Annotated in this window: 44 protein-coding genes and 2 pseudogenes (1 of these 46 running past the window's edge); 23 read left to right on the top strand and 23 right to left on the bottom strand. The window is 62.6% G+C overall.

Features of this window, described 5'->3' with window-relative positions; genetic code table 11:
- The 6 genes from AC0QUY_RS29800 to AC0QUY_RS29775 form a co-directional block, all read right to left on the bottom strand.
- Positions 1–446, bottom strand: the start of a protein-coding gene (locus AC0QUY_RS29800) for an ABC transporter ATP-binding protein (protein WP_475389805.1). It extends 1,180 nt beyond the left edge of the window; the window shows 446 of its 1,626 coding nt (coding positions 1–446); it begins with the start codon at positions 444–446; its stop codon lies off the left edge, out of view.
- Between the two features lie 4 nt (positions 447–450).
- On the bottom strand, positions 451–1,635 hold the full coding sequence (locus AC0QUY_RS29795; RefSeq protein WP_475389804.1) for an ABC transporter permease: 1,185 nt from the start codon (positions 1,633–1,635) through the stop codon (positions 451–453).
- Entirely contained in the window at positions 1,635–2,744 is a 1,110-nt protein-coding gene (locus tag AC0QUY_RS29790; RefSeq protein ID WP_475389803.1) for a microcin C ABC transporter permease YejB, read from the bottom strand. Before AC0QUY_RS29790 ends, AC0QUY_RS29795 begins: the two co-directional genes overlap by 1 nt.
- A gap of 3 nt (positions 2,745–2,747) precedes the next feature.
- Complete coding sequence (locus AC0QUY_RS29785) at positions 2,748–4,595, bottom strand: extracellular solute-binding protein (protein ID WP_475389802.1); 1,848 nt, start codon at positions 4,593–4,595, stop codon at positions 2,748–2,750.
- A gap of 14 nt (positions 4,596–4,609) precedes the next feature.
- Complete coding sequence (locus AC0QUY_RS29780) at positions 4,610–6,511, bottom strand: extracellular solute-binding protein (protein ID WP_475389801.1); 1,902 nt, start codon at positions 6,509–6,511, stop codon at positions 4,610–4,612.
- Positions 6,512–6,799: 288 nt separating this feature from the next.
- Positions 6,800–7,348 (bottom strand): c-type cytochrome, encoded by a 549-nt coding sequence (locus AC0QUY_RS29775; RefSeq protein ID WP_475389800.1) that lies wholly within the window; start codon positions 7,346–7,348, stop codon positions 6,800–6,802.
- A 200-nt stretch (positions 7,349–7,548) separates the two neighbouring features.
- Between AC0QUY_RS29775 and AC0QUY_RS29770 the strand changes: the two genes are divergently transcribed.
- Both AC0QUY_RS29770 and AC0QUY_RS29765 read left to right on the top strand, forming a co-directional pair.
- Positions 7,549–8,289 (top strand): 3-deoxy-manno-octulosonate cytidylyltransferase, encoded by a 741-nt coding sequence (locus AC0QUY_RS29770; protein WP_475389799.1) that lies wholly within the window; start codon positions 7,549–7,551, stop codon positions 8,287–8,289.
- A 33-nt stretch (positions 8,290–8,322) separates the two neighbouring features.
- Entirely contained in the window at positions 8,323–9,183 is an 861-nt protein-coding gene (locus AC0QUY_RS29765) for a prephenate dehydratase (RefSeq protein WP_161851710.1), read from the top strand.
- Positions 9,184–9,591: 408 nt separating this feature from the next.
- Here the strand turns inward: AC0QUY_RS29765 and AC0QUY_RS29760 are convergent, their stop codons facing one another.
- Positions 9,592–9,729, bottom strand: a complete 138-nt coding sequence (locus tag AC0QUY_RS29760) for a hypothetical protein (RefSeq protein ID WP_475389798.1) — start codon at positions 9,727–9,729, stop codon at positions 9,592–9,594.
- A gap of 211 nt (positions 9,730–9,940) precedes the next feature.
- A complete protein-coding gene (locus AC0QUY_RS29755) occupies positions 9,941–10,960 on the bottom strand; it encodes an LLM class flavin-dependent oxidoreductase (RefSeq protein WP_475389797.1) in 1,020 nt (339 codons plus the stop codon).
- A 385-nt stretch (positions 10,961–11,345) separates the two neighbouring features.
- Between AC0QUY_RS29755 and metF the strand changes: the two genes are divergently transcribed.
- From metF to maiA, 3 genes are all read left to right on the top strand, one after another.
- Positions 11,346–12,260 (top strand): methylenetetrahydrofolate reductase [NAD(P)H], encoded by a 915-nt coding sequence (gene metF / locus AC0QUY_RS29750; RefSeq protein WP_475389796.1) that lies wholly within the window; start codon positions 11,346–11,348, stop codon positions 12,258–12,260.
- 4 nt (positions 12,261–12,264) lie between these two features.
- Positions 12,265–16,131 (top strand): methionine synthase, encoded by a 3,867-nt coding sequence (metH, locus tag AC0QUY_RS29745; protein WP_475389795.1) that lies wholly within the window; start codon positions 12,265–12,267, stop codon positions 16,129–16,131.
- Positions 16,132–16,370: 239 nt separating this feature from the next.
- Positions 16,371–17,033 carry a maleylacetoacetate isomerase gene (gene maiA, locus AC0QUY_RS29740; protein WP_475389793.1) on the top strand — a complete coding sequence of 221 codons (663 nt, stop codon included), beginning with the start codon at positions 16,371–16,373 and terminating at the stop codon, positions 17,031–17,033.
- Between the two features lie 260 nt (positions 17,034–17,293).
- Here maiA and AC0QUY_RS29735 read toward each other — a convergent pair whose 3' ends face one another.
- A complete protein-coding gene (locus AC0QUY_RS29735; protein ID WP_475389833.1) occupies positions 17,294–17,923 on the bottom strand; it encodes a glutathione S-transferase family protein in 630 nt (209 codons plus the stop codon).
- A 199-nt stretch (positions 17,924–18,122) separates the two neighbouring features.
- Here AC0QUY_RS29735 and AC0QUY_RS29730 point away from each other — a divergent pair, with 199 nt between their 5' ends.
- Together AC0QUY_RS29730 and AC0QUY_RS29725 are read left to right on the top strand one after the other, a co-directional pair.
- Positions 18,123–18,542 (top strand): DUF6636 domain-containing protein, encoded by a 420-nt coding sequence (locus tag AC0QUY_RS29730; protein ID WP_475389791.1) that lies wholly within the window; start codon positions 18,123–18,125, stop codon positions 18,540–18,542.
- A gap of 81 nt (positions 18,543–18,623) precedes the next feature.
- Positions 18,624–19,175, top strand: a complete 552-nt coding sequence (locus AC0QUY_RS29725; RefSeq protein WP_475389790.1) for a hypothetical protein — start codon at positions 18,624–18,626, stop codon at positions 19,173–19,175.
- A 27-nt stretch (positions 19,176–19,202) separates the two neighbouring features.
- On the opposite strand, the gene AC0QUY_RS29720 is transcribed toward AC0QUY_RS29725, so the two are convergent.
- The 7 genes from AC0QUY_RS29720 to AC0QUY_RS29690 all read right to left on the bottom strand — a co-directional run bounded on the left by AC0QUY_RS29720 (position 19,203) and on the right by AC0QUY_RS29690 (position 29,118).
- Positions 19,203–19,796: a GNAT family N-acetyltransferase gene (locus AC0QUY_RS29720; RefSeq protein WP_475389789.1), complete on the bottom strand. Its 594-nt coding sequence runs from the start codon at positions 19,794–19,796 to the stop codon at positions 19,203–19,205.
- Positions 19,797–19,917: 121 nt separating this feature from the next.
- The gene (glpK, locus tag AC0QUY_RS29715; protein WP_475389788.1) at positions 19,918–21,420 is read right to left on the bottom strand and encodes a glycerol kinase GlpK; all 1,503 of its coding nucleotides are present in this window, start codon (positions 21,418–21,420) and stop codon (positions 19,918–19,920) included.
- A gap of 260 nt (positions 21,421–21,680) precedes the next feature.
- Entirely contained in the window at positions 21,681–22,454 is a 774-nt protein-coding gene (locus AC0QUY_RS29710; protein WP_161851701.1) for an SDR family NAD(P)-dependent oxidoreductase, read from the bottom strand.
- A 147-nt stretch (positions 22,455–22,601) separates the two neighbouring features.
- Positions 22,602–23,744, bottom strand: coding sequence for a pimeloyl-CoA dehydrogenase small subunit (gene pimD, locus AC0QUY_RS29705; protein ID WP_475389787.1), 1,143 nt, complete (start codon positions 23,742–23,744; stop codon positions 22,602–22,604).
- Positions 23,745–23,983: 239 nt separating this feature from the next.
- Positions 23,984–25,174: a pimeloyl-CoA dehydrogenase large subunit gene (gene pimC / locus AC0QUY_RS29700; RefSeq protein WP_161851699.1), complete on the bottom strand. Its 1,191-nt coding sequence runs from the start codon at positions 25,172–25,174 to the stop codon at positions 23,984–23,986.
- Between the two features lie 31 nt (positions 25,175–25,205).
- The gene (gene pimA / locus AC0QUY_RS29695) at positions 25,206–26,879 is read right to left on the bottom strand and encodes a dicarboxylate--CoA ligase PimA (RefSeq protein WP_475389786.1); all 1,674 of its coding nucleotides are present in this window, start codon (positions 26,877–26,879) and stop codon (positions 25,206–25,208) included.
- A 145-nt stretch (positions 26,880–27,024) separates the two neighbouring features.
- On the bottom strand, positions 27,025–29,118 hold the full coding sequence (locus AC0QUY_RS29690) for a 3-hydroxyacyl-CoA dehydrogenase NAD-binding domain-containing protein (RefSeq protein ID WP_475389785.1): 2,094 nt from the start codon (positions 29,116–29,118) through the stop codon (positions 27,025–27,027).
- A gap of 167 nt (positions 29,119–29,285) precedes the next feature.
- Here AC0QUY_RS29690 and AC0QUY_RS29685 point away from each other — a divergent pair, with 167 nt between their 5' ends.
- The 9 genes from AC0QUY_RS29685 to AC0QUY_RS29645 all read left to right on the top strand — a co-directional run bounded on the left by AC0QUY_RS29685 (position 29,286) and on the right by AC0QUY_RS29645 (position 40,214).
- Positions 29,286–30,149 carry an IclR family transcriptional regulator gene (locus tag AC0QUY_RS29685; protein ID WP_161851696.1) on the top strand — a complete coding sequence of 288 codons (864 nt, stop codon included), beginning with the start codon at positions 29,286–29,288 and terminating at the stop codon, positions 30,147–30,149.
- Between the two features lie 66 nt (positions 30,150–30,215).
- Positions 30,216–31,013: an ABC transporter ATP-binding protein gene (locus AC0QUY_RS29680; protein ID WP_475389784.1), complete on the top strand. Its 798-nt coding sequence runs from the start codon at positions 30,216–30,218 to the stop codon at positions 31,011–31,013.
- The gene (locus AC0QUY_RS29675) at positions 31,010–31,723 is read left to right on the top strand and encodes an ABC transporter ATP-binding protein (RefSeq protein ID WP_057858296.1); all 714 of its coding nucleotides are present in this window, start codon (positions 31,010–31,012) and stop codon (positions 31,721–31,723) included. Before AC0QUY_RS29680 ends, AC0QUY_RS29675 begins: the two co-directional genes overlap by 4 nt.
- A gap of 11 nt (positions 31,724–31,734) precedes the next feature.
- Entirely contained in the window at positions 31,735–32,613 is an 879-nt protein-coding gene (locus AC0QUY_RS29670; RefSeq protein WP_161851694.1) for a branched-chain amino acid ABC transporter permease, read from the top strand.
- A gap of 2 nt (positions 32,614–32,615) precedes the next feature.
- Positions 32,616–33,635 carry a branched-chain amino acid ABC transporter permease gene (locus AC0QUY_RS29665; protein WP_161851693.1) on the top strand — a complete coding sequence of 340 codons (1,020 nt, stop codon included), beginning with the start codon at positions 32,616–32,618 and terminating at the stop codon, positions 33,633–33,635.
- Between the two features lie 219 nt (positions 33,636–33,854).
- A complete protein-coding gene (locus AC0QUY_RS29660) occupies positions 33,855–35,084 on the top strand; it encodes an ABC transporter substrate-binding protein (RefSeq protein ID WP_161851692.1) in 1,230 nt (409 codons plus the stop codon).
- A gap of 158 nt (positions 35,085–35,242) precedes the next feature.
- A complete protein-coding gene (locus AC0QUY_RS29655; protein WP_475389782.1) occupies positions 35,243–36,469 on the top strand; it encodes an ABC transporter substrate-binding protein in 1,227 nt (408 codons plus the stop codon).
- 127 nt (positions 36,470–36,596) lie between these two features.
- The gene (locus AC0QUY_RS29650; protein WP_475389781.1) at positions 36,597–37,886 is read left to right on the top strand and encodes a glycerate kinase type-2 family protein; all 1,290 of its coding nucleotides are present in this window, start codon (positions 36,597–36,599) and stop codon (positions 37,884–37,886) included.
- A gap of 180 nt (positions 37,887–38,066) precedes the next feature.
- The gene (locus tag AC0QUY_RS29645) at positions 38,067–40,214 is read left to right on the top strand and encodes a sensor domain-containing protein (RefSeq protein ID WP_475389780.1); all 2,148 of its coding nucleotides are present in this window, start codon (positions 38,067–38,069) and stop codon (positions 40,212–40,214) included.
- A 116-nt stretch (positions 40,215–40,330) separates the two neighbouring features.
- On the opposite strand, the gene AC0QUY_RS29640 is transcribed toward AC0QUY_RS29645, so the two are convergent.
- Complete coding sequence (locus tag AC0QUY_RS29640; RefSeq protein ID WP_475389779.1) at positions 40,331–40,849, bottom strand: MarR family winged helix-turn-helix transcriptional regulator; 519 nt, start codon at positions 40,847–40,849, stop codon at positions 40,331–40,333.
- Positions 40,850–41,023: 174 nt separating this feature from the next.
- On the opposite strand from AC0QUY_RS29640, the gene AC0QUY_RS29635 reads away from it, so the two are divergent.
- From AC0QUY_RS29635 to AC0QUY_RS29625, 3 genes are read left to right on the top strand one after another with little or no spacing between them, the layout of a single operon-like run.
- Positions 41,024–42,064: a branched-chain amino acid ABC transporter permease gene (locus tag AC0QUY_RS29635; protein WP_475389778.1), complete on the top strand. Its 1,041-nt coding sequence runs from the start codon at positions 41,024–41,026 to the stop codon at positions 42,062–42,064.
- 5 nt (positions 42,065–42,069) lie between these two features.
- The gene (locus AC0QUY_RS29630) at positions 42,070–43,839 is read left to right on the top strand and encodes a branched-chain amino acid ABC transporter ATP-binding protein/permease (RefSeq protein ID WP_475389777.1); all 1,770 of its coding nucleotides are present in this window, start codon (positions 42,070–42,072) and stop codon (positions 43,837–43,839) included.
- Entirely contained in the window at positions 43,836–44,567 is a 732-nt protein-coding gene (locus tag AC0QUY_RS29625) for an ABC transporter ATP-binding protein (RefSeq protein ID WP_475389776.1), read from the top strand. Before AC0QUY_RS29630 ends, AC0QUY_RS29625 begins: the two co-directional genes overlap by 4 nt.
- A 63-nt stretch (positions 44,568–44,630) precedes the next feature.
- Here AC0QUY_RS29625 and AC0QUY_RS29620 read toward each other — a convergent pair whose 3' ends face one another.
- Positions 44,631–44,915, bottom strand: coding sequence for an usg protein (locus AC0QUY_RS29620; protein WP_475389832.1), 285 nt, complete (start codon positions 44,913–44,915; stop codon positions 44,631–44,633).
- Between the two features lie 265 nt (positions 44,916–45,180).
- Here AC0QUY_RS29620 and AC0QUY_RS29615 point away from each other — a divergent pair, with 265 nt between their 5' ends.
- The 4 genes and pseudogenes from AC0QUY_RS29615 to AC0QUY_RS29600 all read left to right on the top strand — a co-directional run bounded on the left by AC0QUY_RS29615 (position 45,181) and on the right by AC0QUY_RS29600 (position 51,247).
- Positions 45,181–45,498 carry a co-chaperone GroES gene (locus tag AC0QUY_RS29615; protein WP_475389775.1) on the top strand — a complete coding sequence of 106 codons (318 nt, stop codon included), beginning with the start codon at positions 45,181–45,183 and terminating at the stop codon, positions 45,496–45,498.
- 136 nt (positions 45,499–45,634) lie between these two features.
- Positions 45,635–47,284 carry a chaperonin GroEL gene (gene groL, locus AC0QUY_RS29610; protein WP_161851683.1) on the top strand — a complete coding sequence of 550 codons (1,650 nt, stop codon included), beginning with the start codon at positions 45,635–45,637 and terminating at the stop codon, positions 47,282–47,284.
- Positions 47,285–47,472: 188 nt separating this feature from the next.
- A pseudogene (gene pip, locus AC0QUY_RS29605) lies at positions 47,473–48,427 on the top strand (prolyl aminopeptidase).
- Between the two features lie 239 nt (positions 48,428–48,666).
- A pseudogene (locus tag AC0QUY_RS29600) lies at positions 48,667–51,247 on the top strand (EAL domain-containing protein).
- 137 nt (positions 51,248–51,384) lie between these two features.
- Here AC0QUY_RS29600 and AC0QUY_RS29595 read toward each other — a convergent pair.
- The 5 genes from AC0QUY_RS29595 to AC0QUY_RS29575 all read right to left on the bottom strand — a co-directional run bounded on the left by AC0QUY_RS29595 (position 51,385) and on the right by AC0QUY_RS29575 (position 56,647).
- Positions 51,385–52,536, bottom strand: coding sequence for an ABC transporter substrate-binding protein (locus AC0QUY_RS29595; RefSeq protein WP_475389774.1), 1,152 nt, complete (start codon positions 52,534–52,536; stop codon positions 51,385–51,387).
- Between the two features lie 103 nt (positions 52,537–52,639).
- The gene (locus tag AC0QUY_RS29590; RefSeq protein WP_161851680.1) at positions 52,640–53,059 is read right to left on the bottom strand and encodes an acyl-CoA thioesterase; all 420 of its coding nucleotides are present in this window, start codon (positions 53,057–53,059) and stop codon (positions 52,640–52,642) included.
- 99 nt (positions 53,060–53,158) lie between these two features.
- On the bottom strand, positions 53,159–53,920 hold the full coding sequence (locus tag AC0QUY_RS29585; protein WP_161851679.1) for an SDR family NAD(P)-dependent oxidoreductase: 762 nt from the start codon (positions 53,918–53,920) through the stop codon (positions 53,159–53,161).
- 23 nt (positions 53,921–53,943) lie between these two features.
- Complete coding sequence (locus AC0QUY_RS29580) at positions 53,944–55,842, bottom strand: feruloyl-CoA synthase (protein WP_475389771.1); 1,899 nt, start codon at positions 55,840–55,842, stop codon at positions 53,944–53,946.
- A gap of 1 nt (position 55,843) precedes the next feature.
- Positions 55,844–56,647, bottom strand: coding sequence for a crotonase/enoyl-CoA hydratase family protein (locus AC0QUY_RS29575; RefSeq protein ID WP_475389770.1), 804 nt, complete (start codon positions 56,645–56,647; stop codon positions 55,844–55,846).
- Positions 56,648–57,671: the final 1,024 nt, after the last annotated feature.

The raw sequence follows: 57,671 nt of genomic DNA, 5'->3' as shown, positions 1-57,671 counted from the left end.
AGCCTCATTTCCGGATCGGGAATGCCGACCTGCGTCAACAGTTCGAGCGTCCGCGCCCGCGCCATCGACCCGCCGATGCCCCTATGCAGCGAGAGGATTTCCCCGATCTGCGCCTCGATGGTGTGGAGCGGATTGAGCGAGGTCATCGGCTCCTGAAAAATGATCGAGATGTCGTTGCCGCGGATTTCGCGCATCTCGCGCTCCGAGGCATTGAGCAGCTCGCGGCCCCTAAAATGGATTGTGCCGGAGGGATGCGAGGCGGCCGGATAAGGCAGCAGCTTCAGCACCGACAGCGCGCTGACGGACTTGCCGGAGCCGGATTCACCGACCAGCGCCACGCACTCGCCGCGCTTGATCGAGAACGACACATGATCGACGGCAATGCTGTTGCCGAACGCGACCGAGAGATCGCAGACATCGAGCAGCGGCTGGTTGATGGCGTCCATGTCGCTATCCCTGCCGGAACGTCTTGCGCGGATCGAAGGCATCGCGCACGCCCTCGCCGATGAAGATCAGGAGCGACAGCATAATCGCGACCGAGAAGAAGCCGGTGAAGCCGAGCCAGGGCGCCTGCACATTGGCCTTGCCTTGCGCGAGCAGCTCGCCTAGCGACGGCGAGCCCGGCGGCAGGCCGAAGCCGAGGAAATCGAGTGCGGTCAGCGTCATCACCGAGGACGACACGATGAACGGCAGGAAGGTCATCGTCGCCACCATCGCGTTCGGCAGCAAATGCCGGAACATGATGATGCCATTGGAGACGCCGAGCGCGCGCGCGGCCTGGATGTATTCGAAATTGCGCCCGCGCAGAAATTCCGCACGCACGAGGCCCACCAGGGACGTCCAGGAGAACAGCAAGAGAATGCCGAGCAGCACGAAGAAGCCGGGCACCAGCACCGATGACAGGATCAGCAGCAGATAGAGCGAGGGGATCGCGCTCCAGATTTCGATGATGCGCTGGAAGATCAGATCGGTCCAGCCGCCGAAATAGCCCTGCACGCCGCCGGCGATGACGCCGATGATCGAGGACACGATGGTCAGCGTCAGGCCGAACAACACCGAGATGCGGAAGCCATAGATCAGCCGCGCCACCACGTCGCGGCCCTGATCGTCGGTGCCGAGCCAGTTATATTCGAGATCGCTGCAGCTCTTAAGGCCCTTCTTCTCGAGCACCGGCTTGCACTGCTCTTCTGTCAACATCCATGTCGGCTTCGACGGCGCCGGCGTCGGCAGGTCGAGATTATGGGTGGCGTAGGAATAGCGGATCAGCGGCCAGACGATCCAGCCGCCCTTGTCCGCAATCAGCTTCTGCAGATAGGGATCGCGGTAGTCGGCCGCGGTCTCGAAATCGCCGCCGAAGGTGGTTTCGGAATAGCTGACGAAAGCCGGCCAATAGAGTCTCCCGTCATACTTGAGCATGAAGGGGCGGTCGTTGGCGATCAGCTCCGCGAACAGCGAGATCACGAACAGCGCGAGGAAGATCCAGAGCGACCAGTAGCCACGGCGGTTGGCCTTGAAGTTCTGCCAGCGCCGGCGGTTGAGCGGCGACATCGCAAGGGGATGACGCGAGACCGGCACGGCGGCGCCGAGCGGCGACTGCGTCTTGGTCTCGATCGGCTGCGGGGCGAGCACCGTCATCAGACCTCCCGCGCCTCGAAATCGATTCTTGGATCGATCCACATATAGGCGAGGTCGGAGATCAGCCCCACCACAAGACCCACAAGGGAAAAGATGAACAGCGTGCCGAACACGACCGGATAGTCGCGGTTGAGCACGCTCTCGAAGCCGAGCAGGCCGAGTCCATCGAGCGAGAAGATGGTCTCGATCAGCAGCGAGCCGGAGAAGAATGCGCCAATGAATGCACCGGGAAAGCCCGCGATCACGATCAGCATGGCGTTGCGGAAGATATGGCCGTAGAGCACCTGCCCCTCGCCGCAGCCCTTGGCGCGCGCGGTCATCACATACTGCTTCCTGATTTCATCGAGGAACGAGTTCTTGGTCAGCAGTGTCATGGTGGCAAAGGCACCCAGGCCCATGGCGATCAGGGGCAGCGTGAGGTGCCAGAAATAGTCGATGATCTTCCAGTACCAGGGAAACTGTGCCCAGCCATCCGAGGTCAAGCCGCGCAACGGGAACACGTTGAAGAACGAGCCGCCCGCAAACAGGATGATCAGCAGGATCGCGAACAGGAATCCGGGAATCGCAAACCCGATGATGATCACCGCTGACGTCCACGTATCGAAGCGCGAGCCATCCGCGACCGCCTTGCGAACGCCCAGCGGAATCGAGATCAGGTAGGTCAGCAGCGTCAACCAGAGACCGAGCGATATCGAGACCGGCAGCTTCTCCTTGATCAGTTGCACCACGGTGGTGTCACGAAAGTAGCTCTTGCCGAAATCGAAGCGGGCGAAATTCCACACCATCAGCGCAAAGCGCTCATGCGCAGGCTTGTCGAAACCGAACTGCTTTTCGAGGTTCTTGATGAAATCCGGATCAAGTCCCTGCGCGCCGCGGTATTTCGAATTGACGGCGTCCGCCGCCGCGCCGGCCTGGGGCCGCGCACCGAAATCGCCGCCGGAGGAGCCCGACACACGAGAGGCGGCCCCGGTGTCTGCGCCCGAGAGCTGCGCAATCACGCGTTCGACCGGCCCGCCGGGCGCGAACTGCACGACCACGAAGGAGACTAACAGGATGCCGAGCAATGTCGGCAGCATCAGGAGAACGCGGCGGGCTATATAGGCGGCCATGGACTATTTCGCCTGCTCGAGTTTTGCGGCCTTTGCCGATTCGTACCACCAGGTTTCCGGCGCGCCGCGGGCATAGCGGGGCTTCGTCGGCGGGAAACCGAACTGATCCCAATAGGCGATCCAGTGCGAAGCCTTGTTCCAGTGCGGAATCCAGTAACGGCCGGAGCGCAGCACACGATCGAGGGCACGGCAGGTGTTGTTCAGTTCGGCCTGCGTCTGCGCACCCACCGCTTTCTCGACCAGCGCATCGACGACCGGATCGGCGATTCCGGCAAGGTTATTGGAGCCCTTGGTTTTGGCGGAATCGCTTGAGAAATAGTTGCGCAGCGAGCTTCCCGGAATTTGCGGGAAGATGAATCGCGCGATGGCGATATCGAAGTCGAAATCCTTGAGCCGTACCTCGGCCTGCGCCGGGTCGACCAGGCGAATGTTTGCATCGATGCCGAGCACACGAAGATTCTTGATGAAGGTCTGGTGGTGCGGCTCGAACGAACGCTCGGTCAGCAGGAATTCGGCCGAAAACTGTTCGCCCTTCGCGTTAAGCCGGCGGCCGTCCTTCACGGTCCAGCCCGCGGCATTGAGCAGTTCACCGGCGCTGCGCAAGAGCTTGCGATCCTGTCCGGACCCGTCAGTCTCCGGAGGTATCCATGCCGGTCCGAACACTTCCGGCAGCAGACGGTCGCGGAACGGCTCGAGCAATGCGATCTCTTCTGGCGACGGCTCGCTTCGCGCCATCATGTCGGAATTCTGGAACACCGAATGCGTGCGCTGGTAAGAACCATACATCAGGTTCTTGTTGGTCCATTCGAAGTCGAAGGCGATCGTCAATGCCTCGCGAACGCGCCTGTCCTTGAATTTGTCCCGCCGCGTGTTGAGCAGCCAGCCCTGCGCGCCGGAGGGGCGCTCGTCCGAAATGACGTCCCGCTTGACGCGGCCGTCGCGGATCGCAGGAAAATCGTAGCGCGTGGCCCAGACTCGCGAGGTGAACTCCTCGCGGAACAGGTAGTTGCGACCGGTGAAGGCCTCGAAGCCGGCTTCGCGGTCCCGGTAATACTCGTCCCGCACGATATCGAAATTGTACAGGCCGCGACAAACCGGGAGGTTCTGCCCCCACCAGTTCTTCACCCGCTCGAATTCCACGAAGCGCCCCTGCTCGAACCGGGCGACGCGATAGGGACCTGATCCGAGCGGCGCTTCCAGCGAGGTCTCGTCGAACGGCCGCGTCGAATAGTATTTCTCCGAGAAAATCGGCATCGCCGCCGCAAGCGCCGGCATGTCGAGGCCGCGGGCCGGCTGGAAACGCAACTGGACCGTCCGCTTGTCCTCGACGGTGGCATCGGCGAGATCGCGCAGCACGGAAGCGTACGCAGGATGTCCCTTGCTCTTCAGCGTCGTCAGCGAAAACGCGACATCGGAGGCGGTGATTTCACTGCCGTCGTGAAAGGTAATCCCTGGACGCAACTGGAAACGGAAGACCAGTCCGTCGGGGGAGACGGTCAAATCCTCCGCCGCCAGGAGATAGACCGCGTCCGGCTCGTCGAACGCCCGCGCCATCAGCGATGCAAAAGTCAGCTCCATTCCGTTCGCCCTGTCGCCCTTTACGATAAAGGCGTTGAGCGAATTGAAGGTCGAGCCACCGGCGCCGACGAGTTGCGAGAACATCCCGCCTTTCGGTGCGTTCGCATTGACGTAGTCGAAACGACGAAAGTCGGCGGGATATTTCAGCTCGCCGAACGCCGAAAGACCGTGGAGCTTCTTGCCGCCATTATCCGCGAACGCGGGAGCGAGGCGTGCAGCCGCCAGCGCACCGACACCGAGACCGAGCACATGCCGGCGAGAGAATTGCGCCATGCGCAAGCTATCCTTCAAGAGCGCCTTCCGTTCCGCGCCGCCTTGTCGGCGTCGAACCACCATAGCGACGGAAAACCTGACTGACCGTATTTCGGCAATTCGGACGGCCTGCCGAAGCGATCCCAACGTGCGGTCCGGACCTTGGGATAATTCCACTGCGGCACGACATAGTGATTCCACAGCAGCACGCGATCGAGCGCCTTGGTCGCGGCAACAAGGTCATCCCGACCCTTGGCATAGATCAGCCGCTCGATCAATTTGTCGACCGCCGGATTCTTGATGCCGATGATATTGCGCGAACCCGCCATGTCGGCCGCCTGCGAACCCCAGAATTCGCGTTGTTCATTTCCGGGCGATAGCGATTCCGCCCACGACGAGACGACTACATCGAAATCCCAGCTACGGAGCCGGTTCTCATACTGTGTCGGATCGATCGTGCGCACGCTGACATTGATACCTAGCCGCTCCAGAGAGGGTTTGAAAAACAGCATGACCCGTTCGAAGGACGGGTCTGCACCAAGCAATTCGAGCGCAAATTGCGCTCCCGTCTTGCTATCGACCAGCTTCCGCTCGCGTACCTCATAGCCGGCTTCCTTGAGCAGGCGCAGCGCCTCACGAAGATTTTCGCGAACCGCTTCGGCACTGCCGCCGACCGGATTGGTATAGGGCTTCGTGAATACCTCGGGCGGCACATCCGCACGGACGGCTTCGAGTATTTCCAGCTCCGTGCCCTGCGGCAGGCCGCTTGAAGCCAGTTCAGTGCCATCGAAATAGCTGCTGATACGCTTGTACTGTCCGAAGAAGATCTGCTTGTTCATCTCCTCGAAGTCGAACGCAAAATTCAGCGCGCGACGCACCCGCGGATCCTTGAACTGGTCACGCCGGATATTCAGAGCGAACGCCTGCATGATTCCGGAACTGCGGTTCGGAAACTCCTCGAGCAGCACGCGCTTGTCATTGACGGCCGGAAAGTCGTAGGCCGTCGCCCAGTTCTTGGCGCTGTTTTCGGTTCGCCAATCAACCTGGTCGCCCTTGAAAGCCTCCAGCGCAACCGTCGAGTCCCGGAAATATTCCAGGCGCAGCTCGTCGAAATTGTTGATGCCGACATACGTGCTGAAATTGCGCCCCCAATGATCCTTTACCCGCTCCAGTGTCAGCGTCCTTCCCGGGACAAATTCCTTTATTCGGTAAGGGCCGGAGCCCAGCGGCTTCTCCAGCGTCGTCGTGGAGATATCGCGCTTGCGACCCTCGCTGTCGCTGCCCTCCCACCAATGCTTCGGCAGAATCGTGAGCTGTCCAACGATCTGCGGGAGCTCGCGATTGCCGGGCGCGTCGAAGCTGAATTTGATGTCGCGATCGCCGACTTTTTCGGCTTTCACCACGTGGCGATAGTAAGCCGAGTACTGCGGATGATGTTGCTTGAACGCATTAAGGGAGAAGATCACGTCGTCAGGCGTAACGGGCTTTCCGTCATGCCATTTCGCCTCTGGCCTGAGACGATACGAGACCCAGGAAAAATCGTCGGGGTGACTAACGGCTTCGGCCAATTCGCCGTACTCGGTCGAAACCTCATCCAGTGACTGCGTCATCAGAGATTCGTAGATCAGTTGAACGCCGGCTGCGAGCGAGCCTTTGACGCCAGCAACCACAAGGTTAAAGTTATCAAATGTCCCGACTTGGATCTGACGTACCGTGCCACCCTTGGGCGCGTCCGGATTGACGTAATCGAACCGCTTGAAGTCGGCCGGATACTTGATGTCGCCGAACAGCGATAGCGCGTGCCGCCAGGCCGGCTCGCCGCCTGCGCCTTGCGCCTTTGCGGCTTCGATGGGGGGAAGCGCCGTCGCAATGCCCAGCGCAGGAGCCAGAGCGGCAACCGCGCCGCCTTGGAGAAGATGTCGTCGGGTAATGGCCAAATGCAGAATTCCTGTTGCTGACGCCGGTATCCGTGCTGTCGATGTCCGCGGCGGCCCCAGACGCGAACCATGCAAGCACGAGGCCGAGTTAGTGAGGACCTAATATAAGGCAAGGGTTCGACGAATTACGTTGCTTTTTCCTCATGATAGCAGCTTGGGAACACCTTCGCTGCGGCGAATAGTCCCGGTAACAACTCCGCTAGCAACGATGTGATCCCACATAACAAAACGGCCAGGCAGTGCCTGGCCGTCAAGTTGTGGCAACGTCCACGCGGGACGGCCGAAATTTTACTTCGCCGCAGTCGGCAGCGGTGCCGGTTTTTCCGACAGCGAATTCAAATAGGCGATGACGTCGGCGCGCTCGCTGTCCTTCGCAATGCCGGCGAAGCCCATGGCCGTGCCCGGAACGAAAGCCTTGGGGTTGGCGAGGAACTTGTTGAGATCGTCAAAGCTCCAGTTTCCGCCCTTGGCCTTCAAGGCGGCCGAGAAGTTGAACCCGGCATGTCCCTGGCCCTTCGGCTCGTTGACGACGCCGTAGAGATTGGGACCAACGCGGTTCGGACCGCCCTTCTCGAAGGTGTGGCAGGCGGCGCACTTCTTGGCGGCGGCGGCGCCCTTCTCGACCGAGGCGGTCTGCAAAAGCTTCTCGATCGGCTCGGAGGGAGCTGCGGCTTCCTTGGCTCCGCCGGCCGTGGTTTCCTTCACGGCAATCTCGAAGCCCGGCTTTTCCGGTTTCACGGGGGCAAAAATCGCATGAGCGGCAAAGCTCGTCACCAGAACGACAAGGCAGGTGGCGAGGATGGCGCCGAGAATCTTGTTGAGTTCGAAGGAGTCCATAACGGATCAGGCTCCAGGGCCGGGAAGGTCGACTAGAGGCCGGCAAAACGGCCGCGGATGGGCGCGAGGAATCAGCCTTTCGCGCCGCACCCTCAGCAGGGTTGAGATATCGGTTTGCCCCGGCTCTGGCAACCCGTATAAACGCGCCGAATTTCATCCCATCCCCACCAAATCCACTAGTCCGGCCGGGCCCTCAGACGATGACCGATTCCCGCATTTTGGTGCTGATTCCCGCCCGGATGGCGGCGACCCGGCTGCCGGGCAAGCCGCTCCTGGATATCGCCGGCCTGCCCATGATCGTGCACGTGCTGCGGCGGGCCGAGGAGGCCAAAATCGGCCGGGTCGCGGTGGCGACCGATAGCCCCGAGATCGCCGGCGCGGTAAGGGCCGCCGGCGGCGAGGTGGTGATGACCCGCGCCTCCCATCCTTCCGGCTCCGACCGGATCCACGAGGCCATGCAGACGCTGGATCCGTCGGGTAAGGCCGAGATCGTGGTCAATCTGCAGGGCGATTTCCCGACGATCGCGCCGGACACCATCCGCGCCGCGCTGCCGCCGCTCGACGACCCCGCCGTCGATATTGCGACGCTCGCCTCGCAGATCCACACCCAGGAGGAGGACCTGGCCCCGAGCGTGGTGAAGGCGGTCGGCTCACCGATCGGCCCGAACCGGCTGCGCGCGCTCTATTTCACCCGCGCCACCGCGCCTCACGGTGACGGCCCCCGCTACCACCATATCGGCCTCTATGCCTACCGCCGCGCCGCGCTGGAGCGGTTCGTTGCCCTGCCCCCCTCGCCGCTGGAGCAGCAGGAAAAGCTCGAACAACTCCGCGCGCTGGAAGCCGGGATGCGGATCGACATCACCATCGTCGATAGCGTGCCGCGCGGGGTCGACACCCCGGCCGACCTTGAAACCGCCCGCAAAATACTAGCCAAGGCCTGACCGGCTGCTAAAAGGCCCGCCAGGAAAAACAGCATGACCAAAAAGCTCAAAATCGCATTCCAGGGCGAGCCTGGCGCCAATTCCCATATCGCCATCGTCGAGGCCTATCCGGACGCCGAACCGATGCCGTGCGCGACCTTCGAGGACGCCCTGTCGGCGATCTCCTCCGGCGAGGCCGATCTCGGCATGATTCCGATCGAGAATTCGGTGGCGGGGCGCGTTGCCGACATCCATCATTTGCTGCCGGCGTCCGGCCTGTTCATCGTCGGCGAATGGTTCTTGCCGGTCCGCCACCAATTAATGGCGCCGAAGGGGACAAAACTCTCCGACATCAAGACGGTCGAAAGCCACGTCCATGCGCTCGGCCAGTGCCGACGCATCATCCGCAAGCTCGGCATCAAGCCGATCGTGGCGGCCGACACCGCCGGCAGCGCCCGCGACGTCTCCGAGCGCAAGGACAAGAGCGTTGCCGCGATCGCCTCCCGCCTGGCGGCGCAAATCTACGGGCTCGATATCCTGGCCGAGGATGTCGAGGACGAAGCCCACAACACCACCCGCTTCGTGGTGCTCGCGCGCGAGGCGGATTGGGCCAAGCAAAACTCCGGCCCGCTGGTCACCACCTTTGTTTTCCGGGTGCGCAATTTGCCCGCCGCGCTCTACAAGGCGCTCGGCGGCTTCGCCACCAACGGCGTCAACATGACGAAGCTGGAAAGCTACATGGTCGACGGCAATTTCTTTGCGACCCAGTTTTATGCCGACGTCGATGGCCACCCCGACGACAAGGGCCTCGCCTTTGCGCTGGAGGAGCTGAAATTCTTCTCGCGTGAATTCCGTATCGTCGGCGTCTACCCCGCCCATCCGTTCCGCGCGACCTTCAGCGAGAAGCAGGATTGAGGAAGCGCACGCTTCTGCTCGCGTCCTCTAGTGCTCGCCCGTGAACCGGCGAACTTTGCGTGGGTGTGGAGAGCACAGACACGTAGATATTCCGACCGAACGCTAGCGGCGAACGGCGGCTTTGCAGGTCATTAGCGGCGCAGCCGTGAAGCGGCACCCGCGGCCGTTATCGGCGCGCGTACGCCGCCTCTCCAATCACCATCCGCGCCAGCCCCATCCTGGGTGCGGGCCCCATACCGGACGCGGCCCCCACACCCGGCGCGGCCCCCAAACTGGCGGGGCACCCCACGCATAGGCGCCGTGCCATCCCGGACGCCACACGGGACGCGGGCCCCACATGCCATAGGCGCCCCATCTTGGACCCGGACGCCACCAGCAGCGCCCCCACGCGTTGCAGACCCAGCGGACCTACTCGACATCATTGGATTGACGTGAAATCTGGTCGGCCTGCGGAAGGCCGTTCGGCATCGCGGCGGAAGCCGAGCTGGCGGTGAGCACAACGCCGCCGAGGGCGGCCAACCCAACAATAGCAGATTTCAGTTCCATGGCTTGTCTCCTTGGTTGGAGACCTCAACAACTTTTTTGGCAACGTTTGGTTGCTCGTCCGATCCGAAACCAGCACAGGGTATGCTCAAAAAATGAGATGGAGAGGTGATCACGATCTGGAGGACGATCCGAAAAAGCGCGTAGCGGTTTTCCGAAAAATCATCTCAAACAAGACAAGCGGGATGACGCATTCGAAGAAGAGTAATTGGCTTTACGCCGCCACTTTCTTGTTCAGCCCAAACGCGTCGGCCAGCAGACTATACGATTTCTTCCGCGCGTCGTGGTCGTAGACGGCGGTGATGATCATCAGTTCATCCGGCTGGCTCGCCGTGATCATCGGCTGCAGCTTTGCCATGATGGTTGCCGGACTGCCGACGAAAAACCGTGAACGGTTGCGGGCGATCGAGGCGCGTTCGGCGTCCGTATAATCATAGGCCAGGGCCTCTTCGACGCTCGGCAGCGGCAGATATTGTCCGCGGTCGCGGCGCAGGCGGTTGAGGTCCATCGAGGTCGCGAGTGTTTCGGCTTCCGCATCGGTTTCGGCGGCGACCGCTGCGACGGCGAGGATTCCGTGGGGGCCTTCCCGCCAGCCGGACGGCTTGAAGTGGCTGCGGTAGTTGGTCATCGCTGCGATCGCGTCATAGGACGCAAAATGATGCGCGAACGCGAAGCCCATGCCGACCTGCGCCGCCAATTCCGAACTGTAGTCGGAGGAGCCGAGCAGCCAGATCGGCGGCAGCGGCGTGTCGTCGGGCATCGCCACCACATTGTTGTAGGGATGGCCGGCGGGGAAACCGCGGGTTTCCCACAACACCAGCTCACTCAGCCGTTCGAGAAAATCGTCGCCCTCGCGGCGATCGAGCCGGCTGCGCAGCGCGTGCGCCGTGGCGCCATCGGTGCCAGGGGCGCGCCCCAGGCCGAGATCGATGCGGCCGGGAAACAGCGCTTCCAGCATCTTGAAGCGCTCGGCCACCACCAGCGGCGCATGGTTGGGCAGCATCACGCCGCCCGAGCCAACGCGGATGTTCTTCGTCACCGCCGCGATCTGACCGATCATCAGGTCGGGCGCGGGGCTCGCCACCGAGGCCAGGTTGTGATGCTCGGCGAGCCAGTACCTGACATAGCCGAGCCCATCGACATGGCGCGCCAGATCGATGCTGTTCTGCAGCGCGTGGGCCGGGCGGGTGCCAGTGGTGACGACGGAGAGGTCGAGGACTGAAAGCGGGATCATGGCGCTAAACTAGTGCGGCAATCGAAGGCGACAAAGGCCCGGTCGGCGCAGATCAGGCCCGCACTTGTGGGGAAAGGAGTAATGGGTCGCTACCAAAGAGTGGGACAAAAGCAGACAGAATCCATATATTTCACTCTGCCCAACGAATTGCGCCGAGCTGAACACAGACCAAACCAAAATTCATCTTATTGTTTTTACTTCATAAATATAGGATCAATCTAAACCCACCGCCCGTTCTACCGTCACCTCACATCGTCAATTATTTTGATAAAGTGGGCTACTTCCCATATCCGATGGGCTGTTTGGTCGGACCTGTTTGGCCTATTTTTAGCTGACTGCCGCTAGGCCTGATGTCCGCCGATCGTTCCGGAGCTTTGTGAGTGCCATGACCGACTTTACGCCCCCCGCATTCGACGGCCATCGCACGCTGCATTCGCCCCGGATCTCCTTCGAGTTTTTTCCGCCCAAGACCGAGGAGATGGAGCGCAGCCTGTGGGAGACCATCAACCGGCTGGCGCCGCTGACGCCGAATTTCGTCTCCGTGACCTATGGCGCCGGGGGATCGACCCGTGAGCGCACCCATTCGACCATCGCGCGCATCCTCAAAGAGACCAGCCTGGTCCCGGCGGCGCATCTGACCTGCGTCGGCGCGCCGAAGGGCGAGATCGACGACGTGGTGGCCCGCTATCACGAGATCGGCGTCCGCCATATCGTCGCCCTGCGCGGCGACCCCACCACCGGCATCGGCACCGCCTATCACGCTCATCCCGACGGCTATCAGAGTTCGCCCGACCTGATCGAAGGCATCAAGAAGCGCTATCCCGATATTGAGATCTCGGTTTCGGCCTATCCAGAAAAGCATCCGGAGAGCCCGACCATCGATGCCGATATCGACACGTTGAAGGCCAAGGTCGACGCCGGCGCGGCGCGGGCCATCACACAGGTGTTCTTCGATAACGACCTCTACTTCCGCTACCTCGATCGCGTCCGCGCCCGTGGCATCGATATTCCCGTCGTGCCCGGCATCATGCCGATGCACAATTTCAAGCAGGCGCGCAGCTTCGTGACCCGTGCGGGCACCACGGTGCCGGACTGGCTCGCCGACAAGTTCGAAGGGCTCGACGACGACGCCGATACACGCAAGCTGGTAGCTGCCACCGTTGTGGCCGGCCAGGTGCACAAACTCGCCAAGCATGGCGTCGACACCTTTCACTTCTACACCATGAACCGCGCGGACCTCGTGTTCGCGATCAGCCATCTGCTGGGCATTCGCCCCAATGCCGCACAGAAAGCCGCCTGATCCGATGAGTGTTTCGATTTCGCCCAAGATTTCGCCAAAGCGTACCGCCCTGCTCGCCGCCGCGCGCGAGCGCATTCTGGTGCTCGACGGCGCCATGGGCACGATGATCCAGGGCCTGCAGTTCGACGAAACAGCGTTTCGCGGCGATCGCTTCAAGGACTTCCATCGCGACGTCAGGGGCAATAACGACCTCTTGATCCTGACGCAGCCGAAGGCGATCGAGGACGTTCACGCGGCCTATCTGCGCGCGGGCGCCGACATCGTCGCCACCAACACCTTCTCCTCGACCTCGATCGCGCAGGCCGACTACGACATGTCGGACCTCGCCTATGAGCTGAACCGCGACGGCGCCAAGCTGGCGCGTGCTGCCGCCGAGCGCGTCTCGGCCGAGGACGGCAAGCCGCGTTTCGTGGCTGGTGCGCTGGGCCCAACCAACCGCACCGCCTCGATCTCGCCCGACGTTTCCAATCCCGGCTATCGCGCCGTCACCTTCGACGATCTGCGCAAGGCCTATGGCGAACAGGTCAACGGCCTGCTCGACGGCGGCGCCGACCTGCTGCTGGTCGAAACCATCTTCGATACGCTGAACGCCAAGGCCGCGCTCTACGCGATCTCCGAAATTACTGAGGAACGCGGCATCGACGTGCCCGTGATGATCTCGGGCACCATCACCGACAAGTCCGGCCGCCTGCTGTCGGGGCAATTGCCGGAAGCGTTCTGGAATTCGATCCGCCACGCCAGGCCGATCACCGTCGGCTTCAACTGCGCGCTGGGCGCGGAAGACCTTCGCGCCCATATCGCCGATATCGGCCGCGTCGCCGATACTCTAATTTGCGCTTACCCGAATGCCGGCCTGCCCAATGAGTTCGGCCAGTATGACGAGACACCGGAATACATGGCGCGGCTGATCGGCGAGTTCGCCGAGGCCGGCCTCGTCAACATCGTCGGTGGCTGCTGCGGTACCACGCCGGACCATATCGCAGCGATTGCGGCGGCCGTCGCCCCGCACAAGCCGCGCATTGTGCCTACGATCGAGCCGCGGCTGCGGCTGTCGGGCCTCGAGCCGTTCGAGCTGACGCCCGCGATTCCCTTTGTGAACGTCGGCGAGCGCACCAACGTCACCGGCTCGGCAAAATTCCGCAAGCTGATCACCGCGGGCGATTACACCGCGGCGCTGCAGGTGGCGCGCGACCAGGTCGAGAACGGCGCGCAGATCATCGACGTCAACATGGACGAGGGCCTGCTTGATTCCGAAGCCGCGATGGTGACGTTCCTCAACCTCGTCGCCGCCGAGCCCGATATCGCCCGCGTCCCTGTCATGGTCGACTCCTCGAAGTTCCACGTGATCGAGGCCGGCCTGAAATGCGTTCAGGGCAAGCCAGTCGTGAATTCGATCTCGATGAAGGAAGGCGTGGAGAAATTCATCCACGAGGCCCGCATTGCGCGCCGCCATGGCGCGGCCGTCGTGGTGATGGCGTTCGACGAAGTCGGCCAGGCCGACACGTTCGCGCGCAAGACCGAGATCTGCAAGCGCGCCTATGACATCCTGGTCAACGAGGTCGGCTTCCCGCCTGAGGACATCATCTTCGATCCGAACATCTTTGCGATCGCGACGGGACTGGAAGAGCACAACAATTACGGCGTCGATTTCATCGAGGCGACGCGCTGGATCCGCCAGAACCTGCCGGGCGCGCATGTCTCCGGCGGCGTCTCTAACCTCTCGTTCTCGTTCCGCGGCAATGAGCCGGTGCGCGAGGCGATGCATTCGGTGTTCCTGTATCACGCCATTCACGCCGGCATGGACATGGGCATCGTCAATGCCGGGCAGATGATCGTCTATGACGATATCGATCCCGAGCTGCGCCAGGTGTGCGAGGACGTTATCCTCAACCGCGATCCAGGCGCGGCCGAGCGGCTGTTGGCGCTGGCGGAAAAATTCCGCGGCAAGGAGAAGCAGAGCAAGGAGCAGGATCTCGCCTGGCGCGAATGGCCGGTCGAGAAGCGGCTATCGCATGCCTTGGTACACGGCATCACCGAATTCATCGAAGAGGATACCGAGGCCGCGCGCAAAACGGTGGAACGTCCGCTGAACGTGATCGAAGGGCCACTGATGGCCGGCATGAACATCGTCGGCGACCTCTTTGGTGACGGAAAAATGTTCCTGCCGCAGGTGGTGAAGTCCGCCCGCGTGATGAAGCAGGCGGTTGCCTATCTGATGCCGTTCATGGAAGAGGAGAAGGCACGCAACCTCGCCAATGGCGTGACCAGCGACGGCCGCAACGCTGCCGGCAAGATCGTGCTCGCGACCGTCAAGGGCGACGTCCACGACATCGGCAAGAACATTGTCGGTATCGTGCTGCAATGTAACAATTTCGAGGTGATCGATCTCGGCGTCATGGTGCCCGCCAACAAGATCATCGAGACCGCAAAAACGGAAGGCGCCGATATTATCGGACTGTCCGGCCTGATCACGCCGTCGCTCGACGAGATGAGCTTTCTGGCCGGCGAGATGCAGCGGCAGGGCATGAAGATGCCGCTGTTGATCGGCGGCGCCACGACGAGCCGCGTCCACACCGCTGTCAAGATCGACCCGAACTACAAGGGCGGCCCGGTGGTGCATGTCAACGATGCCAGCCGCGCCGTCGGCGTCGCGTCCTCGCTGCTATCGCCCGACAAGCGCGAGGCCTATGCCGCCGACATCCGCGCCGAGTACGCCAAGATTTCCGACGCGCATTTCCGCGCGCAGGCCGACAAGAAGCGGCTGAAGCTGGCAGATGCACGCGCCAACGCGGTCAAGGCCGACTTTGCCAAAACGCCGCCGAAGAAGCCTTCGTTCCTCGGCATCAAGAGCTTTGACGCCTACGATCTGGCGGAGCTGGCCGAATACATCGATTGGACGCCCTTCTTCCAGACCTGGGAATTGACCGGACGCTTCCCGGCCATCCTCGACGACCCCAAGATCGGCGAAGTCGCACGCTCGCTCTATGACGACGCGCGCAAGATGCTGGAGCGCATCATCAAGGAGAAATGGTTTACCGCGCGCGCAACGATCGGCTTCTGGCCGGCCAATGCCGAGGGCGACGATATCGCTGTCTATGCCGACGATACGCGGAGGAAGAAGATCGCGACCTTCCACACGCTGCGCCAGCAGTTGGAGAAGCGCGAAGGCCGCTTCAACGCGGCGCTGTCGGATTTCATCGCGCCCGCGTCTTCGGGCGTATCGGACTATATCGGCGGCTTCGTCGTCACCGCGGGCATCGGCGAGGACGCGGTCGCCGACCGCTTCAAGAACGCCAATGACGATTACTCCTCGATCCTGTGCAAGGCGCTGGCCGACCGTCTGGCCGAAGCCTTTGCCGAGCGGATGCACCAGCGCGTCCGCAAGGAGTTCTGGGGCTACGCACCGGACGAGGCGCTGACGTCGGATCAGTTGATCCTTGAGCAATATGCCGGCATCCGCCCCGCGCCCGGCTATCCCGCGCAGCCCGATCACACCGAAAAGGCGACGCTGTTCCGCCTCTTGGATGCGGAAAGCACCGCCGGCGTGAAATTGACCGAGAGCTTTGCGATGTGGCCGGGCTCGTCGGTATCGGGGCTTTATTTCTCCCATCCCGAAAGCTTCTATTTCGGCGTCGGCAAGATCGAGCGCGACCAGGTCGAGGACTATGCCGCGCGCAAGGGCATGAGCGTCGCCGAGACCGAGCGCTGGCTGGCGCCGGTGCTGAACTACATTCCGTCGCAGGAACAGGCGAAGGCGAAGCCGGCACCGGTCGCGGAAATCGTGCCCGCCAACGATGTTGCCTCGCATCCGCCCGGCTGCACCTGCGCTGTGCATTTAGCCTGGCGCAAAAAGGCCGTGGGGGCGGGCTGAGCTCTTACAGTCTCTCCGCGCAAACAGTACCCGAGTTGAACGACTGTCACCCCGCCCCGTCTCGCATTTCGCTACGCTCCATGCGAGCCGACCCTCCCCCTCCAGGGGAGGGTAAGCAGCAACATCGGCACAACTCCCTCGTCATCACCGGGCTTGACCCGGTGATCCATCTTCACAAGAGTCCTGCGAAAGCGATGGATGCCCGGATCAAGTCCGGGCATGACGGAGTTTGTATTCCCATGAAATTCTTCTCGTTCTGGCGATCGCTGGCGAGCTTTCGCGTGCGCATCGCGCTCAATCTGAAAAATGTGCCGGCCGAGGTGATCTTCGTCGACATCGACGCCAATGCGCATCGCGAAGCCGACTATCGCAAGGTCAATCCGCAGATGGCGCTGCCGGCGCTGGTTGAGGATGACGGCACCACGCTATTCCAGTCGCTCGCCATCCTCGAATATCTCGACGAGAAGTATCCCTCCCCGCCGCTGCTGCCCACTGACCCCAACGGCCGCGCCCGCGTGCGTGCGCTGGCGCTGATGGTGGCCTGCGAGGGCCATCCGCTGCTGACACCGCGGGTGCGCCGCTATCTCGATCACGAACTGAATTTGCGCGACACCCAGCAGGCGGCCTGGCGGCGGCACTGGATCGTGGAGACGCTGGCGGCGCTGGAGGGGCATCTTGCTGATAACAAGGACACCGGAAAGTTCTGCCACGGCGATCGGCCGACGCTCGCCGACATCTGCATGGTCGGCCACGTCACCGTCGCGCTGACCCATCAGGTCAATCTCTCGACCTATCCGAACGTGAAGCGCATCTTCGAGACCGCGATGGCTCTGCCGGAATTTGCCAGCGCGCATCCGCTGCAGCAGGCTGATACGCCGGAGGCGATGCGGCCGAAGGCCTGAACGCGAGGCTGACCACCGGGCCGGCGCGAACTTCCCGGACGCGCCTCACTCGGCCTGAAAAAATCGCGAAAACAACCCCATGCAAAGTAGGATTGGGCCTACGGCTCACGCTCGTGCGAGCGCAGCCGTAGGGTGGGCAAAGGAGCGTAGCGACGTGCCCACCCTTCTCTCGGCATAGAAGGTGGGCACGCGGAGCCTGTCATCGGGCGCGCATTCGCGCGACCCGTTGGCTTTGCCCGCCCTACAACAGCAACAGCCACTCACCCCTTCGGCGGCGCCAGCGGCTGGACGATTTCCTGGAACGGCGGCAGCGCCTCGCACCGCTCTGAATGCGCCTTCAGCGCGGGATAGCGGTCGTCGAACAGCGCGGGATGCGCCTCGCCGGTGAAGCGCAACACGCAGGCCACCGCGATATCGGAATGACCGATCTTGTCGCCGGACCAATAGGGCGTCTTGACGGCGGCGCGCTCCTTCTCCAGCACCTCAAGCACGCCCGCGATCTGCGATTTGCAGCGCTCGACCCAGAGATCGAGTTGCTTGTCCTTGCGCAGCACGAGCTCATAAAGCAGGCTGACGCCCTTGTCGCCAAGCCCCATCGCCAGCGCGCAAATCCGCTGATGCTTCCAGCGCGCCTCGCCGCTCCGCGCGATCATCGCTTTCTCGGCGCCGACGCGGTCGTCGAGATAATCCAGAATGATCGCGCTCTCGATCAGCGCTTCCCCGCTGTCCAGCACCAGCGTCGGCACCCGCCGCAGCGGATTATAGGCCGCGATCTTGTCGGCATCGCCGAAGGTCGACCACGGCTTGTGCTCGAAATCGATGCCGTAAAGCCGCATGGCGATGGCGACACGGCGGACGAAGGGGGAGTCGAATTGGCCGATCAGGATCATGGTGCTCACTCGTCATTGCCGGGCAAAAGCGCGAAGCGCGCCTGCACGTTAGAAGACCCGCAATCCATCCTCTTCGAAAGACTCTTTCGAGAATTGATGGATGCCCTGATCAAGTCCGGGCATGACATGCCGGGTCGGGGTTGCGCTCCTCGCCATCCTAAGTACGCTGCTTCACATTGCAACTCACGAGTTACACATCATGCTTCGTGTGCTGCCGACCTTTCTGATGCTTCCTCTGCTGACAGTAGCTGCCACAGCGTATGCGCAGAGCGGACCGACTGGCTTCCAGTCGCCATCCAAGAACGTCGCCTGCCAGTATTTCGACTACGACAAGCAGAACGTGCTCCGTTGCGACATCGGCGCAATGGACACCAAGCCGCGCCGCCCTGCTGATTGCGAGCTCGACTACGGCGGCGCCTTCGAGATGAACGCCAAAGGTCCCGCCGCGCGTATCTGCCACGGCGACACTGTGGTGGACAAGTCGCTGCCGGTGCTGGCCTATGGCGAGGTGTGGCAGCGCGGCGGGTTTACTTGCAAATCGGAGCAGACGGGCGTGACGTGCTTCAACTCTGACCGCCGCGGGTTCTCGCTGGCGCGGGGGAAGCAGGAGGTGTTTTGAGGGATGATGGTGAAAGCTCGACTTGTATCGATATTAATCGTATTGCCACTATTGATCAGTTTTGCTCGGGCACAGGTTGGAATGGAAGTCGACAAATCTCCCTCGCTGAAGGTCATCGGCCTGTACTCGTTCAGTGCAGACAAGGAAGCGTACTCGCGCTTCATCAGAAAACAGATCGAAGCTTCTGACCCGGCTAACTTTTCCGAAGACATCAAGGAAACGCTCCGGCGCTTTGGCCGTGATCCGCAGCCATATACCGACTTGGATCGACAGGAAGATGACGAAAATTTCCGTTCTCACATGGATGAAGCGGCCGTGCTCGAGGTGCTGGTCACGAACCCCGACGCAAGCTTCGATATCGGCAAGTTCTTTCAGCCAGATCCGGCGCAGTCCGAGAACCTCTGGCAAGCGGCATGGAACGAAAAGTTTCTTACGCCGGACGGCGAGACGCTCATCAATCTCGACCGTACCCAAGAGCTACCCAACGCATCTCAGTATCGCGTCGTCTTTGTTATCCATTTCTGGGAGCCAGACCAACCGTTGCGATCCAGCTACGGGGAACTGGCGCTTCCGGCACAGCAGCCGTGGCCGGAACGGCTGTGGCGTCTCACGCCCTATGAACTTCCAGACTGAACAATTGGGCGCATATAACGCGCGGCTTCACTCAACAATCGGCACGTGACGCGCCACGTCACGCGGCGCTGTGCCGTCCAGCCGCGGATCGTCCGACACTTCGACCTGTCTGCGGAATGGACGAAATCCCGAGCGCTGGTAGAAGGCGAACGCGGCGGGGTGATCGAAGGTGCAGGTGTGCAGCCAGACGCGTGTGACCGGGCGCGACCAGGCGAGCTCCAGCGCGCGGTTCATCAGCCAGCGGCCGGCGCCGGTGCCGACCAGTTTTACGGTGACGCCGAACATGCCGATTTCGCAGTGGCCGGGTTCACGGAAATCCAGCTCGAGCAAACCTTCGTCGCGGCCGTTATCGACCATCGCGTAGATTTCGAGCGGCGGCGAATGTAGCCGTGCCGCGAGCTCGGAGTCAGGCATCCGTATCCGCGAGAACCATAACCACTCCTCGCCGACGCGGCGATAGAGATCGCGAAACCAGTCGAGCGGAGGAGTTTCGACCCTGCGCAGCGTCCACGCACCGCGTGGATCGGGACGCGGCGCAGGGCGCGCGGTCATCTCCAGATGCGTGACGACAGCGGCGACCTTGCCGGCGGGGATGTCGGAATAGCCGTCGGGAAGGATCATCGTGCGCGCTCTCTCATCGTCATGCCCGGGCTTGTCCCGGGCATCCACGTCTTGGACACAACAGGAAAGTAAAGTCGTGGATGGCCGGGACAAGCCCGGCCATGACGGCGGAGGAAGGTTGCTACCCCTCCCCCTCGTCGCTCGCCAGCACGCCCCTTACCGCTCTCGCCCAGCCTGCGAGTTTGCGATCCCGTGTCGCCTTGCTCATGTTGGGCTTGAAGCGGTGTTCGAGCCGCCAGTTATCGGCAAACTTCGCCGGTTCGGGATAGACGCCGGCATGCAGGCCGGCGAGATAGGCGGCGCCGAGCGCAGTCGTCTCCTGGATTACCGGGCGGTCGACCGGCGCGTCCAGGAGATCGGCCAGCCGCTGCATGGTCCAGTCGGATGCGGTCATGCCGCCATCGACGCGCAGCACGTTGGCGGCCTTCTCGCCCGGCCAGTCGGCGCGCATCGCCTCGCGGAGATCGAAGGTCTGGTAACAGACGCTCTCCAGCGCCGCGTGCGCGAGTTCGGCGGGGCCGGTGTTGCGGGTGAGACCGAACAGCGCGCCGCGCACGCGCGGATTCCAGTAGGGTGCGCCCATGCCGACAAAGGCCGGCACCAGATAGACGCTTTGCATGGAATCGGATTTGTCAGCGAGCGGCCCGGTCTCGGAGGCCTGCTTGATGATGCCGAGACCGTCGCGCAGCCATTGCACGGCGGAGCCTGCGACGAAGATCGAGCCTTCGAGCGCATAGGTGCGCTTGCCGTTCAATTGATAGGCGATGGTGGTGAGCAGCTTGTTCTTCGACGCCACCGGCGTCATGCCGGTGTTGAGCAGCGCGAAGCAGCCGGTGCCGTAGGTCGACTTGATCATGCCGGGCTCGAAGCAGGCCTGACCGATGGTCGCGGCCTGCTGGTCGCCGGCGATGCCGGAAATGGCGATCGAACCGCCGAACAGGTTCGGGTCGCTGTCGCCGAATTTGGCGGAGGAGTCTTTCACCTCCGGCAGCATCGAGCGCGGCACGCGCAGCAGTTTCAAGAGTTCGTCGTCCCACTCGCCGGTGTGGATGTTGAACAGCAGCGTGCGCGAGGCGTTGGTGGCGTCGGTCGCGTGCACCTTGCCGCCGGTCAGCCGCCACAGCAAGTAGCAATCGACGGTGCCGAACATCAGTTCTCCGCGCGCGGCGCGCTCACGCGCGCCGGGGACGTGATCGAGGATCCAGGCGACTTTCGTTCCCGAAAAATAGGGATCGATGATCAAGCCGCTCCTGGCCGAAATCGCCGGCTCGTGGCCCTCGTTCTTCAGTTTGGCGCAGATGTCGGCGGTGCGGCGGTCCTGCCAGACGATGGCGCGGTGCACCGCCTGGCCGGTGGCGCGGTCCCAGACCACGGTCGTTTCGCGCTGGTTGGTGATGCCGATGGCGGCGATGTCCTTGGCTTTCAGGCCGGCCTTTTCCAGCGCCTGGCGGCAGACAGCTACCGTCGACGTCCAGATGTCCTCCGGCTCGTGCTCGACCCAGCCTGAGGCCGGGAAATGCTGCGGGAATTCCTGCTGCGCCGTAGCGGCAATGGAAATATCGCTGCGGAACACGATGGCGCGCGAGGACGTGGTGCCCTGATCGATGGCCAGCACAAAGGACATGACGTTGCTTCCCCGGGAGGTTTTGGTTGTGGAGAGGCAATCCGATTGGGAGGCGAAGGTCAAGTTGGGAAGCTTGCCGCGCGCTCGGTGCGCTCCCTCTCCCGCTTGCGGGGGAGGGTTGGGGTGGGGGTGCGTCCGCGAATGAGAGCGCAAGAGATTGAGCGCAAGCAGCGCAACAAACTAAGAGGCGGACTCGCGGAGAGACCCCCACCCGCCTCGCTTCGCTCGGCACCCTCCCCCGCACGCGGGAGAGGGAAGAATTACGTCGCTGCCGTCGTAACTCCGCCATCCACCACGATGGTCTGGCCGGTCATGAAGGTCGACGCGTCCGACGCCAGATAGGCCACTGCACCTGCGATTTCGTCGGGCTCGCCGATGCGGCGGAGCGGCGTGCTGGCTGTGCGGCGCTTGAGGTTATCGGGGTCTTCCCATAGCGCGCGAGCGAAATCGGTCTTGACGAGGCCCGGCGCCACGCAATTGACGCGGACGCCCTTCGGACCCCATTCGCCGGCGAGGCTGCGGCACAGCGCGAAATCCGCCGCTTTCGAGATGCCATAAGCGCCGATCACGGTGGAACCGCGCATGCCTCCGATGGAAGAGATGATCACCACCGAACCATTGCCGCGCTCCGCCATCTGCGGGATCGCCAGCGCGCAGAGCCAGATGTTGCTCTTGACGTTACTGCCCATGATCTTGTCGAAGGCCTCGTCCTTGATGTCGAGCAGCGGGCCGTAATACGGATTCACCGCGGCGTTGCAGACGAGGATGTCGACCTTGCCGTAATGTTTTGTCGTGCCCGAGATCAGCGCCTCGACTTCCTCGCGGCGGGAGATATTGCAGGGAATGACATAGGCGTCGCCGCCGGCCTTCTTGATACCCTCGGCGACTTCGTGGCAGGCATCCGCCTTGCGGCTGGAGATCACGACCTTGGCGCCGAGCTTGGCCAGCAGTTCGGCCGAGGAACGGCCGATGCCGCGGCTGGAGCCGGTGATAACAGCGACTTTGCCGGTGAGATCGAACGGGGTGTTTTTCATTGTTGTTTGTTCCCTGATTTCTCCCCGTCATTGCGAGGAGCACAAGCGACGAAGCAATCCACGCTTTGCCTTGCGGAGCCATGGATTGCTTCGCTTCGCTCGCAATGACGGGGCAACATTGTTGCCCCGCAATGACGGTGGAGGTCCTTACACCAGCCCGCCCGCGTCGGTGACGCGGCGGAGGTGGTAGTCGGTATCGCCAAACGTATTCTCGATCATGGTCAGCCGCTTGAAGTAGTGGCCGATCTTGGCTTCCTGGGTCATGCCGATGCCGCCGTGGAGCTGGATCGACTGCTGACCGATGAACTTGCCTGACTTGCCGATCTGCACCTTGGCGGCGGCGACCGCGGTCGCGCGCTCCTTGGCGCTGTCGAAATCGGCCGCCATGGTCGCGAACATCGACATGCTGCGGGCCTGCTCCAGCGCCACGAACATGTCGGCGGCGCGGTGCTGCAGCGTCTGGAAGGTGCCGATCGGCACGCCAAACTGCTTGCGTGTCTTGAGATACTCAACGGTCGACTTCAGCGATTCATCCATCGCGCCGACAGCTTCCGCGCACATCGCGGTGCGGGCTTCATCGACCACGCGCTCGATCAGGGCGAGGCCGTTCTCGGGATCGCCGATCGCAGCGTCGCTGCCTACCTCAACGCCGGTGAAGGTGATGTCGGCCGCATGCAGCCCGTCCTGGGTCGGATAGCCCTTGCGGGTGACGCCCTTGGCATTGGCCGGCACGAGGAACACGCCGATGCCGCTCTTGTCGCGCTGGCCGCCCTTGGTCCGCGCCGTGACAATGAGCGTGTCGGCATTCTCGCCGTTGAGCACGACGAATTTTTCGCCGTCGATGACCCAGCCTGCGCCCTTCTTCTTGGCAGTGGTTGCGACATCGCCGAGATCGTAGCGCGAGTTCTTTTCGAGCTGCGCGAACGCAAACGTCTTGCTGCCGTCGATGATGCCGGGGATGTGCTGGGCTTTCTGCTCGGCCGAGCCGCCATGGCGCAGGAAGCCGCCGCCGATCACGACCGTCGCCAGATACGGCTCCAGCACCAGCGCCTTGCCGAGCGCCTCCATCACGATCATGGTCTCGACCGCGCCAGCGCCGAAGCCGCCATCGGCTTCCGCGAACGGCAGACCCAGCAAGCCCTGCTCGGCGAGCTTGCCCCAGACGGCCTTGCTCCAGCCGCCCTTTTCCTTCTGGTACTTCTTGCGCGCATCGAAATCGTAGGAGTCGGTCAACAGACCGTCGATGCTTTCCTTGAGAAGGCGCTGCTCCTCGGACAAATCAAAATCCATGTTCTTTTGCTCTCTTCAAATCATGCCTGAGGCATGGAAATCGAACGAACCCGTAGGATGGGTAGAGCGAAGCGAAACCCATCGCACTGTTCGGACTTGTTGTGATGGGTATCGCTTCGCTCCACCCATCCTACGAAACTCGCTTCCGGGTGAGGGTACAGGTCTCTCGGCAATCTTTGCTGGGAGACAGGCCCCTCACCCCGACCCTCTCCCCGCGAAGGGCGAGGAGAGGGAGAAGATCAAAGCCCCAGCACCGCCTTGGTGATGATGTTGCGCTGGATCTCATTGGAGCCGCCGTAGATCGAGACCTTGCGGTTGTTGAAGTAGCTCGGCGCGATCTGGGCGGTCCAGTCCATGGTCTCGTTGGTGCCGTCGTCGCCGTGCACGTCATAAGGCGCGGCGAACGGGCCGATCACTTCCATCAGGAGTTCGGTGGTGGTCTGCTGGATTTCCGAACCCTTGATCTTCAGCACCGAAGATGCCGGGTTGGGCTTGCCCTTGCCGTGCTTGCCCTCGTCGGCGACGACGCGGAGCTGGGTCAGTTCGAGCGCCTTCAGCTCGATCTCGCAGGCCGCCAGCTTCTCGCGGAAACCCTGGTCCTCGATCACGGGCTTGCCGTTGGACTCGACCTTGGAGGCGAGATCCTTGATGCGGCGCAGCCGCTCCTTGGAGACGCCGACGCGGGCGATGCCGGTGCGCTCATTGCCGAGCAGGAACTTTGCGTAGTCCCAGCCCTTGTTCTCTTCGCCGATCAGGTTCTCGACCGGCACCTCGACGTCGTCGAAGAACACTTCGTTGACCTCATGGCCGCCGTCGATGGTCTCGATCGGGCGCACGGTGACGCCCTTCGACTTCATGCTGAAGACGATGAAGGAGATGCCCATCTGCTTCTTCGCATTGGTGTCGGTGCGGCACAGGCAGAAGATCATGTCGGCGTGCTGGGCCAGCGTAGTCCAGGTCTTCTGGCCATTGATGATGTACTTGTCGCCTTTGCGCTCGGCTTTGGTCTTCAGCGAGGCGAGGTCCGATCCCGAGCCGGGTTCGGAGAAGCCCTGGCACCACCAGTCGTCGACATTGGCGATGCGCGGCAGATACTGCTGCTTCTGCTTCTCGTTGCCGAAGGTGTAGATGACGGGCCCGACCATGCTGACGCCGAAGGCGAGCGGCGCTGGCGCCGGATGCATCTGCAGCTCTTCGTTGAAGATATAGTGCTGCACCGAGGTCCATCCCGTGCCGCCATATTCCTTCGGCCAGTGCGAGACGCCCCAGCCCTTCTTGTTCAGGATGCGCCACCAGGCGATCATCTCGTCCTTGGAGAGATGACGGCCCTCAACCATCTTGCGCCGCGTCTCCGGCGGCACGTTGTCCCGGAAGAAGGCTCTTACTTCTTCACGAAACGCGATTTCTTCCTTGCTGAAAGCGAGATCCATCGGATCCTCCTGTGAGCGGATTACATTCCGGCTAAGCGACGTTCTTACCGTTGGCAGCTTGCGACGACTTCTGCTGCATGCGCAATTCGTGGCGCGACAGCTTGCCGACCGGCGTGCGCGGCAATTCCGCGGCGAACTCGACGGCGGTCGGCAGCTCGTGCTTGCCGAGCTTGCCCGCGAGGAAGCTGCGCAGCTCATCGATGGTGAACGGCTGAGCGCCCGCGCGCAGCGTGATGAAGGCTTTCGCCGACTCGCCGCGATAATCGTCGGGGATACCGATCACGATGACTTCCTGCACCGACGGATGGGTGTAGATCGCCTGCTCGATCATCTGCGGATAGACGTTGAAGCCGCCGGAGATGATCATGTCCTTCTTGCGGTCGACCAGGTAGAAATAGCCGTCGGCATCCATGTAGCCGACGTCGCCGGTCAGGAAGCGATCGCCGACAAAGGACTCCGCGGTCTCCTTCGGCTTGTTCCAGTAACCCTTGGTGACGTTCGGCCCCCTGATGCGGAGTTCGCCCGCCTCGCCGACCGGCAGCACCTTCGTCGGATCGTCCAGCGAAACGATGTCTATCTCGATGCCGGGCAGCATCACCCCGACCGAACCTGGCTTGTCCGGTCCATCCTCCGGATACGCAGTGCCAGCCGGGGACGTCTCGGTCATGCCCCAGCCGCTCCTCAGCTTCATACCGACCTTGCGCTCAAAAATCCTTGCGACTTCCATCGGCAGCGGCGCGCCGCCCGAGCCGGCGCTGCGCAGCGACGAGAAATCGCGCTTATCGAGATCAGGCAGCGCGGCGATGGCGATCCACATCGTCGGCACGCCGGGAAAAACGGTGGCGCGCTTTACCTCGATGTCACGCATCACAGCCTCCACATCGAAACGCTGGTGCAGCGAGACCAGATTGCCGCGGCGCAGCGAGGAAAGCAGCACCACGGTCAGCGCGAAGATGTGAAACAACGGCAGCACGCAAATGACGCGCTCGATCGCATTGCGCTCCAGTCGCGCGGGTCTGCCCCAGACATCGTAGATCGACACGGCGGACGTGAAATTGCCGTGGGAGAGCATGGCGCCTTTCGGCAACCCAGTGGTTCCGCTGGTGTATTGCAGCAACGCGACGTCCTCGACGTCGATTGCCGGCCAGGTGGCCGGCCTGGTCACGCCATCGACGAACTGCTTGTAGGTGATGATCGCGGAGTTGCTCGGCAGCGGCGTCTGCGGCACGCCGACCTCGCCCCAGGCGTCGTCCTCGCAGACGATCAACCTGTCGATCAATCCTTTGTCGAGAAACTTCAGCGCGGTCGGAAACAGCGCGGAGAGATTGCTGGTGACGACGATACGCGCGCCGGAATCGGTGAGCTTGTGCGACAGCGCGATCTCGCCGTCGAGCGGCGACAGATGCACGATTCGCGCTCCCGCCTTCAGCGCGCCGAAGAAATTGACCGGATGATCCGGCGTGTTGCCGAGGAACAGGGCGACCGACTTGCCCTTGCCGTAGCCGGCGCGCAGGAAGGCACTCGCGGCAACCTCGACCTTGTCCTCCAGCTCGGCATAGCTGATCGGCCGGTCGCGGAATTCGATCGCCGGGCGTGCGCCGTAGCTGGATGCTGCCTGCGACAGCAGATCAGGCAGCGCGCCGCGCTCGAGGGCGTCGTCCCAACGGACGCCTTGCGGATAATGTTGCTCGCCGGGATGGATCATGTGGGTTCAGCCAGTTGGGAGTCATTCCGGGGCGCTCGCGGCTAGCGAGCGAACCCGGAATCTCGAGGTTCTCTGGTGCGCAACCGCGCACCATAGTTCATGCTTCGCATGCCCCGGAACCACGGGAAGTGAGGCCCTCGGCCCATCAAGCCGCTTTCGACTGCGCGAGCGACGCAAAGGTCTTGCCTTCGGCGGCGAGACGCTTGAGCAGCGGCGCCGGTTCGAGCGAGGGATCGTTGGTCTCCTTGGCGTAATAGGAGAGACGATCGGCGATGTGCTTGAGCCCGACCTGGTCGGCATAGAACATCGGGCCGCCGCGATAGATCGGCCAGCCATAGCCGTAGAGCCAGATCACGTCGATGTCGCTCGGACGCGCCGCGATCCCCTCTTCGAGAATGCGGGCACCCTCGTTGATCATCGGATACATCATGCGCTCCAGGATTTCGTCGTCGCTGACGACGCGCTTCTTGCGTCCCAGACGCTGCAGCGTCTCGTCGATCAGCTTCTCGACTTCCGGATCCGGCAGCGCCGCGCGCGAGCCGGCCTCATACTTGTAGTAGCCCTTGCCGGTCTTCTGGCCGAATCGTCCGGCCTCGCACAGTGCGTCGGCGATCTCCGACTTGATGCCGCGGTCTTTCCGCGAACGCCAGCCGATATCGAGGCCGGCGAGATCGCTCATCGCGAACGGGCCCATCGGCATGCCGAACTTCGTCACCACGGCATCGACCTGCTGCGGCAAGGCGCCTTCGAACAAGAGCTTCTCGGACTGCTTGCCGCGCTGGGCCAGCATGCGGTTGCCGACAAAGCCGTCGCAGACGCCGACCACGGCCGGCACCTTTGCGATCTTGCGCGCGATCGACACGGCAGTGGTCAGCGCATCCGGCGCGGTCTTGTCGGCGCGGACGATCTCGCACAGCTTCATGACGTTCGCCGGCGAGAAGAAGTGCATGCCGAGCACGTCCTGCGGACGTTTTGTGACCTTCGCGATCTCGTCGATGTTGAGGTAGGAGGTGTTGGACGCCAGCACTGCACCCGGCTTGGCGTGCTTGTCCAGCGCCTCGAACACTTCCTTCTTGACCGCCATGGTTTCGAACACGGCCTCGATCACCAGGTCAGCGTCCTTGACGTTCTCGAGGCCGACCTTGCCGTCGATCAGGCCCATGCGCTTGGCCGGGGCATCGGCGGGGATGCCGCCACGCGCGGCGGTCGCCTCGTAGTTCTTCTGCATGACGCCCAAGCCGCGCTTGAGCTGCTCTTCGCCGGTCTCGATCAGCGTCACCGGGATACCGGCGTTGGCGAACGACATCGCGATACCGCCGCCCATGGTGCCGGCGCCGATGATGGCGACGCGCGAAACGTTGCGCGGCTTGGTGCCCTCGGGCACGCCAGCGATCTTGGCCGCCTCACGCTCCGAGAAGAAGGCGTAACGCTGCGCCTTGGACTGGTCGCTGGATACCAGCTTGAGAAAACCTTCGCGCTCCTTCTTCAGGCCTTCGTCGAAAGGCAGCTCGATGGCGGCGCGCACGGCGTCCGCTGCCGCAAACGGCGCTTCCAGCCCGCGCGCCTTCTTGGTCAATGCGGCGACCGCATTGGTGAAGATCGAGATGTCAGCCTTGGCAGCCGCAAGTTTTGAATCATCGTCGCGCAACTTGCGCAACGGGCGCTTCTCCGCCAGCACCTTGCGCGCGAAGGTTTCGCCGCCCGCTGCCGGACCTTCGACGATCTCTTCGATCAGGCCGTTCTTGAGCGCATCCGCCGCGCTGATCGGGTCCCCGCTGACGATCATCTTGACCGCGAGTTCGGGGCCGACCGCACGCGGGAGGCGCTGGGTACCGCCCGCGCCCGGCAGCAGGCCGAGCTTTACTTCGGGGAGGCCGAGTCTCGCATCCTTGGTCGCCACGCGATAGTGGCATGCCAGCGCGACTTCGAGACCGCCGCCGAGCGCCGTGCCGTGAATGGCGGCGACGATCGGCTTCGGCGACTTCTCCATGAGGTCCAGCACCTCGGCCAGGCCCGGAGGCTTCGGCGGCTTGCCGAATTCGGTGATGTCGGCGCCGGCGATGAAGGTGCGGCCGTCGCAGGTCAGCACGATTGCCTTCACTTCCGCATCCGCGATCGCGCTTTTCATGCATTCGAAAATACCGCCGCGCACGGCGGCGCTCAACGCATTGACGGGAGGACTGTTGACCGTGACGATCGCGATGACGTCTTGACGCTCGAGTTTTACCACTTCGCTCACGGGACTCTCCCTGGATCGCTTGTTCTTGGATGCCACTCGACTTGCGTTGAGTAGCTACGGCCGTTTCATCAATTTCGCACTGCGAAATTTAATTCCACATCTTGACAGGGAGGGTTATTTTGAAGCACGTCCCTTGTCAACGAGCTCATCAGCAGCAGTGGCGGGTAATGAAGCGTCCAGGGAAGAAAGTGGCGACCGATCGCAGCTTCGTCGTCGCACTTTCCCGCGGACTAGATGTGTTGCGCGCATTTCATCCCAACGACGGACTTCTCGGCAATCAAGAACTTGCCGCCCGTACCAATCTGCCGAAGCCAACCATTTCCCGGCTGACCTACACCCTGACCAAGCTCGGCTATCTTACACCCGTTCCGCGCTTCGAGAAGTATCAGCTCGCGCCATCAGCCATGGCGCTGGGATATGCCGCACTCGCCAATCTCGGTGTTCGGCATTTGTCCGAACCTTATCGCGAAGCGCTGATGCGCGAGACCGGCGGCGCGGTCGCGGTCGGCGGGCGCGACCGTCACAGCATGATCTATTTCGGGCAAAGCCGCACCGGGCTGCTCGGTGTGCAGCTTGACGTCGGCTCACACGTACCGATCGCGACCACTGCGATGGGCCGCGCCTATATCTGGGCCCTGTCCGACGACGAACGTGCCTCGTTATTGCGCGAACTGCGCGACCATTATGGCAATCGCTGGCCCAAAATGCGCGACGGCATCGAACGCGCGGGCGAAATGCTCGCGCGCCGCGGCTTCACCATCTCCGCGGGCGAATGGCAGGAGGACGTGCACGCGGTCGGCGTGCCGCTGAAGCTCAGCGACGGAACCGGACCATATGCCTTCAATTGCGGCGCGCCCGCTTTCCGTTTTACGGAAGATCGCCTGGTCAACGACATTGGACCTCGCCTTGTCACGATGGTAAGGAACATCGAGACGGCGCTGGGCGGCGCAGCACCGCAATCCAAAAAAACAGAAAATAAGAAGCCCAAAGCAGGAGGAAGAGTTGCACGTTTGGCCGAGGGGATCAGATAGCGTTCACCATGACCGGCGAGATTCGCGCGGTCATTCCCGCTCCGTGATCAGGGCGGGCGGGACGCGATGACGCAGGCACAGCTCGCGCAGGGCAATTCACCCCTGCTCGCGGTTCGCGACGTCAGCGTCGTGTTCGGCGGCATCATCGCGCTCAACGGCGTGTCCTTTAACATGCACAAGGGCAATATCCTTGGGCTGATCGGACCGAACGGCGCCGGCAAGACGACCCTGTTCAACTGTCTCTCCCGGCTCTATCAGCCGTCTTCCGGCGATATCCTGATGGAAGGCACGAGCATCCTGACGCGCCCGGCGCACAAGATCGCCGAGATCGGCATCGGCCGCACGTTCCAGAACGTCGCGCTGTTTCCCAACCTTTCGGTGCTCGACAATGTCCGCGTCGGCTGCCATGCGCGCACCTCGAGCGACATCATCTCGGACTCGCTGAAGCTCGCCTGGGTTCGCCGCAGCGAGGCCGACCTCAACAAGAAGGTCCACGAAATCGTCGCCTATCTCGGTCTTGAGGAGGTCGCCCACACCATCGTGTCGGGCCTGCCGTTCGGCACCCAGAAGCGCGTCGAGCTGGCGCGCGCACTCGCCGCCGACCCGAAGATCCTGCTGCTCGACGAGCCTGCCGGCGGCCTCAACCACGAGGAAGTCCACGTCCTCGGCGATCTGATCCGAAAGCTGCGTGACGAGCGCCACCTCACCGTGCTGCTGGTCGAGCACCACATGGGTCTGGTGATGTCGATCGCCGATCACGTCGTCGCACTCAACTTCGGCCGCAAGCTCGCCGAGGGAACACCGGCCCAGGTCCAGGCCGACCCGGATGTCATCAAAGCCTATCTGGGGAGCAAGGACCAATGACCGCAATGCTCAACGTCAAGGATCTGCGCGCCTATTACGGTCAGGTCCAGGCACTTCACGGCCTCACCTTTGCGCTCAACGAGGGCTCGCTGACCACGCTGCTGGGCGCCAACGGCGCCGGCAAGACCACTACCTTGCGGGCGATCTGCAACATGGTGCGCTCGACCGGCGCGATCGAGTTCGAGGGCAAGCCGCTTTCGGGCAAATCGACCGAAAACGTGGTCCGGCTCGGCATTGCGCATGTGCCGCAGGGCCGCGGCACCTTCACCACCATGACGGTGGAAGAAAACCTGCAGCTTGGGGCCATCACCCGCACTGACAAGAAGAACATCGTCGCCGATATCGAGCGCATGTACGAGCACTTCCCGGTGCTCAAGGAGCGCCACACCCAGCAGGCCGGCACGCTGTCGGGCGGCGAGCAGCAGATGCTGGCGGTCGCCCGCGCGCTGATGCTGCGTCCGCGGCTGATGCTGCTGGACGAGCCGTCGTTCGGCCTGGCGCCGCTGATCGTGCGAGAGCTGTTCAAGATTCTCGGCAAGATCAACCGCGAGGACAAGGTCACCATTTTGGTGGTCGAGCAGAACGCGCAGTTGGCGCTGGAGCTCGCCGACCAGGCCTATGTGATCGAAACCGGGAAGATCGTGATGTCGGGGAACGCGAAGGAAATCGCGAGCAACGAAGACGTCCGCAAATCCTATCTCGGCTACTGAGGAGCAGGACAATGGAGCTGTTTACCAACCAAGTCCTGGCCGGTATCGCCACGGGCGCGATCTATGCCTGTATGGCGCTCGCGGTGGTCATGATCTACCAGGCGATCGACCATCTGAACTTCGCCCAGGGCGAAATGGCGATGTTCTCGACCTTCATCTCCTGGCAATTGATGCAGTGGGGCGTGCCCTATTGGTGGTCGTTCCTGCTCACGCTGGCGATCTCGTTCGCCGGCGGCATCCTCATCGAGCGGCTGCTGTTCAAGCCGCTGGCGAAGGCGCCGGTGCTGACCAACGTCGCCGGTTTCATCGCGCTGTTTGCGATCGTCAACTCGGTGGCCGGTCTGATCTGGGATTTCACCATCAAGCAGTATCCGACCCCGTTCGGCTCCGCGCCGTTCCTCGGCAGCCAGTTGATCTCGACCCACCAGGCCGGGATGATCGGCGTCACGCTTTTGATGCTGGTCGGGCTCTACCTCTTCTTCCAGTTCACGCGGATCGGCCTTGCGATGCGCGCAGCGGCGGCGTTGCCGGAATCGGCGCGGCTGGTCGGCGTCAATACCTCCTGGATGATTGCGCTCGGCTGGGGCATGGCCTCCGCGATCGGCGCCGTCGCCGGCATCCTGATCGCACCAGTCGTGTTCCTCGAACCGAACATGATGGGCGGCGTTCTGGTTTACGGTTTTGCCGCCGCCGTGCTCGGCGGCCTTACCTCGCCGCTCGGCGCCGTCGTGGGCGGTTTCCTGGTCGGCGTCTTCGAGAATCTTGCCGGCACCTACATCCCCGGCGTGGGCAATGAACTGAAACTCCCGATCGCGCTTGCGCTGATCATCACCGTCCTGGTTTTCAAACCTGCCGGTCTCTTCGGCCGAGCCATCGTGAAGCGAGTCTGATCATGAGCGCAGCTGCAGAAGACGCCGTCACAGAAGCCCCGGCCGTCGAGGCCGTTCCGAAGCGCGCCATGACGCTGGGCACCGGCACCTCGCTGGTGATCCTGGCGGCACTGCTCGTCACCCCGGTGTTCGTGAAGAACTTCGTCGTCTTCCAGATGACGATGGTCATGATCTACGGGATCGCGGTGCTGGCGCTCAACATCCTGACCGGCGGCAGCGGGCAGTTCTCGCTCGGTCAGAGCGCGTTCTATGCGCTCGGCGCCTATACGTCGGCGGTGCTGATGGAAAACGTCGGCATGAACTATGCGCTGACGCTGCCGATCGCGGGGCTGGTCTCGTTCGGCGCCGGCTACCTGTTCGGCAAACCCGCGTTGCGGCTTTCCGGCATCTACCTGGCCCTTGCCACCTTCGCGCTGGCGGTCGCCATGCCGCAACTCCTGAAGCTGCATTTCCTCGAGCATTGGACCGGCGGCGTGCAGGGCCTCACCGTCATGAAACCCGATGCGCCGTTCGGCCTGCCGATTGGACAGGACAAGTGGCTCTACTACTTCACGCTGGCGATCGCGCTGGCGATCTATATCGGGTCGGTCAACCTGCTACGCTCACGCTCGGGCCGCGCCTTCATGTCGATCCGCGACAATGAGATCGCAGCCTCCGCCATGGGCGTCGATGTCGCCCAGTACAAGACGCTCGCCTTCGGCGTGTCCGCGGGCATCACCGGTATCGCCGGCGGGCTCAGCGCCATCGTCGTGGCGTTCGTGGCGCCCGACAGCTACACGATCAACCTGGCGATCGCGCTATTCCTTGGCATGGTGGTCGGCGGCGTGGGCTGGCTGCCGGGCTCGTTCGTCGGCGCCGCCTTCATCATCTTCGTGCCCAACATCGCGGAGAGCATCTCCAAGGGCCTCTCCGGCGCGGTGTTCGGCGTGCTTCTGTTCCTCGTGATCTTCCTCGTACCGCATGGTGCAAGGCAGGTTGCGATTGTTGCGCAGCAGATGCTCGGCAATCTCAGGAAGAACTGAGAACAACGAAGACGCTCTGGAGTGGCGAACTCAGCCATTAACCAATATTCCGCCGGGCGGTAGTTTCCCGGGGATCAGGCTAAATATCGGCCCCCGCGACATCGTCGCGGGGGCTTTTTGTTGCTGGACGCAGCCGAAAGGTATTCAATGCGGTCAAGAGCCGCCAAGTGCTCCAATCAAAAACAATGACACAGTCATCGATCCCAGGGAGATCAAAAAATGCTCGCCATCAACTTGCGCTTGGGAGCCTTTTCGGCCGCCCTCGCATTGCTTGCTGCCACCAGCAGCGGCGCGCTTGCGCAGAAGAAATACGACACCGGCGCCAACGATACCGAAATCAAGATCGGCAACATCATGCCCTACAGCGGTCCGGCTTCCGCCTACGGCGTGATCGGCAAGACCGAGGAAGCCTATTTCAGGAAGATCAACGCCGAGGGCGGCATCAACGGCCGCAAGATCAACTTCGTCAGTTATGACGATGCCTACTCTCCGCCGAAGACGGTGGAACAGGTGCGCAAGCTGGTCGAGAGCGATGAAGTCCTGCTCGTGTTCAATTCACTGGGCACCCCGCCCAATACCGCGATCCAGAAATACCTGAACTCGAAGAAGGTGCCGCAACTGTTCGTCGCGACCGGCGCCACCAAGTGGAACGATCCAAAAGACTTCCCGTGGACGATGGGCTGGCAGCCCAACTACCAGAGCGAGTCGCAGATCTACGCCAAGTACATTCTAAAGAACAAGCCGGACGCCAAGATCGCCGTGCTCTATCAGAATGACGACTACGGCAAGGACTATCTGAAGGGCTTCAAGGACGGCCTCGGCGCCAAGGCGGCATCGATGATCATCATCGAGGAAAGCTATGAGGTCTCGCAGCCGACGATCGATTCCAACATCGTCAAGCTGAAGTCGCTCAATGCCGACGTGTTCTTCAACATCACGACGCCGAAGTTCGCGGCGCAGGCAATCAAGAAGATGAACGAGATCGGCTGGAAGCCGATGCACTTCCTCAACAACGTCTCGGCCTCGATCGGCAGCGTCATGAAGCCGGCCGGCTTCGAGAATTCGCAGGACATCATCTCGTCCGCCTACCTCAAGGATCCGACCGACGCGCAGTGGAAGGACGACGCCGGGATGAAGGCCTGGAACGAGTTCCTGGACAAGTATTATCCGGAAGCCAACCGTGCCGACGCCTCGGTGATATACGGTTATACCGTGGCACAAGGCCTCGTTCACGTGCTGAAGGCTTGCGGCGACGACCTGACCCGCGCAAACGTCATGAAGCAGGCGGCGAACATCAAGGACCTCGAGCTTGGCGGCCTGCTGCCGGGCGTCAAGGTCAACACTTCGGCGACCGACTTTGCCCCGATTTCGCAATTGCAGTTGATGAAGTTCAAGGGCGAGACCTGGGAACGCTTCGGCGAGATTCTCTCCGGCGACGTCGGCGGCTAGTCAGCCGGCACCGCCTATCAAGGAAGCAGCCCTGCGGCTTTGCCGCAGGGCTTTTTGTTGTGAGGTTTCCAGCAAGATGCTACTCACGACGCTGTTAAAAGAGCTTCGTTCAAGGAGCCCGACGGGTACGTTTAATAAATGAAAAGGGAGAGACAGAAATGTCCACAATGAAAAAACTTGCGGTTGTTTCGGCCGCGTTTGGACTACTCGCGGCAACTTCGAGCGGCGTTCTCGCACAGAAGAAGTACGACCCCGGCGCGAGCGATACCGAGATCAAGATCGGCAACATCATGCCCTACAGCGGACCGGCTTCGGCCTATGGCGTGATCGGCAAAACCGAGGAAGCCTATTTCAGGAAGATCAACGCCGAGGGCGGCATCAACGGCCGCAAGATCAACTTCATCAGCTATGACGACGCCTATAGCCCGCCGAAGACGGTGGAGCAGGCGCGCAAGCTGGTCGAGAGCGACGAAGTTCTGCTGATCTTCAATCCGCTCGGCACGCCGCCGAACACGGCGATCCAGAAATATCTCAACAGCAAGAAGGTGCCGCAACTGTTCGTCGCCACCGGCGCCACCAAGTGGAACGACCCGAAGAATTTCCCCTGGACGATGGGCTGGCAGCCCAACTACCAGAGCGAAACCCAGATCTATGCGAAGTACATTCTGAAGGAGAAGCCGAACGCCAAAATCGGCATCCTCTATCAGAACGACGATTACGGTAAGGACTATCTGAAGGGCTTCAAGGACGGTCTCGGCGCCAAGGCCGCGTCGATGATCGTCCTGGAGGAGAGCTACGAAGTCTCCGAACCGACGATCGACTCCCACATCGTCAAGCTGAAAGCGACCGGCGCCGACGTCTTCATCAACATTACCACGCCGAAATTCGCGGCGCAGGCGATCAAGAAGAACGCGGAGATCGGCTGGAAGCCACTGCACTTCCTCAACAACGTCTCGGCCTCGATCGGCAGTGTCATCAAGCCGGCCGGCATGGAGAACGCGCAGGACATCATCTCCTCGCAGTATCTGAAGGACCCGACGGATGCGCAGTGGAAGGACGATGCGGGCATGAAGGCCTGGAACGAGTTCCTGGACAAATACTATCCGGAAGCCAACCGCGCCGATGCGTCGGTGATGTACGGCTACTCGGTTGCCCAGACTCTGGCGCATGTGCTGAAGGCTTGCGGCGACAATCTCACGCGCGAGAACGTCATGAAGCAGGCGGCCAGCATCAAGGACCTCGAACTCGGCGGTCTGCTGCCGGGCATCAAGGTCAACACCTCGGCGACCGACTTCGCCCCGATCTCGTCGGTGCAGCTGATCAAGTTCAAGGGCGAGACCTGGGAACGCTTCGGCGAAGTCCTCTCGGGTGACGCCGGCGGCTAGTCATTCCAAAATCTGATCGGCCCATTTCCGGCCAACAAGAGCCCCCGCGACCCGCTCGCGGGGGTTTTCTTTTGCAGCGATTGGATGGATAACCAGACCCTCCGTCTCATCCAGTTCACGTGCCCTCATGACCGACCGACGTTCCCTCTTGCGTGCGATCTTCGATGCGGCCGTTGCGGCCGCGCATCCGGACGTCGTGCTGTCGGCGCATCTGCGTCCCTTACCCAAGGGCAAGGTGATCTGCCTCGCCGCCGGCAAGGGCGCGGCGGCGATGGCGGCTGCAGCCGAACGGCACTACCTCGATACGCTGGGGCTCGATCCGTCGCGGCTGATTGGGCTTGCCACCACGCGCCACGGCCACGGCGTGCCGACGCGGCGGATCAGGGTAATCGAGGCCGGCCATCCCGTACCTGACGAAGCCGGGCTGAAGGCTGCCGACGAAACGCTGCGGCTCGCCGCCGAGGCAACGGCGGACGATCTGTTGCTGGTGCTGCTATCCGGCGGCGGCTCCGCGAACTGGATCGCGCCGGCTGACGGCGTTTCGTTCGCACAGAAGCAGCAGGTGAACCGCGCGCTGTTGCGCTCGGGCGCGCCGATCGGCGAGATGAACATCGTCCGCAAGCATCTGTCGCGAATCAAGGGCGGCCGGCTCGCCCGCGCCGGACAGCACGCCGCCGAGATCGTGACGCTCGCGATCTCAGACGTGCCGCACGACGACCCGTCGGCGATTGCATCGGGACCGACGGTGCCGGATCCGAGCACGCTGGCGGACGCCCGCGCGCTGGTGACGAAGTATAATCTCACGGTTGACGACGCGGTCAGGCGTGCCCTCGAAGATTCGAGGAACGAGAGCAGCAAGCCAGGCGATCCTGCCTTTGCTCGCGCTCACTTCGAAATGATCGCAAAACCGAAAGCTTCGCTCGACGCGGCCATCAAGGTCGCGAAGGACGCGGGATATGAGGTCATCGGCCTCGGCGCCGATCTCGAGGGCGAAGCGCGCGAGGTGGCGGCCGATCATGCGCGGATGGCGCTGAAGGCACGCAGCGAAGGCAAGCGCATCGCGATCCTGTCGGGCGGCGAGCTCACGGTGACCGTGCGCGGCAATGGCCGCGGCGGCCCCAACCAGGAATATGCGCTGGCGCTGGCGGACCTCCTGAAGGACACGGCCGGCATTGTGGCGCTGGCCGCCGACACCGACGGAGCCGACGGCGGCGCCGGCAGCGCTAGCGATCCGGCCGGCGCCGTGATCGATCAGACGACGTTTGCGAAGATGAAATCGCTCGGCCTCGATCCCGCGGCCTATCTCGCCAACAACGATGCCACCGCGTTCTTTTCAGCCACCGGCGATCTCGTGCTGACGGGTCCGACGCTCACCAACGTCAATGACGTCAGGGTGATCCTGGTGGACTACGCTTAGGTTTTTCGGGCGGCCGCCGGCATCCAGTGCGTGCCGCGACGGCATTAACGCTTTGTTGAGCAAGTTGCGAGGAACCGGCTCGGACCTGCCTTCCTCGAAGCTGCGATTCACCAGCATGGTCTTCTAATGACCGCTCTCCTGGGGGAGGAGAGCCGCCCTTGGCGGCTGGGGAAACGCTACATGACGGATCACGGCCAGATCACCGCCTCGCGGTCGGCGCAGTCGAGTGCGCAGCTCGAAGAGGCGATCAACCATTTGTCGCTCGGTATCGTCATTTTCGACGAGAAGCGCGAAGTCGTTTTCTGCAATGAGCGCTACAGGGAAATGTACGGGCTCTCGCCCGAACAGGTGAAGCCGGGGACACCGACCCATGAGCTGATCCGGCATCGGCTCAGGCTCGGCCTGAAGGTGCAAGTCGCGGTAGATGACTACATCCGTGAGCGCGTCGGCCGCGACATCGCGCTCGATACCACGGTGCAGGAGTTCACTGACGGCCGGTTCATCGCCTACACCGTCTACCCGATACCCGGCGGCGGCGGGATGGCGACCCACGAGGACATCACCGAGCGCGAAGAGCTCAATGCCCGGCTGAAGAAGCAATATGAACTCGGCAGGCAGCAGGAAGAGACCCTGCGCGTCAGAAACTTCCAGTTCGACACCGCGATCAACAACATGTCGCAGGGGCTTTGCTTCTTCGATTCCGATCACCGCCTGATCGTCTGCAACGATCGCTTTGTCGAGATGTATGATATCGCGCCGGAGCGAGTCAGTCCCGGCATGTCGCTGGTCGAGATCGTCGATCTGCGTTTTGAAGCCGGCAGCTTCCCCGCCATGACGCGGGACGAATATCTGCAATGGCGCACGAACGTAGCGGTTTCCAACGAGGCGAAAGACAGCATCGTCGACCTGATGAACGGGCGCACCTTCAAGATCCGTCATCGCCCGATGCCCGGCGGCGGCTGGGTCGCGACCCATGAAGACATCACCGAGCAGCGCCAGTCCGAGGTCAAGATCGAATACATGGCGCATCACGACGCGCTCACCGACCTTGCCAACCGCGTGTTGCTGAACGAGCGACTCGAGTATGCGCTGGGCAGGGTTCAGCACGACGAAATGGTCGCCGTCCATCACCTCGACCTCGATCAGTTCAAGGCCGTGAACGACACGTTCGGTCATCCCTGCGGCGACAAGTTGCTCAGGATCGTCGCCGACAGGTTGCGCGCCCTCGTCGGCGTGGCCGACACGATCGCACGGATGGGAGGCGATGAGTTCGTGATCGTGCAGGCCGCGATCGCTGATCCCGCCGACGCCACTTCGCTGGCGCAGCGCGCCATCGATGCGCTGAGCGAACCCTATGACATCGACGGTCAGCAGGCCGTGATCGGCGTCAGCATCGGTATCTCGGTCGGCCCCGGAGACGGCGCGAACCCCGACAAGTTGCTGCGCAATGCCGATCTCGCACTCTATCGCGCCAAGAGCGACGGCCGCGGCACGTTCCGTTTCTTCGAGCCTGCGATGGACCTGCAGATGCAAACCCGCCGCATCATGGAGCAGGATCTGCGCCGAGCGCTGCCGGGAGGCGAATTCGAGCTGTACTATCAGCCGGTCGTCAACCTCGCCAGCAAGGAAATCAGCGGCTTCGAGGCCTTGATCCGCTGGAATCATCCGATCAAGGGAATTGTCTCGCCGGCCACATTCATCCCGCTGGCCGAGGAAATCGGCTTCATCGTTCCGATGGGCGAATGGGTGATCAGGCAGGCCTGCGCGACCGCCGCGCAATGGCCCGACCACCTTCACGTCGCCGTCAATATTTCAGCAATGCAGTTTCGCAGTTCCGGCCTGATGCAGGTGATCATCGGCGCGCTCGCAGACTCCGGTCTTGCGCCGACGCGGCTCGAGATCGAAATCACCGAGACCGTCCTGCTCCACAACAAGGAAGCGACGCTCGCGCTGCTGCATCAGTTGCGCGGGCTCGGAATCCGAATCGCGATGGACGATTTCGGCACCGGATATTCATCGCTGACCTACTTGCAGAGCTTTCCGTTCGACAAGATCAAGATCGACCGTTCGTTCGTCAAGAACATCACCGAGGATTCGAGCTCGCTCAATATCGTGCGGGCGGTTGCCGCGCTTGCCAATGGCATGGGCATGACGGCCACCGCCGAGGGCGTGGAAACCGCAGAGCAGCTCGACAGCATTGCATCCGAGGGATGCACGGAGATGCAGGGCTTTCTGTTCAGCAAGCCACTCCCCGCCGCCGAGATCGAGCGGCAATTCCTGTCGGGCCGCGGACCGCGCGAGGCTCAAGGTCGTATCGTCGCGGCTTGATCGCCGAGCTCGTCATTCCGGAGCGCGCGAAGCGCGAATCCGGAATCTCGAGATTCTCAGGTGCGCAATTGCGCACCATAGTTCGCATCTTCGATGCGCCCCGGAATGACGGACACTCAAAACTCCGTCGCGATCTTCGACAGCATTTCGAGCAGGGCGATGCGGTTGGCAGGCCCCAGCAATTCGTTGAGCCGCGCCTCGTGCTTGCTGGCGACGAGCTTCTTGGCGCGCGCCAATACCGCTCTTCCCTTGTCGGTCAGGACCAGAATGTGCGAGCGGCGGTCATTGGTTGACCGCATCCGGGTGCAGAGATCGCGGCTCTCCAGCGCGTCCAGCATCGAGACGAAATTCGGCCTGAGAATGCCGAGCGTGTTGGCGATTTCGGTCTGATTGCGCCCGGGATTGCGGTCGAGCAACAGTAGCACCGAGAACTGCGCTGGCGTCAGTTGCAGCGGCGCGACGCAGCGCAGGAAATCTTCGAACACCTTGAGCTGCGCGCGCTTGAGCGAATAGCCGAGCAGGTCGGCGAGTTCGCCTAGCTGCAGCCCGGCATTGTCAGCGGCGCCATCGGCAATCTCCTTGCCATTGCTCCGCGACGGCTTGACGGCATCGGTGGCTGCCTTGGAAACTGTCATGGCGTGAGGCTCGCACCCGGAAAGTGCCTCGACCGATGGCCGGGGCCTTGATGTTATATTTGATAATTGTTATTGATTATATCAAATATCGGCGCCTTTCAACTGCCGAGATGTGGGACGGCCGGCAAACCGCGCGAGGTCAGGCCGGCGACGCTTTTAGGGGGAGCGCCAGTCTTGAATACGACGATCATGCTGTTCCTGCTGCAGGACGGCATCACCAATGGCGCGATCTATGCGCTGCTCGGGCTCGCGTTGGTGCTGGTATTTGCCGTCACGCGCGTCATCCTGATCCCGCAGGGTGAGTTCGTCACCTTCGGCGCACTGAGCTACGCCGTGCTGGCGACCGGCAAGGTGCCGGGCACCGCGTGGCTGGCGCTCGCCATGGGCGTGGCTGCCTTTGCTCTCGATCTGTTTGACGCGCGACGGTCGCTACGGCTCAAGCGAGTCCTGCGCGCCCTCGCCCTCAACATCGTTCTCCCCGCCGCGATCCTGGCCCTGACCTACGGGCTGGCCGGTCCCAAGACGCCGATTGCGGTCAACATCGCGCTGTCGCTGCTGATCGTCGCGGCGATCGGGCTGTTTCTCTATCGCATCGCGTTCCAGCCGCTCGCCCATACCTCGGTGCTGGTGCTGCTGATCGCATCCGTCGGCTGCCATCTCGCCCTGCAGGGCCTTGGCCTCGTGTTCTTCGGCGCCGAGGGTCTGCGCGGCCCGGCGTTGTCGAGTGCGGCATTGACGGTCGGCCCGCTGCGCTTCACCGGCCAGAGCCTTGCGGTCTACGGGCTGACCATCGCCTTCATCGTCGCGCTGTGGCTGTTCTTCGGCTTCACGTTGATGGGCAAGGCGCTGCGCGCCACCGCGGTCAATCGCCTCGGCGCCCGCCTCGTCGGAATCCGCACCACACTGTCGGGCCAGATCGCATTCCTGCTGGCGTCATTGATTGGCGCCATTTCCGGAATCCTGATCGTGCCGATCACCACGCTCTACTACGACACCGGCTTCCTGATCGGCCTGAAAGGCTTTATTGCCGCAATCATCGGCGGCCTCGTCAGCTATCCGCTCACCGCGGTCGCCGCGCTATTGGTCGGCAGCGTCGAGGCGTTCTCCTCGTTCTACGCCAGCAATTTCAAGGAGGTCATCGTCTTTACACTGATCCTTCCCGTGCTGGTGCTGCGTTCGCTCGCGGCGCCCGCAGTCGAGGAAGAGAAGGACTGACGGCGATGAAGCAGCGAACCCCTCTCCTCATCTTCGCAGCTCTCATGGCGGCGATCCCGTTCATTCCGGGCATCCCGCCGTTCTGGATCGTGCTGCTCAACAATATTGGCCTCGCTGCGTTGGTGGCGATGGGGCTGGTGCTGCTGACTGGCGTCGGCGGCCTCACCTCGTTCGGCCAAGCCGCCTTCTGCGGCTTCGGCGCCTACACCACGGCGGTACTCACCACGGCCTACGGAGTCTCGCCATGGCTGACGCTGCCGCTCTCGCTTTTGGTCAGCGGCATTGCCGCCGTTTTGCTCGGCATCATCACGGTGCGGCTATCCGGCCATTATCTGCCGCTCGGCACCATCGCCTGGGGCATCGGCCTGTTCTATCTGTTCAGCAAGCTGGAATTCCTCGGCCGCAATGACGGCATCTCCGGCATCCCGCCGCTCTCGATCGGCAACTTCCGCATGCTCGATCCCGGCACGATCTATTTCGCGATCTGGATCGGCGTGCTGGTGTCGGCATTGCTGACCATGAACCTTCTGGACTCCCGTACCGGCCGCGCGATCCGCGCATTACGGCGCGGCCATATCGCCGGTGAAGCGTTCGGCGTGCAGACGCCGCGCGCCAAGCTATTGGTGTTCGTTTATGCGGCGGTTCTCGCCGGCCTGTCCGGCTGGCTCTATGCGCATTTTCAGCGCGCGGCCAACCCGACGCCGTTCGGCGCGCATGCCGGCATCGAATATCTCTTCATCGCAGTGGTCGGCGGCGCCGGCTACGTCTGGGGCGCGGTGCTCGGCGCCGGCATCGTCGTGATCCTCAAGGAGATCCTGCAAAGCTATCTGCCCTATGTCTTCGGCGGTCAGAGCCAGCTCGAGACCATCGTGTTCGGCATCCTGCTGGTCGTTCTGCTGCAACTGGCGCCGACCGGCGTCTGGCCCTGGCTGATGGCGCGATTGCCGCTCAGGGCGGGCCGCAAGGCACCCGACACGTCGCTTCCCCTTGCCAAGCGCGAGCGCGCGCCGGCCGCTGCTGCCGCGCTGCTGCAGATCGAGAAAGCGCGCAAGCAGTTCGGCGGCGTGATTGCCGTCAACGACGTCTCGTTCGACGTCGGGGCGCGCGAGATCGTCGCCCTGATCGGGCCCAACGGCGCCGGCAAGAGCACGACCTTCAACCTGATCACGGGCGTGCTGACGACGACCGGCGGCACCATCTCGGTGCTCGGCCACAAGGTCGACAACGCCCCGCCGCAGGAAGTCGTCAAGCTCGGCGTCGCCCGCACCTTCCAGCACGTCAAGCTGGTGCCCGACATGACCGTGCTGGAGAACGTCGCGATCGGCGCGCATCTGCGAGGGTCTGCGGGCGCGATCTCCAGCATGTTCCGGCTGGACCGCGCCGATGAGGCAAAGTTACTGGCGGAAGCCGCGCGTCAGATCGAGCGCGTCGGCCTCGGCGACCAGATCGACCATTTGGCAGGAAGCCTGTCGCTTGGCCAGCAGCGCATCGTCGAGATCGCACGCGCGCTCTGCGTCGATCCGTTACTGCTGTTGCTCGACGAGCCGGCCGCAGGACTGCGTCACATGGAAAAGCAGCGGCTTGCCACACTGCTCCGCCAGTTGCGCGACGGCGGCATGTCGGTGCTGCTGGTCGAGCACGACATGGGTTTTGTGATGGATCTTGCCGATCGCGTGGTGGTGCTGGATTTCGGCACCAAGATCGCCGAGGGCACGCCGGCCGCGATCAAGACCAATCCCGACGTGATCAAGGCCTATCTCGGAGCTACCGCATGAGCGCGCTGTTATCGGTCTCCGACGCTCACGTTTCCTACGGCAAAGTCGAAGCCGTGCGCTCGGTGTCGCTTGAGGTCGCCGACAACGAGATCGTCACCATTATCGGCGCCAACGGCGCCGGCAAGACCACGCTATTGAACGCCATCATGGGCGTGCTGCCGCTCAAGGGCGCCACCACCTTCGCCGGCGCCGACATGGCCCCGCTCGACATCGAGGATCGCGTCGCGGCGGGCCTCTGTCTCGTGCCCGAGCACCGCGAATTGTTCGGCACCATGAACGTCGAGGACAATCTGCTGCTCGGGGCCTTCCGGATTCCGAAAGCCACGGCCGCACAATCGTTCGAGCGCGTCTACGCGCTGTTTCCGCGGCTGAAGGAGCGGCGCAAGCAATTGGCCGGCACACTCTCCGGCGGCGAGCAGCAGATGCTGGCGATGGGCCGCGCGCTGATGGGCGCGCCAAAACTGCTGATGCTGGATGAACCCAGCCTCGGGCTGGCACCGATCATCGTCGCCGACATCTTCCGCACCATCGGCGAACTGCGCGCCGCCGGCGTCTCGGTGCTGCTGGTCGAGCAAAACGCGCAAGCGGCCCTCAAGATCGCCGATCGCGCCTATGTCATGGAGCTCGGCGAATTCATCCTCTCGGGATCGGCGGGCGACATCGCCAACAACCAGCGGGTTGCGGCGAGCTATCTCGGCTTCCAGCACGAGGGCGCGAGCGATATCTAGGGCGCGTTCTGATAAATTCTGTTCGGCAAGTGCAACTCTCTGTTCGCTTCGTTCGCCCTCGCGTTAATGCAGCCGGAAGACTCCGTTCACGGCGCGTAGTTCGACAGGCTTGATCAGTTTGGAGTGCGCGACGGTGACCGCAAACAGCGGGCCTTCGAGCTTTGTTTCCCAGAACGCGAGGAAATCCTTCAACGCCGGGAAATCCGGAAACATATCGTAGTCCTGCCAGACGTAAGTTTGCAGCAGCCAGCGCCGATCCGGACGGCGATAAACGATCTCCGCTGTTGTCAGCCCGTAGCCTAAGACCTGCTTCCTGAAATCCTTGGAAACCGCATCTTCCTCGACGATGCCAACCTCCAGCCCAACTGAAGCGTAGTGCGTGATTCTCAATTCGCCAAAAGCGAAACGTTCAATAGGTCATAGCAATCAACGCTCTAGCAGCATGTTACTGCACCTGCTAGCAGTCGGGCCTCCTCCAGAAACTCAAGCGCGGTCAAACATCGTGGGCCGAAGCCCTTGCACCACAGTGTCACAGGCTTATGTGAAGGACGGCTAGCACTCGCCCATTGCGACTGCCAATCCAGAAATAATCATAAAAGCCATGGAGGATCGCATGAAGTTCCGTCCGCTCCACGACCGCGTCGTGGTCAAACGCATCGACGCCGAAGACAAAACCGCTGGCGGCATCCTCATTCCTGACAGTGCCAAGGAAAAGCCCTCGCAGGGCGAAGTCGTCGCCGTTGGTCCGGGCGGCCGTGACGAAGCCGGCAAGCTGATCCCGATCGACCTCAAGGTGGGTGACCGCGTGTTGTTCGGCAAGTGGTCGGGCACCGAGGTCAAGCTCGATGGTCAGGAGCTTCTGATCATGAAGGAAAGCGACATCATGGGCGTTCTCACCGACGCTCCCGCCGCCAAGAAGAAGGCCGCTTAAGCGCTTTAGCCGTTACCTCATCCTGAGGAGTCGGCGCAGCCGGCGTCTCGAAGGAAGAGGCCTGCAATCCAAATCTCATCCCTCAGGAATCCGCCCAGTCGCGCGGATCTTGGGATCTGAGAGTACGGAGGTCATCATGTCAGCCAAGGAAGTCAAATTCGGCGTCGATGCCCGCGATCGCATGCTGCGCGGTGTCGACATTCTCCACAATGCCGTCAAGGTGACGCTCGGCCCGAAGGGCCGCAACGTCGTGCTCGACAAGTCGTTCGGCGCCCCCCGCATGACCAAGGACGGCGTCACCGTCGCCAAGGAAATCGAGCTTGAGGACAAGTTCGAGAACATGGGCGCGCAGATGGTGCGCGAAGTCGCCTCCAAGTCGGCGGACGCTGCCGGCGACGGCACCACCACCGCGACCGTTCTGGCGGCGGCGATCGTCCGTGAAGGCGCCAAGTCGGTTGCCGCCGGCATGAACCCGATGGATCTGAAGCGCGGGATCGATCTGGCTGTTGAAGCCGTGGTCGCCGACCTCGTCAAGAACTCCAAGAAGGTCACCTCGAACGAGGAAATCGCCCAGGTCGGCACCATCTCCGCCAACGGCGACGCCGAAATCGGCAAGTTCCTCGCGGATGCCATGAAGAAGGTCGGCAACGAGGGCGTCATCACGGTCGAGGAAGCCAAGTCGCTCCAGACCGAGCTCGAAGTCGTCGAAGGCATGCAGTTCGACCGTGGCTACATCTCGCCCTACTTCATCACCAACGCCGACAAGATGCGCGTTGAAATGGACGACGCCTATGTCCTGATCAACGAGAAGAAGCTCTCCTCGCTGAACGAACTGCTGCCGTTGCTGGAAGCCGTAGTGCAGAGCGGCAAACCGCTTCTGATTATCGCCGAAGACGTTGAAGGCGAAGCGCTCGCCACCCTCGTCGTCAACCGTCTGCGTGGCGGTCTGAAGGTCGCGGCCGTCAAGGCTCCGGGCTTCGGCGATCGCCGCAAGGCCATACTGCAGGACATCGCGGTTCTGACCGGTGGTCAGGCGATCTCGGAAGATCTCGGCATCAAGCTCGAGAACGTTACGCTGCAGATGCTCGGTCGCGCCAAGAAGGTGATGATCGACAAGGAGAACACCACCATCGTCAGCGGCGCCGGCAAGAAGGCCGACATCGAAGCCCGCGTGGCCCAGATCAAGGCGCAGATCGAGGAAACCACCTCGGACTACGACCGTGAGAAGCTGCAGGAGCGTCTGGCCAAGCTCGCGGGCGGCGTCGCGGTGATCCGCGTCGGTGGTGCGACCGAGGTCGAGGTAAGGGAGCGCAAGGATCGCGTGGATGACGCGATGCATGCGACCCGCGCGGCAGTGGAAGAAGGCATCGTGCCCGGCGGCGGCGTTGCCTTGCTCCGTGCCTCCCTGCATCTCAAGGGCCTGCGCACCAAGAACGACGACCAGAAGACCGGCGTCGAGATCGTGCGCAAGGCGCTGTCTTGGCCGGCCCGCCAGATCGCGATCAATGCGGGCGAAGACGGTTCCGTCATCCTCGGCAAGATCCTCGAAAAGGACCAGTATGCCTACGGCTTCGATTCGCAGACCGGCGAATATGTCAACCTGATCGCGAAGGGCATCATCGACCCGACCAAGGTCGTTCGCGTGGCGATCCAGAATGCAGCCTCGGTTGCGGCGCTCGTGGTCACCACGGAAGCCATGGTGGCCGAAGTGCCGAAGAAAAACCAAGGCGGCGCCGGTATGCCTCCTGGTGGCGGCATGGGTGGCATGGGCGGTATGGACTTCTAAGTCCAACCATTCAGAGCACAACAATATGAAAGGCCCGGCAGCGATGCCGGGCCTTTCTGCATCCGCTGCACGCCTATCTCGACGACGATAGCTGCATGGTGGTGACCGCACCCAAGGGATCGAGTTGCAAGGAGGTTGGAAGAGTGCGAATTTTTGACCATGCCTTCGTCGATTTCGCGAGCCAGAGAATGACGCCACTCCGCACGCTCTATCCACCGATTGAGCCATACACAGTTGGTTTTTTGGATGTCGGCGACGGGCATACGATCTACTACGAACGCTGCGGAAAACCCGGCGGCAAACCAGCGGTATTTCTTCACGGCGGCCCGGGTGGGGGCGTTACTCCAGACCATCGCCGGCTATTCGACCCCTCCGTCTATGACGTGATGCTGTTCGATCAGCGCGGATGCGGGCGCTCGACGCCGCATGCCGAGCTCCATGCAAATACGACGTGGCATCTCGTCGATGATATCGAGCGGCTACGTCAAATCGCAGCCGTGGAAAAGTGGCTTGTTTTTGGCGGGTCGTGGGGGTCGACGTTGGCTCTCGTATACGCGGAGGCCCATCCCGAACGCGTTTCCGAACTGATCCTGCGCGGCGTTTATACTGTGACTCGGGCCGAGATCGAATGGTACTATCAACATGGCGTTTCGGAGATTTTTCCCGAGAAATGGGAACGCTTCCAGGCACCGATCCCGGAGACCGAACGCAACAATATGATCGCCGCTTATCGCAAGCGGCTGACGAGCGACGATCCCTCCATACGGCTGGAAGCGGCAAGGGCCTGGAGCGTTTGGGAAGGCGAAACGATTACGCTTCTCCCGAATGCGAAACTGTCGAACGCGCACGCCGACGATCACTTCGCCCTCGCGTTCGCGCGCCTCGAGAATCACTACTTCTCCAACGGCTGCTGGCTTGAGGACGGTCAGATATTGCGGGATGCTTTCCGCCTCCGCGGCATCAAAGGCGCGATTGTGCATGGCCGCTACGACATGCCATGCCCGGCACGCTATGCGTATCAACTACACAAGGCCTGGCCTGAAGCGGACTTTCATCTGATCGAGGGCGCCCCATGCCTACGATGAACCGGGCATTCTTGATGCGCTGATTAAAGCGACAGATGGTTTTGCTCGGCAAATCTGAGCGGTTATCACCAAGCTGGACGAGGTCGGCATCAGGTTCCCGCCATGTCGGCTTGCCCCTGAAAGCGGATTTCGCCGCGCCTTCACTTACACAATCTTAAGCATGATATGAGTTCCGTCCCTATCGTGTGAGTTGCACGACTTCCCGAATACTCGCGGTCTCCTAACTTGCGGTACTGCAACCACTTTCCGCCCAACGCCGGGGCGTCGAGGGCGGCTGGCGGATCACAAGGGCAGACGATGCGCGCCTCCGATTACTCTGATGTCGAGACCACTGAATTCCTGCTGGCGGCGCTTGAGCAGGCCAGCGAGGCTGTCGTCATCGTCGACGCTGATCTGCTTGTGAGCCATTTCAACGCCGCGGCGGAATCGATCTGGGGCGTCGCCCGTGCGGATATCCTGGGTCTCGATGCAAGCTGTCTCGGTCTTGCGGACCTGCAGCCGAATTCTGAAATCACCATCCGGCGCTGCGACGGCACCCGGCTTCGCGCATCCGCATCGGTCTCACGCGTCGGGATCGGCGACCGAAGCGGCTACATGGTCTTCGTTCGGGACATCACCGCCGAGGTCGAACGGCGCGAGCGGATCGCGCTGTTGAACCTGGTGGCCGACAAGACCACCCGCGCCGTCGTCGTCACCGATCGCAATCTTCGCGTCGTCTATACCAATGCGGCGTTCTCCGGAATGTTCGGATACACGGCGACGGAGACGCAGGGGCGGCAGGCCAATGAGTTGCTCGCCAGGCGGCTTACCGACCGCAAGACCCTGGCGAGGCTGCGCCGCCGCATCTGCGACGGACGTGGCGACGAGGAGGAGATCCTCGCCTACGACAGAGATGGCAATGAGATCTGGGTCTCGGCCACGGTCAAGGCATTCCACAACGATCGCGGGCGGATCAAATACGTATTCGCCCTGCTCAGCGATATCTCCGAGAGCAAGCAACTGCGGTCGCTGCAGCAACTCATCATGGGCGCGCTGGCCGACGAACTTCCGCTCACCGAGATCGCCGACCGGCCTTGCCGGCGCGTCGAAGTCATTGCGCCTGATGTCGTCGCTTCGGTATTTGCACGTCGACTCCGACGGATTGGTGCATCCGCTGGGTGGTCCCAGCCTGCCCGATGACTACTGCCGCGCCCTCGAAGGCGTCGCCATCGGTCCGAACATCGGCTCGTGCGGATCGGCCGCGTATTTCGGCACGCCGGTGCTGGCCGAAGATCTCGACACCGACCCGCGCTGGCAACCTTTCAAAGCGAAGCCGCTGGAGGCCGGACTGAAGGCTTGCTGGTCGACGCCGATCAAGGCCAAGGACGGTCGCGTGATCGGAACCTTTGCCTTCTATTTCAGGGAGCGCCGCGCGCCGAGCCGCTGGCATCAGCGGATCGTGGATGCCTGCGTTCAGCTCGGCGCGCTGGCGATCGAGCGCAAGGAGGCGCGGGCCCAGATCGCCCGCCTCGCCTACCACGACATGCTGACCGGGCTGCCGAACCGCACGCAATTGCGCCAATTGGTCAACCAGGCGATCGACGATGGCAGGGGAAAGCAGTTCGCGCTGATATTTCTCGATCTCGATCACTTCAAGGACGTCAACGATACGCTCGGACACTCGGCCGGCGACGCGCTGCTTGTCGAATTCGCCAAACGGCTGCGCGCCCGCATTCAGCCCTCCGACCTGCTGGGACGGCTGAGCGGCGACGAGTTCGTCATCGTCCTGCCGAACTGCGATCCGGCCCGCGCCTCGCTGGTCGCCTCAAACATCACCGCAGCGCTGGCCTCGCCGATTTGGATCGACAACCGCCAGGTACCGATTTCCGCCAGCATGGGCATCAGCATCTATCCCGACAACGCCACCGACATCGATACCTTGATGCAGCAGGCCGACGCGGCGATGTACCAGGCTAAGCAGGCCGGTCGCTCGACCCATCGCTTCTTCAGCGCCGACATGAACCGCCTCGCCGAGCAACGGCTCGTCTTCAGCGCGGCGCTCCGCCAGGCCATCGCCAATGACGAGTTGAGGCTCGTCTATCAACCGCAGACCCGAACCGTCGATGGCGCGCTTTACGGCGTCGAGGCGCTATCGCGCTGGCATGATCCCGAGCTCGGCGAAGTCCCGCCCTCGAAATTCATTCCACTGGCCGAGGAGGTCGGCCTGATCGAGCAGATCGGCCTGTGGTCGATCCGCGAAGCCTGCCGGCAGATGGCCGCCTGGCGCCGCGCCGGACTGGACGTGCCCTGCGTGGCCGTCAACCTGTCGCCACTCAATTTCCAGAATGCGAAGCTTGCGGCCGTGGTGGCGGAGACCATCGCGGCCAATGGCCTACCGCCGGAAGCCTTGATGCTCGAGATCACCGAAGGCGTGCTCGTCAACGAGCGTACGGCCGCGATCGAGACCATGAATGCGATCCGCAAGCTCGGCGTCGGGCTGTCGCTGGACGATTTCGGAACCGGCTATTCGAGCCTGAGCCGGCTGGCGCATCTGCCGATCCGCGAATTGAAGATCGATCGCAGCTTCATGCGCAACATCGAGCGCGACGCCAGCGCGCTCGCGATCGCTACCGCCGTCGTCCGTGTCGGCCAGAGCTTGAAGATGGCCGTGGTCGCCGAGGGCGTCGAGACCGAGGGGCAGCGCAAGCTCCTGGCCGGGCTCGGCTGCGACGTCGTGCAGGGCTATCTCTGTGCGCCCGCGATGTCGCCCGAAGCGTTCGAGCGATGGCTGGTCGATCACGTCGCCGGGCAGGCCCGCACGATGTTGCGAAGCGTCGATGAGGTACGTGCACAACCGACGTCATCGATGCTGATCGCGTCCACGAGTGGTTGGCTGTAGGGTGGGCAAAGGCGCAACGCGCCGTGCCCACCATCTCTCTTCCATTCGTCGCACTATGGTGGGCACGCTTCCGCCTTCGCTCGTTGAGCTACGGCGGGACAAGTCGCTTTGCCCACCCTACGAAGTTCGCATGCCCCTCACTTCGCCGGGACGTACTTTCCGTCCTTCACCGTGAGGATGATGCGCGAGCGGTCGTCGAGGCCGTAGCGATCCTTTTCGGTGAAGTTGTAGACGCCCTGGCTCGCCGCGATTTCCTTTTCCGACATCAGCGCCAGGCGGATTGCCTCGCGGAATTCCGGCGTGCCCGGCTTGGCCGTCTTCAGCGCCACCGGCACCACGCGCTTGAGCACTTCGAAGGCGTCGTAGGAGTGACCCGCGAATTGGCTGCGGCTGTTGGCGCCATACTTGGCTTCATAGGCGGTGTTGAGGGCGAGGCCCGGCTTCTTGGTAAGCGCGCTGTCGGGCTGCGTTTCCGGCGACATCACTGGACCAGACGCCATGAGCACACCCTCAGCCGACGGACCCGCGATGCGAATAAAGTCCATGCTGGCGGCACCGTGGGTCTGGTAGATCAGGCCCTTGTAGCCGCGCTCACGCAGCGTGGTTTGCGGCAAGGCTGCGGCGGTACCGGAGGCGACGACCAGGATCGCGTCGGGATTGGCGGCAACGAGTTTCAGCGCCTGGCCTGCGACCGAAGTATCAGGCCGCGCAAACCGTTCTTCGGTGCTCATGGTCAATCCCATGGGGACGGCCTGGTCCTTAAAATCCTTGGCCCAGAGATCGCCATAGGAATCGTTAAAACCGATAAAGCCGACCGTCTTGATGCCGTGCGCCTTCATGTGCTCGTACAGCACCTTGCCCACGATCGGGATCGGCTGCGGCATGGCGACCGACCACTTCATGCGCGCTTCGTTAATCGGGAGCGGCGCCAAGCCGAAATGTGGAATCCCCGCCTCATTCGCGACGGTGGAGACGGCGACCGTCGGCGGCGTCGTCGAGGAGCCCATGATGATGTCGGCCTTGGATTCGGTCACGAACCGCCGCGCATTGGTCGTAGCCGTGGTCGGGTCGCCGCCATCGTCGAGCACGATGATCTTGATCGGCACGCCGCCGATTTCCTTCGGCACAAAATCGAGCGCGTTACGCTCGGGAATGCCCAGCGCCGCCGCGGGGCCGGTCGTGGTGACGGTGATGCCGATCGTGATTTCGTTGGTCTGCGCAACCGCCGGCGAGCCCGGCAAAGCGAGCGCCGCTACAATGGCTGCAGCGGACAGAAAAGCCTTCTTCATTCATTCCTCCCTTGATTATCTATTTATTGTCTTAAGCAAAACTCGTCGGACTATTCAGCCCCTCCTTTAGGTCATGCCGGGCGTCCAAGTCAGCCCTAAAAAGTCAGCTCCGCATGAACCGCTCGATGATCTCCGGCGGCATCGGCGCCGATTTCAGCTTTGCCGGATCGTCCGGATGCTTGCCGACCAGCACGCGGGTCTCGAACGCCTCGATCGCCAACGCCTCACCCTTGAACACGTTATGGACGACCTCGAAGCTGGATCGCTTGAAGCTCTCGATCCGGCTTTCGATCCGGATCCAGTCGCCATGGGTCGACGGGATGTGGAATTTCGCTCGCGTGTCCACCATGGGGATGCCGACCAGGCCGTATTTGTGGATGATGTCCTGCTTCGAAAAGCCGGCGGCTTCGAACATGATCGAGGTCGAATCGTCGAACATCGCGAAATAACGCGGGTAGTAAACGATGTTGGCAGGGTCGCAATCGCCCCACTGGATCTGCACGTCGCGCCGGTTGACGAACATGGATTACCCCCGATCAAGACGCGATTTTGTCGATCGCATCATGATCTCCTTTCCTTGTTTACACATGAAATCCGCTTCGCACTTTGCAGGGATCATGCGCTAGCGCGGCGCCATGCGGAGCGCGGCATCGAGCCGCACCACTTCGCCGTTGAGATACGGGTTGTCGATCATGTGCAGCGCCAGCGAGGCAAACTCATCGGCCTGGCCGAGGCGGCGCGGGAACGGAATCGAGGCCGCGAGCGAGTCCTGAGCCTCCTGCGGCAGATTGGCGAGCAGCGGCGTGAGGAACAGGCCCGGCGCGATCGTCAGCACGCGAATACCGAACTGCGCCAGCTCGCGCGCGATCGGCAGCGTCATGGCGACGATGCCGCCCTTGGAAGCCGAATAGGCCGACTGGCCGATCTGGCCGTCATAGGCCGCGACGGACGCGGTGGAAATCACCACGCCACGCTCGCCGGTCGCAAGCGGCTCCAGCTTCGACATCGGAGCCGTCGCCAGCCGCAGCATGTTGAAGGAGCCGATCAGATTGACCTTGATCACCTTGTCGAAATCACCGAGCGCCATCGGGCCGTCCTTGCCGATCACGCGCTTGGCGACGCCGATGCCGGCGCAGTTCACCAGCACACGCGCGGGACCGTGGGCCGCCGCAGCCTTGGCGATTGCAGCCTCCGCGGAGGCGGCGTCGGAGACGTCGCAGATCACGGCGACGCCGCCGATCTCGGCGGCGACATCCTCAGCAAGCTTGGCGTTGAGATCGCAGATCGCGACCTTGGCGCCCTGCGCCGCGAGGCGGCGCGCAGTCGCCGCGCCCAATCCCGATGCGCCGCCGGTAACGATGGCGGCCTGATTGTTCAACTGCATGGTGCTCTCCCTGACAAACTCAGTTACGATTTCGGTAACAGCGTAATGACCTGCGCCGACGGCGCGGGCGAATAGATCTCCTCGATCAGCGCGCTGCGGTTTTCCAGAACCGCGCGCTGGTTGATCGAGCCCTTGTCGGTGACCTCGCCGCGGTCGATCGACAGCGGCGTATCGAGCAGCACCGCGCGCGTGATCCGGGTCGATGAGCCCGTCGCGCCAGCTATCAATTGCTGGAAGCGTTCACGGAAGGCGGCCACGATCAGCGGATCGGACGCCGCGGCGGCCAGATCGTCCTGCGGCAGCGTCGGATTGATCAGGCGGCAGCCATCGAGATCGAGCACCACCAGCGCCGAGATTTCGTCGCGGTTGATGCCGGCAATGACGACGTCGCGCACCAGCGGCGCGCAGGCCGCAACGAAGCGCGCCCGTAACGGACCGACGCTGACCCAGGTGCCGCTGGCGAGCTTGAAGTCCTCGCCGATGCGGCCGTCGAAATCGAAGCCAGCGTCGAAATTATCTGCAACGGCCGGCTTGAGCGCGTCGCCCATCTTGTAGAAGCCTTCCTCGTCGAAACACTTCGCCGTCATGTCCGGCTGGCGCCAATAGCCCGGCATCACGTTCGGCCCCTTGGCGCGAACTTCCAGCTTGCCATTGTTGGGCACCAGCTTCGCGTCATTGCCGAGAACCGGCAGCCCGACATGGCCGGAGCGGCTAGTGTGCGGATTGACCGACATGAAGAACGGCGCGGTTTCGGTGGCGCCAAGCCCCGTCAGCATCGGCACGCGATAGCCGGTTTCCCGAACCGACAATTCGTCGAGGCTGTTCCAGACGAAGGCCGACAGCGCGGCGCCCGAGAAGAACATCGCATGGAGGCGGGCAAAGAATTTTTTGCGCAAGGCTGAATCGTCGCGCAGATAGGGCAATAGCGATTCATAGCCCTTGGGCACGTTGAAATAGACCGTCGGCGAAATCTCCTGGAGATTGCGCACGGTCTCCTCGATGCCGCCGGGCATCGGCTTGCCCTCGTCGAGATACATCGAGCCGCCATTGTACAGCGTCAGCCCGATATTGTGATTGCCGCCGAAGGTGTGATTCCATGGCAGCCAGTCGACGATGACCGGCGGCTCGTCCTTCAGGAACGCCAGCGTCTCGCGCAGCATCACCTGATTGGCGCAGATCATGCGCTGGGTGTTGATGACGGCTTTTGGATTGCCGGTCGAGCCCGACGTCAGCAGGAATTTGGCGATCGTATCCGGGCCGATGGCCTCGTGCACCGCGTCGAGGCGCGGATGCAAAGGCGCTGCCATCAGGTCCGCAAGACCAGTTATTTCACGTCCCGCGACAGTGCCGCGCGACGCCGCGATCTCGGTGCCGAGCGAGACGTTGGCTGTGAGCGCATCGGCGAATTTCGTGGCGTCGTCGGCGAAGACGAGGCCGGGCGTCAGCAGCTTCATCAGATAGCCGAGCTTGCCGTAATCCCGCGACACCAGCGAATAGGCCGGTGATACCGGGCAGAAGGGAATGCCGGCATAGAGCGCGCCGAACGCGACCAGCACATGATCGATCGAATTGCCGGACAGGATGACGACCGGCCGCTCGGCGGAAAGGCCACGTGCCAACAGCGCCGACGCAATGTGCCGCGACGACGCAAGCAGCTCGGCATAGGTGATCTGCCGCCAGCCGCGTGCGGCGTTGCGCTCCGCCATGAAGACGCGGTCCGGCGCGGTGGCGGCCCAATGGTGTAGGCGGTCGGTGATGCGCACGGGATAGTCGGTGAGTTGCGCCTTCGGGCGCAGATAGATGGTGCCGTCGTCGCGGCGCTCGACATGCACCGCGGGCGTGCCGAATGAGATCGGGCGCAGCGGATGATCGGCGCGCGCGGCTGAACCGGTCGAGGCGGACATCGAGGGCGTGGCGCTCATGTCAGGTCGGCTTCACCTTTGCGGTCTTGTGGTCGAGAAACGCGCGAATGCGGCGTTTTGCTTCCTTGTCGCTCTGCGCCACCGTCGCCATCAGGGATTCCATCAGAAGGCCGGTCTGCGGATTGGCCTCTGCGATCATCGGCAGCGCCTGCAACACCGCAAAGTTGGTCAGCGGCGCGTTCGCAGCCACGCGTTCGGCGAGCTCCAGCGCCTTCGGCAGCGCACCGCCGGCATCGGTGAGGTATTGCGAGAAGCCGTAGGCGGAGCCTTCGGTCGCCGAATAGACCCGCCCCGTCAGCATCATGTCGATCATCCGCGCCACCCCGATCAGCCGCGGCAGCCGCACCGATCCGCCGCCGCCGACGAAAATGCCGCGCTGGCCCTCGGGCAGCGCGAAATACGCGCTCGGCTCGGCGACGCGGATATGCGCGGCGCAGGCCAGTTCCAGCCCGCCGCCGATCACCGCGCCCTTCAGCGCCGCGATCACGGGGACGCGGCTATACTGGATGCGGTCGAATACCCGGTGCCACATCTGGGAATGCAGCAGGCCGCCGGTCGCATCGTGCTCGGTGAGTTCGGACAAATCGAGGCCGGAGGAGAAGTGATCGCCGACGCCATGAACGACGACGGCCCCGATATCGTCAGGCAGGTTGGCGAAGCAATCCTGGATCGCCAGGATGATGCCGTCATTCAGCGCATTGCGCTTGGCCGGACGGTTGAGGCCGACGGTCAGCACCGCGCCCTTCTGCTCGATCTTGAGCAGGTCGGATTGACCCGCTGCTGCGGTGGAGCCGGCGTTTCCCATGGGTGTATATTACTTCCTCTGCAGAATAGTTATATTTTATAACGATCTCGGGAGGAGTCAAGACGGCTGTCTGGCCACGACAAACCGTTTGCACCCCACGCACGGGGGTAACAGAAATACGCCGCGGCCTATCCCCGTCATTGCGAGCGCAGCGAAGCAATCCATACCTCGACTCGGGGGCAGATGGATTGCTTCGCTTCGCTCGCAATGACGTGGATATAGTTTCGCGATCTCGCGACATGTTTTGCCCGAGGTATGCATGTTCGTTTGCCCTCCTCTCCAAGCTGAGGGCGCAGGGAAGACCGGGTGCGCGCCGCACCCGCGGTCTCGCGTGCAATGTGCACAAGGAAGTGCGCACACGAGCATACAGGTTCGGCGGAAGCATCCCGGCCTTCCCTGCGCAATGGCTTTACGACTTACTTCGTGCTCTTCCCGGAGAACGGCTCTTTTGCCTCCGTCGCCTGCGCTCCGTATCGCAAGCTTAGCACCAGCACCGCGGCGCCCGAACCACACGACTTCGCCGTACGCATCCGGCGCGAGCGTCTATCGCGCCATCAGCGTCCATCGCATCTCACCGCGCGTTCGTGACGATGGCCAACGCCCCTCATCTGCCGTAAGACGGCCGGAGTTATGCGACTGATTTGCCCGCCCTGTTAAGCGGAATATTTTTGATTCCCGGGCTTGACACGATTTCTGAAAATCAGAAGTGATTTGCCCATTAAGTTGATTTGTCGCAGTCTGCTACCCGAACTAGAGCTTGGCGCAAAAGGCAAATCACCCGCAGCGGTAGGGTGGGTGAGCGACTTGTCCCGCCGTAGCTCAACGAGCGAGCGCCCACCATCGAGCAAACAAGATTGGTGATGGATGGTGGGCACGTCGCTTACGCTCCTTTGCCCACCCTCATATGAGGGCTTTTGAGTCAAGCGTGCCGACTGGTGGCTTGGATGTGAATTTTGTATTCGGTGGAGTGGCGGCGCGCGGAGCCATGCGTAGCGCAGCGTGCCGCCGCGGTCGGTGCGCTCAG

The sequence above is a fragment of the Bradyrhizobium sp. WYCCWR15520 genome (genome assembly GCF_056174665.1).
The sequence above is the reverse complement of the archived record's forward strand: the minus strand, read 5'-3'. Positions and strand labels throughout refer to the sequence as shown.

Excerpts from the sequence above, each read along its gene's own strand:
- AC0QUY_RS29650 (WP_475389781.1), top strand. The coding sequence starts at position 36,597 with ATGACCGACCGACGTTCCCTCTTGCGTGCGATCTTCGATGCGGCCGTT.
- pimA (WP_475389786.1), bottom strand. The coding sequence starts at position 26,879 with ATGATCCATCCCGGCGAGCAACATTATCCGCAAGGCGTCCGTTGGGAC.
- AC0QUY_RS29625 (WP_475389776.1), top strand. The coding sequence starts at position 43,836 with ATGAGCGCGCTGTTATCGGTCTCCGACGCTCACGTTTCCTACGGCAAA.
- AC0QUY_RS29730 (WP_475389791.1), top strand. The coding sequence starts at position 18,123 with ATGCTTCGTGTGCTGCCGACCTTTCTGATGCTTCCTCTGCTGACAGTA.
- metF (WP_475389796.1), top strand. The coding sequence starts at position 11,346 with ATGACCGACTTTACGCCCCCCGCATTCGACGGCCATCGCACGCTGCAT.
- AC0QUY_RS29795 (WP_475389804.1), bottom strand. The coding sequence starts at position 1,635 with ATGACGGTGCTCGCCCCGCAGCCGATCGAGACCAAGACGCAGTCGCCG.
- glpK (WP_475389788.1), bottom strand. The coding sequence starts at position 21,420 with ATGTCCTTTGTGCTGGCCATCGATCAGGGCACCACGTCCTCGCGCGCC.
- AC0QUY_RS29575 (WP_475389770.1), bottom strand. The coding sequence starts at position 56,647 with ATGGGAAACGCCGGCTCCACCGCAGCAGCGGGTCAATCCGACCTGCTC.
- AC0QUY_RS29645 (WP_475389780.1), top strand. The coding sequence starts at position 38,067 with ATGACGGATCACGGCCAGATCACCGCCTCGCGGTCGGCGCAGTCGAGT.
- AC0QUY_RS29660 (WP_161851692.1), top strand. The coding sequence starts at position 33,855 with ATGCTCGCCATCAACTTGCGCTTGGGAGCCTTTTCGGCCGCCCTCGCA.
- AC0QUY_RS29680 (WP_475389784.1), top strand. The coding sequence starts at position 30,216 with ATGACGCAGGCACAGCTCGCGCAGGGCAATTCACCCCTGCTCGCGGTT.
- metH (WP_475389795.1), top strand. The coding sequence starts at position 12,265 with ATGAGTGTTTCGATTTCGCCCAAGATTTCGCCAAAGCGTACCGCCCTG.
- pimD (WP_475389787.1), bottom strand. The coding sequence starts at position 23,744 with ATGGATTTTGATTTGTCCGAGGAGCAGCGCCTTCTCAAGGAAAGCATC.
- maiA (WP_475389793.1), top strand. The coding sequence starts at position 16,371 with ATGAAATTCTTCTCGTTCTGGCGATCGCTGGCGAGCTTTCGCGTGCGC.
- AC0QUY_RS29665 (WP_161851693.1), top strand. The coding sequence starts at position 32,616 with ATGAGCGCAGCTGCAGAAGACGCCGTCACAGAAGCCCCGGCCGTCGAG.
- AC0QUY_RS29725 (WP_475389790.1), top strand. The coding sequence starts at position 18,624 with ATGGAAGTCGACAAATCTCCCTCGCTGAAGGTCATCGGCCTGTACTCG.
- AC0QUY_RS29720 (WP_475389789.1), bottom strand. The coding sequence starts at position 19,796 with ATGATCCTTCCCGACGGCTATTCCGACATCCCCGCCGGCAAGGTCGCC.
- AC0QUY_RS29785 (WP_475389802.1), bottom strand. The coding sequence starts at position 4,595 with ATGGCGCAATTCTCTCGCCGGCATGTGCTCGGTCTCGGTGTCGGTGCG.
- AC0QUY_RS29710 (WP_161851701.1), bottom strand. The coding sequence starts at position 22,454 with ATGAAAAACACCCCGTTCGATCTCACCGGCAAAGTCGCTGTTATCACC.
- AC0QUY_RS29770 (WP_475389799.1), top strand. The coding sequence starts at position 7,549 with ATGACCGATTCCCGCATTTTGGTGCTGATTCCCGCCCGGATGGCGGCG.
- AC0QUY_RS29590 (WP_161851680.1), bottom strand. The coding sequence starts at position 53,059 with ATGTTCGTCAACCGGCGCGACGTGCAGATCCAGTGGGGCGATTGCGAC.
- AC0QUY_RS29790 (WP_475389803.1), bottom strand. The coding sequence starts at position 2,744 with ATGGCCGCCTATATAGCCCGCCGCGTTCTCCTGATGCTGCCGACATTG.
- AC0QUY_RS29675 (WP_057858296.1), top strand. The coding sequence starts at position 31,010 with ATGACCGCAATGCTCAACGTCAAGGATCTGCGCGCCTATTACGGTCAG.
- AC0QUY_RS29615 (WP_475389775.1), top strand. The coding sequence starts at position 45,181 with ATGAAGTTCCGTCCGCTCCACGACCGCGTCGTGGTCAAACGCATCGAC.
- AC0QUY_RS29585 (WP_161851679.1), bottom strand. The coding sequence starts at position 53,920 with ATGCAGTTGAACAATCAGGCCGCCATCGTTACCGGCGGCGCATCGGGA.
- pimC (WP_161851699.1), bottom strand. The coding sequence starts at position 25,174 with ATGGATCTCGCTTTCAGCAAGGAAGAAATCGCGTTTCGTGAAGAAGTA.
- AC0QUY_RS29640 (WP_475389779.1), bottom strand. The coding sequence starts at position 40,849 with ATGACAGTTTCCAAGGCAGCCACCGATGCCGTCAAGCCGTCGCGGAGC.
- groL (WP_161851683.1), top strand. The coding sequence starts at position 45,635 with ATGTCAGCCAAGGAAGTCAAATTCGGCGTCGATGCCCGCGATCGCATG.
- AC0QUY_RS29630 (WP_475389777.1), top strand. The coding sequence starts at position 42,070 with ATGAAGCAGCGAACCCCTCTCCTCATCTTCGCAGCTCTCATGGCGGCG.
- AC0QUY_RS29735 (WP_475389833.1), bottom strand. The coding sequence starts at position 17,923 with ATGATCCTGATCGGCCAATTCGACTCCCCCTTCGTCCGCCGTGTCGCC.
- AC0QUY_RS29755 (WP_475389797.1), bottom strand. The coding sequence starts at position 10,960 with ATGATCCCGCTTTCAGTCCTCGACCTCTCCGTCGTCACCACTGGCACC.
- AC0QUY_RS29685 (WP_161851696.1), top strand. The coding sequence starts at position 29,286 with ATGAAGCGTCCAGGGAAGAAAGTGGCGACCGATCGCAGCTTCGTCGTC.
- AC0QUY_RS29580 (WP_475389771.1), bottom strand. The coding sequence starts at position 55,842 with ATGAGCGCCACGCCCTCGATGTCCGCCTCGACCGGTTCAGCCGCGCGC.
- AC0QUY_RS29760 (WP_475389798.1), bottom strand. The coding sequence starts at position 9,729 with ATGGAACTGAAATCTGCTATTGTTGGGTTGGCCGCCCTCGGCGGCGTT.
- AC0QUY_RS29670 (WP_161851694.1), top strand. The coding sequence starts at position 31,735 with ATGGAGCTGTTTACCAACCAAGTCCTGGCCGGTATCGCCACGGGCGCG.
- AC0QUY_RS29775 (WP_475389800.1), bottom strand. The coding sequence starts at position 7,348 with ATGGACTCCTTCGAACTCAACAAGATTCTCGGCGCCATCCTCGCCACC.
- AC0QUY_RS29765 (WP_161851710.1), top strand. The coding sequence starts at position 8,323 with ATGACCAAAAAGCTCAAAATCGCATTCCAGGGCGAGCCTGGCGCCAAT.
- AC0QUY_RS29655 (WP_475389782.1), top strand. The coding sequence starts at position 35,243 with ATGTCCACAATGAAAAAACTTGCGGTTGTTTCGGCCGCGTTTGGACTA.
- AC0QUY_RS29595 (WP_475389774.1), bottom strand. The coding sequence starts at position 52,536 with ATGAAGAAGGCTTTTCTGTCCGCTGCAGCCATTGTAGCGGCGCTCGCT.